Here is a 57,671-nt window from a genome sequence, read left to right as displayed (position 1 = left end):
CGCCGAGCTCCTTGACGACTTCCGTCCGCACATCCTGGTCGAGCCTGACCATCTGAAGCTTCGCCTCGTCGACCTTTGTTTTGGTCTCGGCGATGGTTGAGGTCAATTGGCCACGTTCACCTTCTATCCTGGCGCTCTCGCGCTGCAAGGCGGTGAGCCGCGCGATCGGCACGAGACGCTTGTCGAAGAGCTCCTGCACGCCCGTGAGTTCGCCGGTGATCAGTTCCAGTTGCTTGGCCTTGGATGCGACCTGCGCCTCCAGGCCCACGATCTCCTCGCCAAGCTGCGATACCTTGCTCTTGAGCAGCTCCTTCTGACTCTCGCGTGCCGTCACCCGCGCCCTGAACAGCGACGCCTCCGAAGCAAGCAGCGTCTTGACATTGGGGTCGTCCAGCCGCGCCGACATTTCCGGCGGAATCGCCGGCCGGGGCTGACCGTCGCGCTCGGCTACCAGCCGCGCGATCTTCGCCCGCATATCGTCGAGCTGCTTGCTGACCACCTGAAGGCTGGCCTGCGCCTGCGTCGCGTCCAGCCGCAGCAGCAGATCGCCGGCGGTGACCCGCATGCCGTTATGGACCGGGATCTGCGCGACCACGCCGCCGGTCGGATGCTGGATGGCCTTGACGTTGGACTGCACCACCAGATTGCCCGGCACCACGACGGCGCCCGACAACGGCACCAGCGCCATCCAGCCGCCTGCCAACCCGCCGACAACGATCAGCGCCCGCAAGCCCGTGCGCAATTCGCCCTCATAGGCGCGCGCCGCCCGGACTACGATGCTTTCGCCGGGCGCGCCCGCCACATCCGCCGATCCATCGCGATTGGCAAGGAATGCGACGCCGGCGGTCAGGCCATTGCGGACGACCCCCGTCACGGAACGTTCGCGCGGCACCAGGCCCGCCGGGCTCGGCGGCGCCAATTGGGGAGCCTCGATGCGCGGCGGCAGCCGTGTGTCGTCGATCGACAAAACCTCCGGCCGCGACCTCGGCATGTTCATGAGCGACGGATCATCGGGCGCGATGATCGGACCGCGCGCCTGCCGTTCATTCCGCCATGAATTGCTTGAGGGAGCATTGCCCGCCAGGCCGCGCATGCCGCTCGCCGGTGGCGGGGCCATGAACTGCGGCTCGCGCGCGCTGCGTCTGCCCCGCGGCGCCGGAGGCTCGGGATCGAGAACCTCGGACTGGGATCCGAAGGGGCCGAGCCAATCCAGCACCCGTCCCATCTTGCCCTTTTTCTTCGACCGCTTCGGCCGGGCCTGGCGCGAACGCCGCGCGCCCGGACCCGGTTCGTCATTCGCCGGGCGGCGAAGCGGCGGCCGCTGGTCTTGCTCGAAAGCCTGTCGCAATCGTTGCAGTTCGAGGATCAGCGCCTGGCCTTGCGGCGCCGCGACGTCGTCATCCGTTCCGCCGAACCGCTGGCGCGCAACTCTTTCATCGGCATGCACGTGGTCAAAACCCTTCATGATGAAACACTCTCGGCAAGCGATGCGCGCTGTTCTGCCTTGGCCTGCGGCGGAGACTGCGGCGATCCCGGCGGCCCCTTGCCGCCAGCGTTGCGGACGCGAGCGAACACTTCTGCGCTCGGGCCGAACGCGATCGCCTTGCCTTCGTAGAGCACCATCGTCATATCAAGCGCGGAGAGCGCGCTCGGGCGATGCGAGATGACGACGACGATGGATTTGTTCTGACGCATGATCCCGATAGCGCGCGTCAAGGCATTCTCGCCGTCGGCATCCAGATTGGCGTTGGGTTCGTCGAGCACGAGCAGGAAGGGATCGCCGAACACCGCCCGCGCCAGCCCTACCCGCTGCTTCTGGCCGGCCGACAGCGACATGCCGCCCTGCCCTATTCGCGTCGCATAGCCCTCCGGCAGGCGCAGGATGATGTCATGGACACCTGCGATCTGCGCGGCCTTCAGGATGGCATCCGAACTCGCGTGTTCGTCGAAGCGGCAGATGTTCTCCGCCACGGTACCGTCGAACAGGCCGACATCCTGCGGGAGATAGCCGATGTGCCGGCCGAGATCTTCGTTGCGCCATTGATCGAGCGACGCGCCGTCGAGCCGCACGGCGCCCCGATGCGCCGGCCAGATTCCGACCAGCGCCTTCGAGAGCGAGGTCTTGCCCGACGCGCTCGCGCCCAACAGCGCCAGCCCGGAGCCGGCCTTGAGCGAAAACGTGACACCCGACACGATCGGCATGTCGAAGCCCGGTGCTGCCACCGCGAGATTCTGCACGGACAATTCGCGGACGGGACGCGGCAGCATGACCGGCGGCGCCGGAGGCTGTGCGGTCGCCTTTAAGATGTCGCGCAGACGCGTGAGGCCCTGGCGGGCGGCGGCCAGTTGCTTCCAGGTGCCGAGCGCGATTTCGACAGGCGCAAGCGCGCGCCCCATCAGGATCGAGGACGCGATCATGATGCCGCCCGACGCCTTGTCGGCGATGACGAGATAGGCGCCGATGCCCAGCATTCCCGATTGCAGGATGTAGCGCAGCACCTTCGCGGCCGAACCGAGATTGGCATAGACGTCGGTCGCGCGGATGTTTTCCTGCAGGTAGCGCTCGTTGGCCTGCGACCAGCGCGCCGTCAATCGATCCGTCATGCCGAGGGCGCGCACGATTTCCGCGTTGCGCTGCGTCGCATCCGCCAGCACCTGCCGCTGCGCGTTCAAGTCCATGGCAGCCTTGGTCGCGCCACGCGAGATCCGCTCGGTCACCAGTGTCATGGCAACGATCGCCGCGGTGCCAAGCAGCGCCGTGAAGCCGATCAGCGGGTGAAACAGAAACAGCCCGATCAGAAAGACGGGGATCCACGGCATGTCCAGAAACGCCGTCGGCCCCATGCCCGACATGAAGGTGCGCACCTGATCGAGATCGCGCAGCGGCTGCTGCATCAGAACCGGCTTCACCCCGCGCAGCGGCAAGGTGGCGAGCGCCGAATGGATCGACCCCTGCAGCGCGCCATCGAACAACGTTGCGATCCGGCAAAGCATCCGCGACCGCATCGCATCGAAATATCCCTGCACCAGGTAGGCGATCAGCACCATCAAGGACAGGCCGAACAGGGTCGCGAGGTTACGGCTCGGAATCACCCGATCGTACACCTGCAACATATAAAGCGAGCCTGACAGCATCAGAATGTTGATGACGCCGCTGAAGACGGCGACGCCGATCATGCGGCGCGCGCTCGCGCGCATCGCGGTCGCGACGGGATCGTCGGCAGCCAGCGTCGACAACAGGCCGGAAATTGCGCGGGGCGGCGGCGCTGCGCGCGCTCGGCTCTGTGCCTGACCCTGAGCGATACTCATTGAACTGCCCTTCGACCCGCTCAAGCGGGTCTCCCTGCAAGTCTCCTTGACGCGCGATGCAGACCATTTTTCGGCGAGAATGCGACGAATGCCGATTGTTCAAGTTCGCTCGTGGGTAGAACGGTGGCAAAGGCCTCGTTGTCGCCTGTCCGGTGTGTGCGCGGCCGAGCAATATTCCGGCACGGGAGGGACAGCGTCTCGGATTTGCGCGATGGACGCCGACATGGGCTGCGATATCCCTCTTTCGAGCGCGTCTAATTCGCCGTTTTTCGGCGCGGCGGGCGTCATGGATTCGTCCGTCTATAACCTTGCTTCGGCGCTCATTGGTCGCTGTGTCGGCCGAATGACGCCACGAAGCTCCGTGATCCTTCATCGTGCGCACATCCTGCTTTCTGGCGGAGGATTGCGCCCATATGTCATGAAACTGAGTGAATAGCAGGGGACGAATGATGGCGGGCTTCGCTGACAAGGAGTATCTTCGCGACGCCGATTTGCCGATCGATGAGGTCGTGAGTCAGCAAGCCGCTCCGGAATCGCCGTCCGCCGTGCCCCCTCCCGACGAAACGCTGCCTGCCAGGCATGCGCCCGGCTCCTCAACCCCTCCAAATCTTCTCGACCTCGGCACGACCTTCAACGGTACGACGCGGTCGCTGGTCGGCGACGTTTGGCAGAACGGCCCCGAGGAGGGCGGCAAGGTATCCGGAAGCGTGACGCCCCATACGAACGATCTCGCGGCGGCACACAGCGGATTGCTGGCCGGGATCAATGCGGGGCAGTTTTCCGGCGCCGCGCTCGGCCATGTTCAGGCGATCTTGTCCGACATCACCACCGCCATCTCGGCAGCCAACGCCTCGGTGAGTGGAGGAGGCGCGCCCGGCGCAGAACAAGCGCTCCGCGCCAGCCATCTCAGTATTCTCAACACCGTCAATACCGATCCCGTGCTGGCGAATCCGGGGACGCAGAACGGGGTAACCGAACCAATCCCGGCGCGCGAGGATGTCCCCGCTGACAAGACGGAGGCCACCGCGCCGGACGCCAATTCGGCGGAGACCACCCATCTGGCGGAGGCCGGCGACGCCGAAAACACGGCGCAGATCGACGAGAACCTCGATGCTGCGATAGCGGAGATGGAAGCGTTGATAGCTGCAAACCCTGACCTGTTCGTTGGGTTGACCGTCGACGATGCCGACGAGATCGTGCAGCAGATCCAGCTCGAACTCAGCCATATCAACAAGGGGGAGGCCCCTCTTGGTGCGGCACAGCACATCAGTGGCGATATCACCGATATCGTTACGGGCGATATCGATCTGGCAAGCATGACTGCGCAGGGCCCGCCGAACCCGCCAGGACAGCAGGCCGTCAACATCGTCAGCGCCAGCGAAACCCAGGCCTCGCCGCCAGTTTCTACCATCGCGACCGGCGATGTGCCGGTCACCATTGTTACGACGGAAGCCCCCACGATCGTCGATCACAGCCAATCGGGCATGCCCGAATTGACACATCATTTACATCACACTTGGGAATAGCGGCGCGCGGCGCGGCCTCCAGCCGTCCCCAAGTCCCGGGGATGCTGGAGGCCGATACATCGAGCAAAGAACGCGTTCGCCGATCCGGCGCACGCAGCGGGCGCAGAGAACAGGTTTTAGCCGGCCTGCGCCGCAAATCTTTAGACGATGGCCTCAATGACGGCTCTGGGGACCATCATTAGTACGGCGGCGACATCGGCGGTTGGAGGAAATCGGCGCGGTTGCTGCCTCGGAAGTGAAGTAGCGGGGCGTATGCGTGAGGCAGCGTAAGACGGACTATGGGACCATCATTCTACACTGGACGTTCGTGGCAGCCTTCGCCGTTGCGCTCGTTACCGGCTTGCGTATCGCGACCGAAACACCCGACCGTACCTGGATCAACTGGTTCGATGCCGTTCTGCCGCGTGACAGCGTATGGATCGCCCATATGCAGGCCGCCATCGTCCTGGTCGCGGTGGCGATCGGCTACATCGTTTATATGCTCCGCTCCGGACTCGGCCGCCGCGTCCAGCTCGACAAAGTTCGCCTGCGCGGGCTGTTTGTCGGCCGCGGGCAGGCGAGGTTGAGCGCCGTGATCGCCCTGATGTACTGGATTTTCTTTGTCACGATGGCCGGGCTATTGGTCAGCGGCGGCGCGCTCTATTTCGGTTTCTACTCCGGCTATGACGTTGCGATGCTGCACTGGGTCGGGACCTGGGTGATCCTCGCCTTTGTCGTCCTGCATGTCTTGACCCAGTTCAAAAGCGGCGGGGCTTCGCAACTGCTGCGCATTTTTCGTCCCGCCCCGCTGCCTGCGCCGCCGCCGCGGCTCGATGCCGTCGAACTGCTGGGCATGCTGGCCGAGCAGTCGGCGCGTTCGCAAGGACCTGAAAACCCGGACGCGCCGCCCGATGCCTCGTCCCACCCGCTGCAGCCGCGCGCAGAGATGCGCCGCGATCGAACGGCTGAGCCGGATCCGGCGCCCCGCCCCCCGGCCGGGCCTGCGCGATCGCGAAACCCGACCCTGCAGGCCAATGCGTTCGTGGTCGCGGCCGCCGCCGCGATCACTGGCGCCTCGCTCATCGTAGCCACCGACCGGCTGGCGGTGGACAGTGTGCAGATTCGCCGCATCGGCGCCGCCGACGCACCGGTCCTCGACGGCGACACGTCCGATCGGGCCTGGCGTGGCGTCAAGCCGTTTTCGTTGCTGACCGGAGAAGGCGGAAACTTCGACGGCAAAGGCGAAGCCAGAATCGAGGTCCGCGCGGTGCATGACGGCACCTATGCGTACTTCCTCTTCACTTGGCAGGATTCGACGCGTTCGCTGAAGCACCTGCCGCTCGTCAAGGAAGCCGATGGATGGCATCTGCTTCATTCCGGCTTTCAGCTCGGCGACGAGCATCAATACAACGAAGACAAGTTTTCGGTGCTGCTGACCACATCGGATGTCACGCTGGCCGGCGGCCGAACCTTTCATCCTGGGCCGCAGCCGGTTGCCGGCGCGCCGGCCACCATGAGCGGCCGTGGACTGCATTACACGGCGTCCGGCTACGCCGACGTCTGGCAGTGGAAGGCCACAAGCGGCGCGACCGGATGGATGGACGACGCCCATTTCGGGCCTCCGTTGAATCCGACCCCGATGCAGGCGGCCAACGTCGTTCCCTACAAGGGCGGCTTCGCAGCCGACCCTGGAACGGCAAACTACCGGGACAACTTCACCATCGAGGCCGACATGTCAGGCGGCCCGCGCCGCAGCCGCTTGATCGCCCCGCTGCGCCTGCCCAAAGTCGTCGCCGCCACGACGGACGCGATGGGCGATATCGACCTCGATCCCAATCATGGCGAGAGCGACGGCGCGCGCTGGTTCATGCCCGAGAAGGATTCAGTTGCCTATTCGACCGATGTCGACGCCCGCATCCCGACCGGAACCGTGATCCCGGGCGTCATCGTGGGCGGCGAATTTTCCGGCGATCGCGCCGATGTTCGATGCGCAGCCCGCTGGGCCTCCGGCCTCTGGGCGCTCGAGGTGCGACGCCGGCTCGACACCACAAGCCAGTTTGACGTGCCGATCAAGACCGGCGTCTTCATGCGGGTCGCCGCTTTCGACCACAGCCAGATCAGACATACACGGCACGTTCGGCCGATTCGTATCGAGGTGGAATAAATGTCAAAGATTTGCAAAGTCACGATCAACGACGAGCCGTTTCTGGCGAATCGCGGCGAGCTTCTGCTCGATTGGGCATTGATGAACGGCGTCGATCTTCCGCACGATTGCCGCGCCGGAATCTGCGGCGCCTGCCGCGTGCGCCTGGTCGACGGCCAGGTGTTCGGCGGCCACAGCCGCGGCGACGACATGATCCATGCCTGCCAGGCCCGGATCGTTTCCGATCTCGAGATTGCGATCGAGGCCGCTCCCGAACCGGTGGCGCTGTCGGCGGAAGTGGCGCAGACCGTCCAGCTCGCGCCCGACGTGGTGGGCGTCGACATCGAACTGCCGAAGCCGCTCGATTATCTTCCCGGCCAATATTGCAAGCTGCAGTTTCAGGGCTTTCCGGCGAGGTCCTACAGCCCGACTTTTCCGCTGGAAGGCGCCCCCCACGATCACATGCTGCACTTTCACATCCGAAAGGTTACGGACGGGCTGGTATCCTCGGCGCTCGGCCAGGAAATCCGCCCCGGGCACCGCGTCAAGCTGACGGGACCGTATGGCCGCGCCTTTTTCAGGCAAGGCCATGCAGGCCGCATCGTTCTCGTCGCCAGCGGTACCGGCTTCGCCCCGATGTGGTCGGTCGCGGTCGCCGCGATCATGGAGCAGCCGCAGCGCGAAATGGTCTTCATCGTGCAAGCCCGCAGCATCCGTTCGCTCTACATGCATGCCGCGCTGTGCCGCCTGGCGCTGTTTCCCAATGTCAGGCTGATCCCGATGGTGTCGGAGCCGCAGCAAATCTCGCACGCGATTCAGAGCGGCCGGCCGACCGATCATTTGCCAAAGCTGTCGCCGGACGACGTGGTCTATACCGCGGGCGCGCCGGCGATGACCGACGCAGTGGCGCGGATTGCCAAGGCTGCGGGCGCAAGGTGCTACACCGACCCCTTCGTGCAGGAACCGCGGACGGTCGAACAATCAGGGTTGATGTCGCGCCTCAGCGGCTGGCTCAACGAGCCCAAAAGCGGGACTATTCCGCCGCAGCCGGCGCGAAAGGCGGCGCCGATGACGCGAGGCGTAGCCGCGGTCGGCGCCGGCAACCGCTAGCTGGTTCATGGTCCATGCTGCGGCTGCGGGAGCCAGCAGGCTCTCGCATCCGGTGTCTGCGATGATCGACGACACCGCTTGCCGCGCGGCGCAGTCGAGCTTGCCCTATTCCTCAGCCGGAGATCGCCGCGATATAGCGCTGGACGGACATCTCGAACGCCGCCTTTGCATTGTCGGCGATGTTGCGGCCCCACCATGCGCCATAGATGCGGTCGAACGCCAGCGGCTCGACCGCAGCCCAGATCCGCCGCACGGCCGACGCATTGAGCGGAATGTAGTTCGGAAAGCTGTACATGAAGCTGAGCGAGCGGCGGTCCATCGCCACCATCGCGACATCGCCAGTAAGTAATGCACCCCTGCCCTCCGCGCCCGCGCGCCAGTGCAGGATCGTGCCGCCGGCGAAATGTCCGCCGGTTCGCACCAGAACAATGTCGTCGGAGAGCCTGTGGTTGTCGCCGGTCCATGGCACGATGGCCGGGTGCGGCCGTGTGACGAAAGCGCGATCGTCGCCATGCAGATAGACCGGCGCGCCGCCGAACGCTTCGCTCCAATCGGCGACCGCGCCATAGTAATGCGGGTGCGAGACGGCAATCGCCTTCAGGCCGCCGAGCGCGCGGACATAGTCGATGGCTTCGCGGGTGGCCAGCGGCACACAATCCCACATTACGCATCCATCGGCCTCGGGCACCAGCAGCGCGCGCTGCCCGATCGCAAAACCCGGCTGCATGCTGATGCCGGGAATGTCGAGGTCGTCACGCCAGACGAGCTTGTAACGTTTCGCCAATTCCTCGCGCGTGAGCCACGCCTGGCCCTTCCAGTTCACAAATTGCCGCTCGTCCTCGCAAACCGGGCAGGCCCGCGGCGGCGCAGCGCTTTCGGGAAACTGGGCACCACATTGTTCGCACGTCCACAGCGGCATGGCGTTGCTCCTATTCGAGGCGCGTTCGGGCTGCGACAGAACCCGCGACCGCACGACCAATCGGTTCAAATGTCAAGGATTCTGGCACGTTACGGGAAGTTTGGGTATTGCGGCCTGAATGGCCGGCGGATAGGCTTCGCTTGACGCCGACCGGATTTTAATCGTCCTGGTTGTCCTAACCTGGGAGCATTTTGCTGCGACCGATTTATGCGGGATGCCATCTTCATGAGGCGCAAGATCGCCGCAATTCTGGTAGCCCACATCGCCGACTACGGCAGGTTGGTCGCCGATGACGAAGAAGAGACGCTGCGGCGAATGGCGTCCTGTCGAACCACCATTGACGACTTCATTGCGATAGCGGGCGGCCGCATTTTCAATACCGCGGGCGATGCCGTTCTTGCAGAATTCCCCAGCGCGGTCGAAGCGGTACGCTGCGCCATCGATATCCAGGAAAGCCTGCGCACGCGGAACCTCGCTTATCCGGCCAGCCGGCAGATGAGCTATCGCATCGGCATTGGTATCGGCGACGTGGTGGAGCGCGAGGGCGATCTGCTCGGCGATGGCGTCAATATTGCCGCACGCCTCGAAGGCCTGGCCGAAGTTGGCGGTATCTGTATTTCACGCGCCGTGCATGAGCAAGTGACCGGCAAGCTGTCCGCGCGATTTATCGACATCGGCGCGCGGAAGGTGAAGAATATTCCGGCGCCGGTTCATGCCTTTGTCGTGGTGACGTGGGACGATGGCCGATCTTCTGGGGCGTCGCAGGCGACTGCCGCTCCGGCAAGCGCAAAATCGGCCAAGTGGCTTTCGGTCGCACTCATCGGCGCCGTCGCGCTATGCACTGCGGCTTTTGCTTTCTTGTCTGTAACCCAGAAGCCCGACGGCAAGGCTTCGTCGAGCCCAACGACTGCCGCAGCATTGCCGCCGGTGTCGACGACCCCACCTCCGGCATCATCATCATCACCTCCGGCATCGTCAGCGCCCGTCCCAGCCGTCCGCCGCACCAGTTCGACTAAAAACGAAGCGGAGGTTACAAAGCGTTCCTTTCAATCCTGCAAGGATCTTGCGGCTCAACGCGGGTGGGGCAGCAATGAATCGCGCGGAAGGACAGACTTTATCACCGCATGCATGAAAGGCGATCTTGATTGAGATCGACGCCTGCCTTCGCGTTCCGTCCAATGGCCTGCCCGACTGAGCGGGCCGTTGATCCATTGACCTGATACCCGATGACCTAATACCCGATCGCCGCCCCATCGCTGCGCGGATCCGAGCCGCCGCTCAATGTGCCGTTCCGCCGGTCGATGGTGATGCCGTGCGCGTGACCGGCCATTTCGTTCCAGGCGTCCCAGCGGTTGATCGCGTGGCCGCGTTGCGCGAGCGCGTCGATCGTAGCTTCGGGGAAGCGGCTCTCGATATGCAGCGTGTCGCGCGCTTCGCCGAGGGCAAAGCGGCCGGAAAGAAACCGCGGCATCTCGATGGCCTCCTGAATGTCGAGGCCGAAATCGATCATCGCCGAATAGAGCTGCATCTGGATTTGCGGCTGGCCATCCGCCCCCATGCAGCCGAGCACGCTCCAGAGCTTGCCGTCGCGCTTGGCCATCGAGGCGATCAGCGTATGCAGCGGGATCTTGCCGGGTTCGAGGCGATTGGGGTGATTGCGGTCGAGCGAGAAATAGGCGCCGCGGTTTTGCAGGATGACGCCGGTGTCTCCCGCAACCACGCAGGAGCCGAAGGCGCCATACAGGCTTTGAATCAGCGACGCCGCATTGCCGTCGCGATCGACGGCGGCGACATAGACCGTATCGCCGGACAGGCTGCCGAACGACGGCACCATGTCCCATTTCAATGCCGACCTCGCGTCGATCAGCCGGCCGCGCTCGGCCGCGTATTCTTTCGATATCAGCCGCTCGACCGGCACATCGGCAAACGCGGGATCGGCGAGCACCTGGTCGCGGTCGTGGTAGGCGATCTGCTTGGCCTGTACCAGCAAATGGACCTGGTCGGGCCCGAGGAAATCCTTTCGGTGCAGTTGGTGGGGCTCGACGAGATTGAACATTTCGAGCACGGTAAAACCCTGCGTCGGCGGCGGCGTGTTGAAGACCGTAACGTCGCGGTAGCGGCCAACAAGGGGAGCGGCCCAGACGGCCCTTTGCCGGCCGAAATCGGCAAGGCGAAACAGGCCGCCGTTTTCCTTGGAGAACCGCGCCATCTCGGCGGCGACCGGCCCTTCATAAAAGCCGGACCACCCGTCATCCGCGATCGATTGCAACGTGCGCGCCAGGTTTGCGTTGGCAAGCTTCGCGCCCGACCGCACTGCCGCCCCATCGGCAAAGAAAAGCGCTGCGGCCGCTTGATGCCGCACCAGATCATCGCGCATCATCTCGATGAAGCTTGCAAGGCGGCCGGTGACCGGAAAGCCGTCGCTTGCATACCGGATGGCGCTTTCCAGCACGCGCCGCAGCGGAAGCCTTCCATAGGCATCGTGCGCCTCGATCCAGCTCGCAACTCCACCCGGCACCGTCAAGGTCGCCGGCACGATGCCCCGCAGCGGGATTTCATTCAGCCCGCACGCTTCAAAGGACGACAGCGTGGCGCCCTTCGCCGCCTTGCCGCCGCCGTTGAGGGAGCGAATCTCGCCGCTCGCGCCGTCATGAACGAGCCAGAACGCATCGCCACCGAGACCGGTCATGTGCGGATAGACAACCGACAGCACCGCGCTGGCCGCGATCGCTGCGTCGATGGCGGAGCCGCCGGCGCGCAGCACGTCAAGGCCGGCCGCGGAGGCGAGCGAATGCGGCGACGTCACCATGCCATTCGAGGAAAGCGCGACGGGCCGGCCGGTACGAATGTCCAATTCAAGCCCCCGAATCTGCTCAGACGCCGATCAGGCGCGGATCCGCCTGATCATGTAATTGTCGTAGCGTATCGAGCCTCTTGGGGAAGGACGTCGTGAGACGCCAGCGCACGGCGGGGGCCGATTGGGCGATGGCGGGCGCGCTGATTGCGGTAGAGGCAACGGCCGCACCTGCGACCTTGAGGAGCTTCCTGCGATTCATGGTCAGTCTCCTTGTTCGATGAAACGAAAAGCTGATGGCGGGCCTTCATCCGCAGCACGAATCCTTGTCCCTGTTATCGCGGCTCGCGCTGTTTCGGTCGGGCGGCAGATCCATCGCCGGATTCTCGGCAAAGAAGCCGTTCGGCTTCAGCGTGAAGCCGACATACTCGACCGGCATCACCGGAAAATCTTCGGGACGGCAGACATGCGTGGCCCCGAAACTGTGCCAGACGACGATATCCTGGTTTTCGATCGAACGGTTTTTCGCAACATATTTCGGCAGACCGTCACCCCCGGCATGCTGGTTCGGGAATTCGCCGCTCGCATAACGCTCGTCGGGCGCGTAGCGCGTCACCCAGATGTGCTTGGTCGCAAAGCCGCCGCGCGAGGTCATGTAGCAGCCCTCCTGCGCGAGCATCACGGGCGCGCTGTGCGCCAGGAGCTTGTAGGCCGTCGGGCCGCCGACGCTGTTCTTATGATTGGGATTGGTGATCTTCCAGTAGCGTCCCGTCCGGCCGTCGGCCTCGCGGACCGCGTCGCGTTCGCGCGCGAGAAGGCGCGACGTCGTATCGAAGACGTTGCCGTAGGGATTGTCCGTCCCCCATGGCCGCGGGTGGAACTCGTGCTCGGTGACGCTATTGCCCTCACCATCCAGCATCATGTGGAGGCGGGCATTGAAGAAATGCTGGTGGGTCGGACCGCCGAGATCTTCAGCGACCATGCCGCCCCACGGATAGGGATTACCCGGCGCGATCGCCGCCGTCTGGATGATGCCGGTGAGCTTGACCTCGAGCTGAATGGTACCGTCCTGGTAGAAATACCAGAAGAATCCGTAATCGTAGTTTCCGACGGTGGTGAAGAACGAGATGACGAGCCGACGTGACCGCCGCACCTCGAAGGTCTCATTGCGGAATTCGTAGTGCTTCCAGAGGATCCCGTAATCCTCTTCGTGCAAGCAGATCGCGTTCTTCATCACGGATGGCTTGCCGTAATCGTCGGCGACCGGCACATCGAAATAATGGATATGGCCGAGGCAGTCGCAGCCGAGTTCGAGTGCGTTGGCGAGCTTGCCCAGTCCATACTCCCCGGCGTCGAACGCGCATTTCCAGAAATGATTGGCGGTCGGATCGGCATAGGGAACGATCATGTCGGTGACGCTGGCCCGGTAGATGATCGGCCGTTCGCGCTCACGATCGCGAAACGAGATCTGGTGCAGCACGAGACCCTCGCGCGCGGTCCAGCCGACACGGAACGACCAGTTCTGCCAACAGACCTTCCAACCCTCGACCGAAAAGCTCGGGCCGTCCTTTTGCACCACATCCAGCGGCTTCACGTCCTTGCGCGTCTGCGGGATCGATGCCCGGTCATAGTTGCGCGATTTCTTCGGGATCGGAATCACGTCGGGCTCATCGACCAGATGGACGATCCTGTTCTCGATCAGGTCGACGAGCGCGACCACGCCTTCGATCGGGTGCGCATAGCCGTTGTCCTTGAGGTCCTTCCGCCAATAGGAAACGGCGCTGACCAGCCTGCGACCCTTCTCCACCTCGCGGTCGAAATAGCCGGCCGAAAACGGGTCGACCTGAACCAGCTCGATGTCCTCATCCTTCAGGCCCCGCCGCTTCATCGCACGCCGCCAGTCCGCGTCGGCCTTGACGATGTCGCCGACCTTGAACACTTCCTCGATCGTGATCGGGGGCTGGCCGTAGGGATGGAGCTTGGTCGGATACTCGCGCCACGCCGTCACGCGCTTGGAATCGAGATCTAACGTCGCGACATGCGTCGCGCCGGTCTTGCTGTCGAACAGGGTGACAGCGGCCCGCCGCCGCAGCCCGGCAGATGGCTTCCATTCGAGGACGTCGGACTTGGCCGGCTCTTCGAGCTGCACGTGCGTAAATCGCGCGTGCGGGCCGAGCCGCTTTTCCGTCCTCAATACTTCGGACGCCAGCGCGACTTCGGTCTCGCTGAGCGGATCGAGCGGATGGCCGGCATCTGTGCCGGCGGATGGCTTTGTGCGTACCATATCGGACCGAATTCTCCAGAATTTGGCCGCAGGCTACGGCGGCCCGAGCCGCTGCGTCTTGAATGAACCTGCCACGTCCGGCGGTTTGGCCCTTGCCAGAGCGACCGGTCCTGGGCGACGCTGGGGGACCACAAACCGGATCTTGTTCGCACGATGCCGATCAGCGTCTCCACCGACCCGATCCGCCCGGCCGAGCGAACAGCCTATTGGACCGAGGCGATCTGCCGGTCATTCGCCAGTGTCGAAACCAAGCCGCTCGGCTCTGCAGTCGTCAGCGGTCATTTCGAATTCGTCGAAATCGGCGGCGCTAAGCTGGTCCGCTTCGACAGTAGTCCACAATGCTACACCCGCGATGCCCGGCTCGTGAACATGGCCGGTTCGGACGAATTCATGTTCGATTTCCAACGGCGCGGCCGAAGCTCGATCGTGCAAGCCGGAAACGAAAGCACGATCGAACCGGGATACGGCGTGCTCTACGATGCGCGGCGTCCGTTCGAGGATCGGCTGTTCGGTCCCGAGCAGCGCGTGGAACTGCTGATCGCCACCGTCCCCGCCTCGTCGCTGTTGCGATCCGTCCCCGAAGCGGAGCGACTATGCGCGAAGCCTATCCCCTTGTCCGGGACGATTGCGCGCGCGATTGCCGCGCTGGTACGCGACGCGATCTCCGTGCCGGACGCAGCGGCAAGACAAAACGAGCCTGACATCGTCGCTTATCTATCGGCGATACTGCGCCTTGCCGCCGGCGCAAGCCATGAGCTCAGCCGCCCCGGCCTGTTCAGGCTGATCGACACTTACCTGAGGGCAAACATCGCCACGATCCGGCCGGCGCCGGCGCTTGCCGCCGAGTTCGGCATTTCGGAGCGAACCTTTCATCGCATCTTCGCTGACCGCGCGACCACGTTCGAACGCCATGTCCTTCATCTGCGTGTCGAATTGTTCAAAGACCTGCTGCGGCAGGCTTCGTTGGCAAGCGTTCCGATCGCAAGGCTTGCGCATCAATGCGGCTTCGCCGATGCCGCCCACGCCACGCGCACGTTCAAGGACAGATTTGGCGCCACGCCACGGGATTTTCGCGCTAGCCCACCAACCGGCTAAGCCTCGCAATAGCTGCGATACCAGCTGGCGAACCTGTGGATGCCGTCCTCGATCGGAGTTGCCGGGCGGAAGCCTACGTCACGCACGAGATCATCAACATCGGCATAGGTCGTCGGCACGTCGCCCGGCTGCATCGGCAGCAGTTCCTTGTTGGCCTTGCGCCCCAGCTCCTGCTCGAGGAGACCGAGCACGAGCATCAATTCCTGCGGCTTGTTGTTGCCGACATTATAGATGCGCCAGGGGGCAATGCTCGATCCCGGGTCCTGAATTCCGTTCAACCCGACTTGCCCAACCTGCGGCGGGAGCTCGATCAGGCGGACCAGCGCTTCCGTCACATCGTCGACATAGGTGAAGTCGCGAAGCATCCGCCCCCCGTTGAACAGCTTGACCGGATCGCCGCGGACGATCGCGTCCGCAAACACGAACAGCGCCATGTCGGGGCGATACCAGGGGCCGTACACCGTGAAGAAACGCAAGCCGGTGCACGGTATCCCGTAAAGATGGCTGTACGAATGCGCCATCAACTCGTTGGCCTTCTTGCTCGCGGCATAAAGGCTGATCGGGTGATCGACGTTGTCGTGCACCGAAAACGGCAGCTTCCTGTTGGCCCCGTAGACGGAGGATGAGGATGCGAACAGCAGATGACGGCAGCCATTGTGCCGGCATCCCTCCAGAATATTGGTGAAGCCGACCAGATTGGCGTCGACATAGGCGTGCGGATCCCTGAGCGAGTATCGTACGCCGGCTTGCGCGGCCAGGTGGATGACGACGGGAAACCGATACCGCGCAAACAGCGCCGGTATCGCCACGCGATCCGCCACGTCAAGCCTTTCGAACTGAAAGCGCGGGTCGTTGCGGAGGATATCGAGCCGGGCCGCCTTCAGCCGCGGATCGTAGTATGTGTTGAGATTGTCGACCCCGACGACGCGGTGGCCGGACTGCAGCAACCGCTGCGCCACGTGGAATCCGATGAACCCCGCCGCCCCCGTTACCAGAATTGCCTGATCCGACATCATGCGCGCACCCTATCCGATGTGATGACGGCCTCTACGCATCAGTATCAGTACGCCACCGATTTCGGCCGACCGACGCCGCAGTACAGAAAGCCGTTCCGCTCCACTTCTTCCGGAGAGTAGATGTTGCGCAGATCGACGATGACCGGGCAGGCCATGATGGTGGACAATTCCTTCAGATCCAGCGCGCGAAACTGCTCCCATTCCGTGACGATGACGAGCGCGTGACATCCTTTGGCGCAACGATAGGCGTTTTCGCTAAAGGTGACGTTCTCGAACACCTTCTTCGCCTGCTCCATGCCGACGGGATCGAAAACGCGAACCTCGGCGCCCATGTCCTGCAGCGCGGTGATCAGCGGAATCGACGGCGCGTCGCGCATGTCGTCGGTATCGGGCTTGAAGGTTACGCCAAGTACCGCGATCGATTTTCCGCGCAGATTGCCGCCGAACGCGTTGGCGACCTTGCGCGCCATCGCCCGTTTGCGCTGATCGTTGACGGCGACCACCGTTTCCACGATTCGCACCGGCGATTCATTGTCCTGGCCGGTCTTGATCAGCGCCATCGCATCCTTCGGAAAGCAGGATCCGCCAAAACCCGGGCCCGCATGCAGGAATTTCTGGCCGATCCGGTTGTCGAGGCCGATGCCGCGCGCGACTTCCTGCACATTGGCGCCGACCTTTTCTGCAAGGTCCGCGATCTCGTTGATGAAGGCGATCTTGGTGGCGAGAAAGGAATTCGCGGCATATTTCGTCAGCTCGGCGGTGCGGCGATCGGTATAGAGGATCGGCGAAGCGTTGAGGTGAAGCGGCCGGTAGACCTCGGCCATCACGCCGCGGGCGCGTACGTCATCCGTTCCGATCACGATCCGGTCCGGATGCTTGAAGTCGCGGATCGCGGCGCCTTCGCGCAGGAACTCGGGATTCGAGACGACGGTGACCGTGGCGGCGGGATTCTCTTCGCGGATGATGCGCTCGACCTCGTCGCCGGTGCCGACCGGAACCGTCGACTTGGTGACCACCACCGCCCGCTCCGGAAGCACGGCCGCGATCTCGCGCGCCGCCGCATAGACATAGGACAGATCGGCATGGCCGTCGCCGCGGCGCGACGGAGTGCCGACCGCGATGAACACCACTTCCGCTTCGCTGACGGCCGACTTCAGATCGCTCGCGAATGAAAGGCGACCTTGTTCAACATTTCGCGCCACCAGTTCGGCCAGCCCCGGCTCGTGAATCGGCATCTCTCCGTTGTTGAGGCGGTCAACCTTTTCCGCGTTGCTGTCGATACAGACGACCTGATGCCCGAAATCGGAAAAGCACGCCCCTGACACCAGCCCGACATAGCCGGCGCCAATCATCGCTATATGCATTACGGTTCCTGTCTGAAAAGCCGCGCGCAGCGTTGGCTGCGCCGACAAAAGATGGCGGTGAGACGATGAGCTAACTGCTCAATATCGATTCGCCATCGAGATGACGGGGAAAGAAAAAGAAGTTGTTGACGTAGAACCGTCCGTCCTTGCGGCCGCCATCCGGCCGCAGCGCGCCGGCATCCTGGAGCCTGCGGGAATCGAACTGCTCTACGCCGATCACCTCACTGTCTTTCAGGAAGAAGCCCCGATAGGATTTATCCCGGAAGAATTCGAACACCAGGCGCGTCGCCTCGGCGCGATGGCGGTCTTCCGCCTCCACCAAAAATACCGGCTGACACCGCTCCAGAAGTTCGACGGCGCCGTTCAGGACATTCAACTCGTGACCTTCGACGTCGATCTTCACGAACGCCACATCCTGGTCGATGACAGCATCAAGCCGCGCGATCGGCACGTGGGCAGAGACCAGGCTGGCCGAAGAGCCGTTTCGCGCCTCCAGCGAGGCCAGACCATGGACCAGGCCGTCTTCGCCCTGCGGGACGAACAACTCGGCATCGCCGTCATGATCCGACAAAGCGATCTCGTGGACGCTTACATTCCGCGCCGAGGTTCGGCGCAGCAGCCGTGCCATCTGCTGCGAAGGCTCGAAGGCATGAACCTGCCGGGAGAGGCGCGCCAGCCGCCGCGTGTACAGGCCGCAGTTGGCGCCGACATCGACCGTCACCGCGTCATCGGGAATCACCTTGTCGAGATAGGACAGTTCCCGCTCGGCCGATTTGGGCCGCTTCATGAAATGCCATTGCAGCCATATCGAGGGAAACGCGTCCTTCACCAGTTCCTTGACCTGTTGCTTTGCGTTCATCGCCGCCTCCCTTGGTGTCGCACGCACAGAATTCGCCGCGGCATGCGTCGTCCTCGATGCGGATGCTGCCTCCCACCCAGCCGCACCTCAGACACGGTCATAGATATCCTGCACGCGAACGATATCGTCCTCGCCGAGATAGGCGCCCGACTGGACTTCGATCAGATTCAGCGGAACCTTGCCGGGATTTTCCAGACGATGCATGCATCCCAGGGGCACGAAGATCGACTCGTTCTCGCGCAAGAGGATTTCCTCGTCGTCGCGCGTGACGATCGCGGTGCCGTTCACCACGACCCAATGCTCGGCGCGGTGATAATGTTTCTGCAGCGACAGCTTGGCGCCGGGATTGACCGTGATCCGCTTGACCTGAAACCGGTCGCCTGAATGGATCGACTGATAGTAGCCCCAGGGACGATGGACGCTGTGAGTCTGGGTCGCCGACCGGTGGCCGTTTGCCTTCAGGCGCTCGACCAGCTTTCCGACATCCTGGTCGCGCTTGCGGCTGGTCACGAGCACCACATCGGGCGAGGTCGCGATGACGAGATCCTCGACCCCGAGCGCCGCGACCAGCTGCCCATCGCCGCGGACATAGCAGCCCGAGGTGTCTTCCATCACCGCATCGCCAATCACCACATTGCCCGACGGATCCTTTTCCGCCATCGACCACAAGGCCGACCAGCTTCCGACGTCGCTCCAGTCGAACGTCGCGGGCACGACCACGGCATTGTCGGTCTTTTCCATGATCGCGTAGTCCATCGAGATGGCAGGGCAGGCCTCGAAGGCCCGTTCATCGAGCCGAAGAAAATCGAGATCGCGGGTCGCGCCGGTCAGCGCCTTGCGGCAGGCGGCGAGCACGTCCGGAGCCCGTTGCGCCAACTCGTCGATGAACTGGCGGGCCGGCAGCAGAAATATGCCGCTGTTCCAGACATGCTGGTCGCAGGCCAGCAGGCGCTCCACCGTCACCAGATCCGGCTTCTCGACGAAGCTGGCCACACTGCGAATCGACGAAGCGGCCTCCCACTCGTCGCCCATCCGGATATAGCCGAAGCCCGTCGCCGCCGATGAGGGCCGGACGCCGAACAGGACGAATCGGCCGTATCGCGCGGCCGTGACGCCCGCCGATATGGCGGCGCGAAACGCGGCGTGATCGCGCACCCAGTGATCCACCGGCATCGCCAGTATCACGGCGTCAGGATCGCTTTCACTGGCGAGCAGCGCTGCAATCGCGACCGCAGGCGCGGTGTTTCTTCCGAACGGTTCGAGCACGATGGTCGGACGATCGACGCCGACCGCGCGCAACTGCTCGCCGATCGCGAAACGGTGCTCGGCATTTGCGATCACCATCGGCTCGGCAAAAAGCGCGCGATCGTCGACCCGGAGCGCCGTTTGCTGCAGCAGAGTGTTCTCGCCGAGCAGCGAGAGCAATTGCTTGGGGTAGGTTTCGCGCGACAGCGGCCACAGCCGCGAGCCGGCGCCACCTGACAGGAGAACGGGTACGATACGGCCGCGCGGCTCGATCATCGCCATGGCATGGTCCTTCGATGTCTTGACGTTGGTCAGAATCCGCTTCCCGACAGGAATTCCTTGCGGATGGTGCGGATGATGATCATGACGTCCATGCGCAGTGACCACTGCTCGATGTAATGCAGGTCGTAATCGATCCGCGAGACCGCAGGCCCAAACTCGGCCGTGCTGCCCCTGCAGCCGCTGACCTGCGCGAGCCCGGTAATACCGGGCCGCGCCGTATGGCGCTGAAAATAATATGGCACGAGATCTTCGTAGGGCAGATCCGCGGCCAGCATTCCCGGAACGTGCGGCCGCGGCCCGACCAGCGACATGTCGCCCTTGATCACGTTGATCAGTTGCGGAATCTCGTCGAGGCTGGTCTTGCGCAGAATTCGCCCCACCGGCGTCACGCGCGCATCGCCCTGGACCGTCTGCCTTACACCGCGCACATCACCGACATCGTTACGCATGGTGCGGAACTTGTAGATCTTGAAGCGGCGGTTTCGATAGCCGTAGCGGTATTGAAAGAACAGCACCGGGCCCGGCGACGTCGCCTTGATCGCCACGGCAATCGCAATCAGGAGAGGCGCGAAAAACAGCAATGCGCCGCCTGCCGCGGCGATGTCGAAGACGCGCTTTGCGATCGACGACGACGGCTCAGTCCGCGCGACACGGCGCGAACGCCGGCGGCCTCGATACGCACGATGCGTACCGCCGCCGGCAAACTCGACAGGACGGACCGAAATCTGAGTCCGCTCTCTCCGAATCGGCGTGACGTTGTTCCGATCGAAGTTGGCTGTCACGATCGAGCTCATGACTCTCCTCTCTTGCTGAAACCGGACTGTGATCGAGCGATTCGAGTCGCTCGGCACCGCGCGTGACGACTTCGCGGCAGCGAACGTCAGCACTTTCCGCGAGCGCGAACGCCCGCCGATCGGTAAGACTTTCCACAATCTTGAGCGAAATTTGGCGCGAAAGCGAAAATGTCGTGTGGAACAACGCAACGGAATCTTTACCGTGATTTGTGCGACGCGATATTCCGGTTTGTTCGGAAGCGCTTAGTTTCGATTTGCCCGGTTAACGGGCTGCGTGTGACTCGATGCAGCTATGCATATTCGAAAATCTCGGAACAAAATCGCCTCTTCGATTCTCGACATAAAATTGAACAATGCAGCGTCGCTATAAGGGCAACAAATGGCCGTCACGCCGTTGTCTTGAGCGAGATCGTTCATCGAAAGCTAGCGATCCACCACAGCCTGACGACAGACGGTGATTGAAGCGCACAAGCTGGCGCGATGATCGCCAGGCTTCGAAGAAAAAACAGAGACGGCAGCGATTCGCGAGCCGTCCACTTCGCGGAGCAAATTCCGGGGAGGCGCCCATGATGGCCGAACGTCTGCACAGCCGCGCGCTGGTTCCGCACGACAGAGCGCTGCCTGACCGCAAGCTCAGGAACCGAATCATCATCGGGAATGTGATAGCGTGGGTGGCGATCGTTATCCTGATCGCTCTGCTCTTTTTCTAGACACCTCGTCTCGGCGTGCTGCGTGATGGATTGACCGCCACCCGGTTCCATGATCGACATCGCACACCATGCACCAGATGTCCGCGGCACCCTCGCGCTCCGTTAACGCTTCGGCGCCCGCCGCTACACGCATCTATGCGGTCGGTGACATCCACGGCCGGGCCGACCTGCTGAGCGAAATCACGGCGCGCATCGATGACGACATCCGGCGCCGACCGGTCGCGCATACGGTAGAGGTCTATCTCGGCGACTACATCGACCGCGGACCGCACTCCAGGACGGTGATGGATTTGCTCGCTGTTCGACTCGTCGCCAATCGCGCGGTGTGCCTGCGCGGCAACCACGAGGCTGTGATGGAAGGATTCCTTCAGGATCCGGCTATCCTGCAATATTGGCAGCAACTGGGCGGCATGCAGACGCTTGCGTCCTATGGTGTCGAGCTGCGCAACGGAACCGAGACGGCGAACGATCTGCATCGCCGCTTTCTCGATGCGTTCCCGCGTGAACACGAATTGGTCATGCAGTGCCTGCGTAACCAGTTCAGCTGCGGAGATTTTCTGTTCGTTCACGCCGGCATTCGTCCGGACGTTCCACTCGATGATCAGGATCCCAACGATCTGATCTGGATTCGAGATGAGTTTCTCGACTGCACGCGGAACCACGAACGATTCGTTGTGCACGGCCATACGCCGGTGCCGCATCCCGACATCCGTTCCAACCGGATCAATATCGACACCGCTGCATGGCGAACGGGAACCCTGACCTGCATTGCGATCGAAGGATCGACGATCCTGTTCTTGTGACACGGATGCAACGACTTGTGATTGCAGTGCGCGCATCTTTCAGCAGATGGAACTCCCGCTTCACATTTTTTTGCCGTGTTTTCTTCTCAATGATCGACGGCTGTACGTGCATTCACGGAGATGCAGCCATGCAGCAACGGTCGCCCAGCGCTGGCCTGACGCTTCACTTACTTCTTTTCGTCTTTGCGATCGCCGGCATCAGTGCCGGCCTTTCGGTTCATGCTTCAGCACAGACGCCACCATCCGCAGCGTCTGCGGAAAGTTACATCCTTGGCCCGAACGACCGAATCAGGCTGAAGGTCTACGGCGAGAGCGACATCACCGGCGAGTATGAGATCGACAACACCGGTCAGGTCTCGATTCCACTCGCGGGCCATATAAAGGCTGCGGGCGCCACGACGCGGCAACTCGAGAAATCGATCGCATCCGCGCTTGCAAAGGGAATCGTGCGCGATCCGCGCGTGAACGTCGAGATCGCGCAGTATCGCCCGTACTACATCCTCGGCGAAGTGAAGAAGAGCGGCGAATACCCGTATCGTCATGGGTTGACGGTGATGGACGCGGTCGCAAGCGCCGGCGGGTTCACGTACCGGGCCAATGAGAACAAGGTCTTTCTGCGCCGCTCAGGCGCCGGTACGGAAGAGATCTTGCCTCTCAATGCTCCTGTTCCGGTTTTCCCGGGCGACAACATTCGGATTCCGGAACGCTACTTCTAGCGTCGCGGAACCGTAGATGAGATGCATGCCGCTTGCGTGCCGATGACGACGTGTGTGTTGCGTTGTCGTCACAAGCGTTTTGCATTGCGAAATATTTTTGCGGCGCGAGGAAAACTTTTTCCGGCAAGGCGCGTTGCAAGCGAGCGCATCACTTCAATCTCACAATTCAAAACCTTGCGCCCGCGTACCGAGTATGAGGCATGCCTTTCTTATGCGCAGTCGACGATCATTTTCTGAGCGATGGGCTTCGCCCGTTAAGTGTTCGCCGCCTTCGTGTTCCCGCAAGGGATCGGTGATGGGACTCGAGTTAACACTTGCATCGCTGGATGCATCCGAAGGAAGCGGAGAACGGCTCCGCTCCATACGCGTGCCCGGCCGATGCCGCTTCAGCCTGTTGCCCGCCCCGGCGGCTGTCATCCTGCTCGGTCTTGGATCGTCGGCGAATGCCCAGGCCATTCCATGGACCAGCGGAGAATTCGCCTCCCCCTGGAACGCACAGAAGATCTTTGAACCGTCATCGTTGCCGGACCGGACCGATCCGAACAATCGCGAAGAGATCCCGCCCGAAGACATGCCGGTGAAGAAGCGACAACAGCCTGGCTATGAACCCGTCGGCATTCGCTCCGGTTCCTGGATGTTCAACCCGTCGCTGACCGCCGGAACTTTTTACGACAGCAACGTCTTTGCGTCGAACACCGCGCCGCGCTCCGATATCGCGGCGGTGATCGAGCCGACGCTGCGTGCGCACTCATTATGGGGACGGCATGGCCTGGACCTGAAACTGGACGCGCAGTCGACGACCTATAACCAGTTTTCGAGCCTGAACCAGACCAACGCCAGCCTGAAGGGCAATGGCTGGCTGGACATCACGAACGACACGATGCTGCTCGGCAGCTTTCAGATCGCGCATCTGAACGAAGGCGTCGGCACGCTCACTTCCCCCGCCAACGCCATATCACCGACGCCATACAATTTGATGTCCGGCGATGTCACGCTGCGCAAGGAGTTCAACCGCCTGACAACATCGGTAGGCTTCCGCACCGATTCCTACGACTACGGATCGACGCGCGCGCAGGACGGCACCGTCATCAACCAGGACGCCCGCGATGGGCAGGTCTACGCGCTGCACAGCCGGATCGACTATGCGATCTCTTCCACCCTCGGCTGGTTCGGTGGCGTGGAAGGCAATCAGCGCGACCTCAGGGGAACGCCGGGCCATACGCTGGACTCGCAAGGCTATCGCGCGCTGACCGGCATCACGGTCGGCTTAAGCAATCTGGTGACCGGCGAATTCGGCGCCGGCTATGTTCAGCAGCGCTTCGACGATCCGTCGATCGGCAACATCGAAGGCCCTTCCTACCGCGCACGGCTGACATGGCGGCCGACGCGCCTGCTCGACGTGCACTTCAATGCCGAACAGCTTGTCACGCAGACCACCGACACCAGCGTCACCGGCGTGCTCGCCAATGCGGTGCAGCTCGGCCTCGATTACGAGCTGCGGCGCAACATCATCGTCTCGCTCGCCGGCGGTTACGAGAACGACAAGTTCTTCGGTCAGCTCCGCAAGGACAACGTGCTGACATCAGACACCCGCGTCAAATACCTCGTCAATCGTTTCGCGGCCGTTTCCGCCTACTACCGCTACACCAAGCGCGACAGCGACATTCCCGTCTTCACCTTCGATAAACACCTGGTAGGAATGAATGTTACAGCGCAATTCTGACCTGCCCTATGTAATCCCCGACGAGCCTGTCACCCGCCCCCCCGCGGAAAGCTGGCAGTATCCGACCGTCGATTTGCGCGAGATGGGCCGCATCCTGCGCCGCCGCTACCGGCTGCTGGCGCTGCCGGCCTTGGCGCTGCTCGGGCTGGCGCTGACCTATTTGATGTTCACCACCACTCTCTATACAGCGACATCGACCGTGCTGGTCGATCCGCGCCGTGCCAATGTCGTCGAGACCAACCAGTCCGTGCTGTCAAATTTCGGCACGGATGATGCGACCATCGAAAGCCAGACGCTGCTGATCCAGTCGGTCGCGATTCTGACGCGCGTCGTTGACAAGCTGAAGCTAACCGAAGACGAGGAATTCACGCCGAAGCCCGGCCTGCTCGATCCCATCAAGGGGCTATTCCGCAGCAGCGGGCCGAGCGACGGAGCCAGCCCGGAGGACGCCGCCAGGTCGCGATCGGTCGATATCCTTCAGAAGCGGATGAAAGTGACGCGGCAGGGCACCACTTTCCTCGTCGACGTCGCCGTCAGTTCGCAATCGCCGCAGAAGGCCGCGACCATCGCCAACGCGATTGCGGATGCGTACTTCAACGAGCAGGTACGCGCCAAATACGATGCGACGCGCATTGCCGCCACCTGGCTCAACAGCCAGATCGACGAGTTGAAGTTGAGGGTTGTCGCCTCCGAAAAGGCGGTCGAGGATTATCGTTCCGCCAATAATTTGATGGTGTCGCAGGGCGTCACGCTCAACGACCAGCAGATCACTGACCTCAACGGCAAGCTGATCGCCGCCCGCGCGCAAACCGCGGAGGCGCGGGCCAAGTATGAGCAGATCCAGGACATCGCGAAATCCGGCGGCGATCCCGGCGGCATCAACGCGGCCATTTCCTCGGAAATGATCACCAAACTGCGCACGCAATATGCCGACATCGCCAAGAACGAAGCTGATTTGTCGAGCAAATACGGCGCGCGTCACCCCCTCGTCGCCAATGTGCGGGCGCAGCGGCGCGATACCCAGAGACTGATCAACGAGGAAATCCGGCGGATACTGGAGAGCACCAAACACGACTACGACGTGGCGCGTTCCCGCGAGACATCGCTGCAGCAAAGCCTCGACAAGCTTCAGGGCGTGTCCACTTCCTCGGGGCAGGCGCAGGTGCGCTTGCGCGAACTGCAGCGCGAGGCCGAGGCCAACCGCACGCTGTATGAATCCTACCTAGCGCGCTCCAAGGAAACGACGGCGCAAGAGAGCCTGGAGATGCCGGATTCCCGGATCGTGACCAAGGCCAGCATTCCGATCAGGCCGTCGTCTCCCAAGACGATGCTGATCCTGGGTCTCGCCGTGATGCTCGGGCTCGGCGCCGGCAGCGTGCTGGCGTTCCTCACCGACTATCTCGACGGCCGCGTCAAGACGCTCGAACAGGCCGAAGCCATATCGGGCGTGCCCGTGCTTGCGGCGGTTCCATTAATCGGCGCGCGCGAGCTCGCCCGCCTCGCCCGGCGCGGACGCAACGAACTCGGCCGCTACGATCCGAAGAGCACGAAGTTGCTGCCGGCGCCGCTACAGCCACCCTTGACGCGCTACGCAATCGACGAGCCCGGCACCTTCTTCGCGGAAGCGATCCGTGCCGTTCGCCTCGCGCTGCAACGGACGATGCGATCACAGCCGGTAAAGGTCGTACAGGTCACCTCCGCGCTCGACAGCGAAGGCAAGACCACGCTGGCCATCAACCTGGCGCAGTCGCTGGCCATGCTCGGCATCCGAACGCTCCTGATTGATGGCGACCTCCGCAACCCGCAAGTGACCCGCGCACTCTGTCCGCGCGCTGACGCGGGACTGCTCGAAGTCGCGATCGGCCAGACCGCGCCTGAACAGGCCATTCTGGTGGATCACAGCACCGGGCTTTCGATTCTGCCGTCGACCAGGATCAAGGAGGTCGAATACATCACGGAGTTGATGTTCTCCGACCGGATCGTCGACGTTCTCGATCACTTCCGTCACCGCTACGAATTGATCGTGGTCGACTCGCCTCCGCTGGTGCCTTTGGTCGATGGCCGTGCGCTCGCCGAACTCGCAGATCGCATCATCCTGGCGCTGGCATGGGACCAGACCCCCGGCGAAGTGCTGTCCCACGCCATGGACCTGCTGTCCCCGGTCAGCGACCGGATCATGGGGACGGTGCTCACACGAGTGGATCTCAGCCGCCTGCAGTTCTACGACTACTACCGCAGCTCGGCCTATCTCAAGCCATACGGCGCCGCCAGCCTCCATGCCGGAGCGGCGCGGTGAGAATGCGCGGACCGTTGCACAGACCGGCCGGCGTCGCACAGGTGCATCGCCGCCCCCTTGCGTCACCGGCAATGCGGCCGGCTTCCTATACGCATGGGCGCATGGCGAATGCCGACGCATTCATCGAACGGATCGCAGCCGGTCTGTTGCTGCTGGCCGTGATTGCAACGTTCACGCTCTCCTCCTCCGTTCTGACCAAATGGAAAATCCACTATCTGACGGCAGGCGGCAATTTTTACGAAAAACTGCACCCGGCAACCTATTTCAGCTTGCTCGCATTCTCTCTGCTGTTGCTGCGCAGCCGCGGCCCGGTCGGCGAGATCAACCGGATGTTTTCCGAATCGAAGCTGCTGCTGGCCTATCTGCTCTGCTGGCTGTTCCTGCTGATCCAGGTAATCGTGCTGGAACGCCCGTTCACGGTCATCATCGACACGTTTCTGCTGCCGATCCTGATCGCGATGGTGATGTGGCAACTGTCAGCGTCGCGAAAACATCCGCTGGCCTGGGCCATTCATTTCACCATCCTGCTGAACGTCGTGATCGGCTACTATGAGTATTTCTCCGGCCATCGGCTGATCCCGTTGACGCTCGGCGACGTCGTGGTGGCGGGCGAATGGCGCTCCGCGGCGCTGCTGGGCCACCCGCTCACGGCATCCGGCATTGTCGGCGCCTATGTTCTGGCGCTGGTGCTCCGTCCGGCGATTTGTCCGCCGATCCTGCTGCGGCTGCCGCTGATCGCATTCAACCTCGGATCGCTGATGGCCTTTGGTGGCAGGACGTCGCTGGTCACCGTGCTGGCGATGATCGGGCTGCTCGGGGTCTTTGAGGCGTTCCGCCTGATGCGGGGAAGGCGAATGCCGCTTCCCGCGGCAATACTGGCAATCTGCGTGCTGTTTGCCGCAGGCGCCATCGTCTTCGCCGCGCTCGACCTCGGCATTTTCGACAAGATGCTGCTGCGCTTCTCGTCCGACAAGGGCAGCACGCTGGCGCGCTATGCCACCTTCAGCCTGCTCTCGCATTTCGACTGGCATGAACTGATCCTCGGCCCCAACCCGGTTCGGGTGAATGCGCTCCAGTCGCAGCTCGGCCTCAACTACGGCATCGAAAACTTCTGGATTGCCTCCGTCGTCCAGTTCGGTCTCGTCCACACCATCCTGATGACGGTCGGACTGGTCTGTTTCTTCGTCGAGTTGCTGCGCCGCTCGAACCCCGCGGCATGGGCGATCGTGCTGCTGATCGTCATCATCGCCGCCAGTTCGGTGAGCTTCTCGTCGAAGAACATTCAGCTCGCGCAGTTCGTGATCCTCATTTCGGTCTTGCTGCCACGCGAGCCGCGGCGCGGCGCCGCGCCCGCGCAAGTCCGCCCATCCATCAGCTACCGGTCCGTTCCGGCATAACACGGGATCTCCTTTCGCATGACTATCTATGTCGACAACACCCATCTCGGACGTCACGTCACTGGCCTCGAACGCATCACGCTCGAGCTGTTCTCCGAGGCCGCGCTGGCGCCGCTCGATGTCGTGCCGGTGAAGGCGCAGGGTCTTCGCCAGATGGTGACGACGCAGACCCTGGGATTGCCGATGCGGCTCGCCGCTTCGTCCTCCATCCTGCTATGCCCCGGCTTTCCGCCCAGTCCGCTGCTGCGGCCGTTCGCATCGCGGGTGCTGCCCTATATCCACGATGACTTTCTGATCACGCGGCGCGCCGAGCTCAATATGCGGGCGCGGCTCTATATGGCCGGGCCCTTCAAGCTCGCGCTGCGCCACTACCCGCGCTTTCTGGCAAATTCCGGCGATACAAGGCGCAAACTTGCCGCGCATTGCCGGCCCGATGCCGAGGTGACGCTCTATCGGCCTTCGGTCCGCAACGTGTTCGGCCTCGACCCCGGGCAACGCGGCGAACGCAGCGCACAGCCGCAGCCGCTTCGGATGATCGCGCTGGGCACGGTGGAGCCGCGCAAGAATTTCAGAGCCGCGGCGAAAATCCTCGATGCGTTGCGCATGCAGGGATTTCCGGAAGCAACGCTGGACATCGTCGGTAGACCGGGATGGGGCGACGACTGGCTAGCGCTTGAGAGCCAACCGGGCGTCACGCTGCACGGATATCAGTCCGCTGAACGGGTCAATCAGTTGCTTGACGCCGCCGACCTGTTCATCTGCACCTCGCATGACGAAGGGCTGGGATTGCCGCTGCTGGAGGCGCAATACGCCGGCCTGCCGATCATCGCCCCCGATGCCGCCATTTTCCGCGAGGTGCTCGGCGAGTCCGGCATCCATGTCGATCCCGCCGATCCTTCTGGCGCGGCGGCGCGGATCGCGGCTGCTCTGTCGAACGAAGACTGGCGCGCCCGATACGTGGCGCTGGCGGTACGGAATCTGGCGCGCTGGAACGATCTGGCGCGCGGCGACCGCGACACGGTCATCAGCCTGATCGCCAGCCTTGCCGCCTGACACTCGCGTTCCAGGAAATTCAGGTCCGGAGTACCGCCGCCTTGCATGACACCAGCGCCACAAGGCATCAGGACGGGTTGCGCATCATTGCGGCCGGCGCCGTGGTGATCCTTCACTATTCCGATTACTTCAAGGACGCGGGCGTCGGCCAATTCATGGTCGCGCACACCTTGCATTTCAACCTGTTCGTGGACCTGTTCTTTGTCGTCTCCGGCTTTGTCATCACCCGGCAGTATTTCGGCCGCGTCAACGACGCCGCATCGATCGGCCGCTTCCTCTGGCGTCGCCTCGCCCGCATCTATCCACTGCATCTCGCCACGCTTGCTTTCTATATAGCGCTTGCCGGCGCGCTTCATTTCGGCGCCGCCCGGACCGACAACCCCGCCCGCTACCCCCTTTCCGACCTGCCCGCACAGTTCCTGCTGCTTCACGCCTTCATCGGCGAGCGCCTGACGTTCAACTTCCCGAGCTGGTCGCTCTCTGCCGAGATGTTCTGCTATCTGCTTTTCCCGGCCGTCGCGTTGATCGCGCAGCGCCGCAAGGAGGCGGTCATTGCGCTCGTGGTCATCACCGCGCTCGCCAACTCCCTTTGGGCATGGGCAGCAGGAACGACGCCGTGGGTCGACTGGATCAACCAGGGAGGCGCCTTCAGGGCGCTGCCTGCCTTCAACCTCGGCATAGCCTGCTATCTGTTCCGCGACCGGATCGCCCGCTGGCCCGCAACTCCCGGCGTGCTGGCCGCATCGCTGGCGGCGTTTATCGTGCTCGGCTCCCTGCTACCGACGATGACTGCCCTGCTGGCGATCTATGCCATCGCAATGCTCGCCATCCAGGCCGATTGCGCGGGACGCGAGACACTGCTGTCGCGGCTCCGCTTCGATCGCTGGTCGCCGCTGACCTATTCCTGCTACATGCTGCATATTCCGGTTGCGACCGTCATCATTACCTTCGGATCGCGGCTGCTTTCGCTGTCGCCGCATGAACGCTTGATACTTGCGCCGGTGGCGATCGTCGTTCTTGCATTAGCGAGCATCGTCTCACTGCGCGCGTTTGAAACGCCGCTGCGGCGATATCTGACCGACGCCTACGACCGCCGCGCCATCAGGCCCGAACCGTCTCCCGCGATCTCGCGGCGGGAGGGCGCATGATGACGGTCGTGGAGCGCATACCGGCAAACGCGGGATCCCTGAGCGTCGCACAGGCGCCGGCCCGAAGCCGAGACGGCGTCATCGATGCCATGCGCGGCATTGCGATCCTGATGGTGATCGGAATTCATTCGCTGCCGCAGCCGCTCGATGCTATCTGGGCAAAATCGCTCGACGCGGCGCTGCGGCCCTGCGTGCCGGTCTTCCTGTTCGCCTCCGGATATCTGACGGCGCTCTCCGGCCGCGTGCCGTTCGCGAAGCGGTTAAAGGCGGCCTTGATTCCCTACGCGATCGCGTTCGTCGCCGCCTATGCCTACATGGCGCTGCATAATCCGGCGATGGACCATCGCATCGGCACGACGCTGGCGCGGTTCGGGTTGGGGTACGTCTTCGTCTACTATTACGTCTTCGTCTATGTCTGCTGCACGTTCGGCCTGTGGCTCGTCTTCGCGGTTGGCGGCACCGGACAACCTGCTTCAAGAAAACGGATTGCGGCGCTGCTGATCCTCTCGATCGGCTGCGGTCTGCTCGCAGGCAGCTATCTTGATCCTGCTATGTCCAGGTTCGGCGCCTCGGACGCACTGCTCGACGAAGTCCGCATGCGCGACATTCCGTTCTGGTTCTCGTTTGCCGCGCTCGGCGCGCTGACCGCGATGTTCGCAGACCTGAGCGACCACAACATGCGCCGCGCGCTGCCTGGCGCCATGCTGGCGGCCTACATGGTCTATGCCGCCGTGCGCATTCTCGGCCTCGGCGACGCCGCCACCTACGATTCGACCGCCTTCTTCCTCTATGCAGCGCTGTTCTGCGTTGCACTGTTCGCCGTCCAGCCAAGCTCGCCGCTGCTTGGATGGTTCGGCTCGGGCAGCTATTTCATCTATCTCTGGCACATCTTCGTCGTCATGCTGCTGCGCGATCACACCACGCTGCATCAGCTCGGCGGCATCGCCAGCTTCGCCGTTTGCGGCGGCTTGGCCATCCTCCTCAGCGCCGCCGCGCTACTGGCCGTCCGGCAGTTCGCCTCCGCCCGACTCTGCCGCTGGCTGGGGGCCTGAGATGCTCTTAAAACACACCCTGCTCTATCTGCCTGCGCAATTCGTCGGGCCGCTGTGCCAGCTTGTGGCGATGATCGTGTGGACGCATGTCGTCGATGAGCACACGCTCGGCGTCATCACGCTGATCACAGCCACGCACGAATTGCTGCAGATCGGCTTCCTCGCCTGGTGGTCGCAATATGCGCTGCGTTTCCTCGGACGCTATCAGGACGCCAATGACGCGCCACGCTTTTACCGTACCGAAAACGCGGTCCTGCTCGCATCCGTTACGTTGCAAAGTGCGGCCGTCATTGGAATTCTGCTTCTGGTGATTGCGCCCGGCGCCAGAACGGACCTCCTCCTTGCCGCCGTCGCCTATGTGATTACCCGATCCCTCAACCTCTATATCGGCGAGCGCGCCCGCGCGCAGCAGCAGATCCGGGTCTACACGATCCAGCAGGTATTCGGGCCGTCGGTCGGATTTGTCCTCGGCCTGGTGCTGATCAAATTGTTCGGCCAATCGGCGGAGTGGCCGCTTGCGGGATACGCCGCGGCGCAACTGACCGCGGCGCTGATCGTGATGCCGACGCTGCGCTGCGGCTACCGCCTTTGGCCGATCGACCGTGAGATCGTCACGCACGCGCTGCGCTACGGCATTCCACTGATCGTCGGCGGCACGCTCGGCTGGGTCGGCCTCAACGCGTCGCGCTTCATCGTCAACCAGATGTCGGGCGTGGCCGCGGCCGGGCTGTTCGCGGTCGGTTACGGCCTCGGCCAGCGCGCCGCGGCGGTCGCGGCCATGCTGGTGACGGCCGCCGCGTTCCCGCTGGCGGTCAAGAGCATGGAACAGGAGGGCAGCCAGGCCGGCATGCGCCAGCTTGCCGCCAACAGCGCGCTCCTGGTCGCTATCCTGGCGCCGAGCCTCGCCGGCATCTTCATGCTGAGAGCGGAGATCGTGCATCTGTTGATCGCAGTTCCGTTCCAGGCGGTGACGCTCGCCGTGCTGCCGCTCTCCACGCTTGCCGGCGCGATCCGCAACCTGCGCGCCCATTTCGGCGATCAGGTGTTTCTCCTGCAAAACCGCACGCGCTGGATGATGGGAATTGCGGCGATCGACGCGTCGACAACCGTAGTGCTGAGCGCTCTGTTCCTGCCGCGCTGGGGACTCACAGGAGTAGCCGGCGCCACCGTGCTGGCGGCGCTGGCCGCGGCAAGTGTCAGCTTCTCGATCGGGTTTACCCGGTTTGGCCTGCGGCTTCCGGTCGGCCATCTCGTGCGCATCGCATTGGCCACGATTGCGATGGCGGCGTTGCTGCGGATCTTCCCGGAGGCGCGAACCATTGCCGTGCTGGCGGCACATGTCGCGGCAGGCGCCGCCGTCTATTTCGGCGCGCTCGCCCTGCTCTACGCACCGACGCTGGTGCGGATACTCCGCCCACGCCCCCAACATTCGGGGGCGTGAGTGATCTCGACCTACGATTTCCTTGTATTCTCGAACGCGCGCGCCATCGCGAACCAGAGCGGCTTCTTCTGCATCGATGAATCGAACGGCAGCGGCCGAGGCAGCCGTTGCGCGAGGGGGTCCTTTTTCTTCGCCGCATCGGTATAGAACGAGTAGTTGTCGGCAAGTTCCCACGCGATCACCACCTTGACGGCCGGAACGCGCAGCACGTTATTCAGGTACTTCTCGGCCGTATCGGCGATCATGGCATCGCGCGTCGCGATGTCATCTGGAAACGTGTCGTCGCGCACGTCGAATTCAGTCAGGTAGATCTCGACGCCACGTTCGGCCAAGGCATGAAGAAATTCGGCGAAGCGTCCGGGGTCGTGCGGGTAGCGGGGCTGCAGGTGGCTTTGCAGACCGACGGCATGCAGCGGCACGCCGGCATGCTTCAATTCATCCACCAGCTGCAGCAATCCCTTGCGTACCGTTCGGCCGACCTCATCGTCGCGCTCGCTCTGTGCTTCGTTCAGAACCAGTTTGGTCTTCCGGTCGACCATCGCCACGCGCTCGAAGGCGCGGCGCACGTATCCTGTGCCGAACGTATCGTACCATGGACCGAGCCTGTAACCGCCGGGTGCCTTGTGCCCGGGCCAGAACGGTTCGTTGACGACATCCCATGAATGCAGCCTGCCGACATAACGGGCAGCCACTTCCTCGATATAGGAATCGAAGAACTTCTCGCGCTCGGCGCCGCTCATGTTCCTGATCCATTGCGGAACCCATTCGTTCCAGATCAGGCAATGGCCCCGCATCGGAATGTTGTTGCTTGCACAGAATTGCAGCAGCCGGTCCGCGCTCTCGAACCGCTTCGGCCCCGGCTGCGGCGCGATGGTTCCCATCTTCATCGCAATGTCAGTCGTAACGATCCGCGTCTGCGTCTGATACAGCTCGCGATAAGCATGATCCTTGTCGATGACAGGGCCTGCAGCTGCGCCGAACACGATCCCGTTACGGGCGGCGATGGCGCCGAGACTCTGCGTGGGCTGCGCCGCGGATGCTCCCTTCTCGTACGACGCAACGCTTGCTCCTGCGATAAGAGCGAGCGCATCTCGCCTCGACCACTGCTGCATAGCTGATCTCCATCACGTGAATGATTCGCCGCCATGTCTCGCCCTTCGCATCGCGACATCGCCATCGTTGCGTCGCATTAGTTCGATTTCGTGACGATGCTGGTTGAGAAATTTTTCGACACACAGTTCCCGTCACGAGCGGGCATGTCGATAGTTCAGCGTGAATGCGTCTCTCGATCAAATCATCATCAGGGGATCGACATGTCGGAACCGCCAATATCGTTGCAGCCGAGTCTCACCGTCGATGGCGTCACCATCAATGTTCCATCGCTCCCCGCGGCAGTTTCGTCGATCGTGTCGGCTGCGCAACATGGCGACACCTTCAGCGTTTGTACGCTCAATCTCGATCACGTTGTTCAATTGCAGCAACACGCGAACTTTCGCGCCGCCTATCGCCGTGCCCGATTTGTCACAGCCGATGGGTTCCCGATCGTCGTGCTGGGCCGTCTCATGGGAACGCGCATCGAGCGGACGACCGGCGCCGATCTCGTCGAGCCGGTCTGCGCGGAAGCGCGAAAGAAAGGCCTCCCGGTCTTTCTGCTGGGCGCGAACGATCTCACGCTGAACGCGACGGCGCGACGTCTCACGGAACGATTCAGGGGATTGCAGATTGCAGGCTGCCTTGCGCCGGGACCGGGGTTCGATCCCTATTCCAGCGAGGCCGATGCGGCGATCGAACGTATTCGCGACTCCGGCGCCAGGCTCTGCTTCGTGGCGCTGGGTGCGCCGCGGCAGGAGCTGTTCGCCGCGCGATGCCTCGACGAGTTGAACGGAACCGGCGTGTTGTGCATCGGCGCGGCGCTCGATTTCATCGCCGGCACACAGAGCCGCGCGCCATCCATCGCGCGCAGGACGGGGCTTGAATGGGCGTGGCGCATGCTGCGCGAGCCGCGGCGGCTCGGCCCCCGCTATGTCAGATGCATGAGCGTTGTTCCGCGCCTCGTTGCGCGAACAATTCCGCAAATCGTCCAGGCACGCATGAGGAAAGCGGCATGACTTCAACATTGACCCTGGCGCTACGCGCGCGAAATGCCAACCCGATCAAGCCGCGTTACCAGATCTGCCTGATCCATCCGTTCGACCCGCGCGGCCAAAAGGTCGGCGGCCTCGAAACCTACATCCGCGACTTCATCACGTTTCATCCCGTTGACACCGACATCCTCTTCATCGGCGTCGACTCGACGGGCGACCTGGAGCTGGGAAAGCTTCACCGGCTGACCTTCCGCGGCCGCGGCTTCGACTTCCTGCCCATCCTGCATTATTCGGACCAGCAGGCGCGCGAAGCGGCCCGCAGCATCCGTACCTCGCTGACCGGTCAGTTCTTCATGGCGCTGCTCCGCCACTTCGGCCCGATCGCACGGTTGATCCGCGCCAGGCGATGCTCGGTCGATCTGCGGCGCGTTGAATTTTCGTGGCTGCCGGCGATCCTGCGGCTTCCCTTCGTTCAGATGCTTCACGGCGAAGGCGCGCCGAAATTGCAGATGGATTCGCTGCTGCGGAAATACGCCTTTGTCCACAATACCGGCGAGCGGTTCGCCGTCGCCATGAGCGAGAAGTTCCTGTGCGTCAATCCGTTCATCACCGAGCGGCTGCAGCAGACCTATCCGCGCCGCAAGGACAAGATCGACACGCTCTGGACATGGGTCAATACGGATATCTTCAAGCCGCAACTTTGGCCGCTGGACTCTTCACCGTTCCAGATCGTGTTCGCCGGCCGGCTCGATGAGTTCAAGGATCCGCCGCTGATGTTTCGCACCATCGATCGCCTGCGGCAGCGATTGAACGGCGATGTCAGGTTTCACTACATCGGCACCAGCGACCCGCACCGGTTCGAGGAATTCGCAGCCATCGAGGACATCACCGTGCGCCACGGCTTCAAGGATGCCGCGGGCATGGCGGAGACGCTGGCGAGCGCCCATGCCGGCATCCTGACGTCCGAGTTCGAAGGCATGCCGCGTTGCGTGCTGGAAACCCTGGCGGTCGGCCGGCCCGTCGTCGCCATGCACCTGCCGCAGCTCGAATCCGTGATCCGCCCTGGCGTCAGCGGCTATCTGGTGGCGCGGGACGGCAGTCGAGACGACATGGTGAATGCGCTCGCACAGCGGTTTGTCGATGTCAGGACTGGCATCGAGGCGGGCGTGATGAATCCGGTACACATCGCCGATTCCATCAGGGCGTTCACCCCTGGCACCCAACTCGCGCGGGTGTACCGCTATCATCAGGAAATTCAGGATGCGCGCGGCCTTGCCGCCGCGGCGCCGACCTATTGAGGGCGCCGGGTTGAACATCCTTCTGTTGACCAGCGAGTTCGCTCCCGCGATGGGAGGCATCGGGACCTACGCCCGCGAAATCGCCGCGGCCGCCAGCCGGCTCGGCGCCAAGGTCACTGTCGTGGCGCCCGACTACGCGCGGCAGACATGCGACGACGACCGGGCCCTGCCCTTCGAAGTCGCTCGGTTTCGCGGCGGGCTCCACTCCATGCGCGACCTGCCGCGCAAGATCATGCTGGCGCGACGCGGCGTTCGCGGCGATCGATACGACGTGGTCCACGCGGCCGATTGGCCGTTCTTCATTCCGGTCGCGCTTTCGCGATGGCGAACCTCGGCGCGGGTATTGATGACGGTGCATGGCACCGAGATCAATGAAGCGCAGACGCCGCTGAAGCGCATCGCCATTCGCAGCGCCGGCGTGTTCGGGCCGCGCACGGAGGTGGTCGCCAACAGCCGCTTCACCGAGACGCTGTTCCGCGAGCGGTTCACCGTCGATCCCGCCAGGATCAGCGCGATCAATCTCGGCGTATCGGAATTCTGGTTCGGCGCGCCAAGGAAACGCCGCGAGATTCGCCTTGCCTATCGGCTGCCGGAGGACCGGCTGGTGATGATTACAGTGGCGCGGATCACACGCCGCAAGGGACATCATCTGACGCTCGCCGCATTGTCGCAGCTTCCGGACAATCTGCGCCAGCGCATCACGTGGCTCGTGATCGGACCGGACGGCGAAGCCGATTATGTCGATGAACTGCGACGGACTGCCGGGCAGGCGGCCTGCGACATTCGTTTCCTTGGCCCGCAGCCGAACGAAGCGATCCGCGATCTCTACGCGGCTTCGGATTTCTTCTGCCTGACAGGACTGCCCGACACGACCGGCCGGGTGGAGGGATTTGGACTGGTCTATCTCGAGGCTGGAGCCGCCGGCCTGCCGAGCGTCGCGACCGAGGTCGGCGGGGTGCCCGATGCCGTGCTCGCCGACGAGACCGGAATTCTCGTGCCGCCATCGGTGGAGAGCATCTCGCAGGCGATTGCGGAGCTGGCAGCCGACCGGGGCCTGCGCGCCATTCTCGCGGCGGGCGCCTCCGCCCATGCCCGCGCCCTTTCATGGGAACGCTGCGCGGCGACAACCTATGGCCTGGCCTATGCCGGCAAGCGGGCAACCGCGGACCGCGCCATCGGAACAGTGGCATGAAGCTGTCGGTCGCGACCGCGATGCTGCTCGCGCTCGCGACCGGTACGGCGCGGGCGGATAGCGAGAACTGCCGCAAGAGCCGCGAGTATCTCCTGGGCACTCCCGGCGGTGACCTGTCACTGACGCCGCAGGCCTATAACGACCTGTTCAAGACCTGCATCGCGACATCAGCCATGCCCAACGTGAAGGACGCGTATATCCTGAGGGATGGCGGCATAGCCGTGGTCCCCAAGCAGGACAGCGTTGCGGCGACGGCCGCCACGCTTGCGCAGTTCTGCGACGCCCATCCGCGCGGCGTGCTGCGCTTCATCACGGCTAAGGAAAGGCTTGCCATCCGTTCCGTGACCGACGTCGCGCGGATGTCGTCGACCGCATCGACGCCGTGCAAGAAAATCAAGGGTCTTTCGTAAGGCCCGCGCCCGACTGTCGAAACTCACTTTTGCCGGTTGTAGTATTCCGGCATGGCGTGCGGATCCATCGCCTGCTCGGCCCTGCGCCCGAGAAAGAAGAAGCCGCTGGCAGCGTCGGCTGCGGCCCGGCCGCGGCCGAACGCATCGAGATACCTGATCCAGAAGAAGGGCAGCACGATCAGGCGTGACAGCTTGTTACCCGCGCCGAGCGCGCGCGAGAAATAACGGATCGACCATGCCAGCGCCACGCCGGCGCCGCCGACCGGTCCGGCGCTGATTTCGGAAAATCGCCTGAACAGCCAGCGGTGACCGCTCTGCGTGAAACGCGAAAAGTCATAGGCCTGCTCATGCACCTGCTGCATGAACGGTGTCTCCGCATAGACCAGGCCGTCCAGCCGGAGCACGCGATGCAGCTCGGCAACGACGGTGGCGGGTTCGAGCACATGTTCCAGCACCGCCTGCACCCAGACGCCATCGAACAAGCCGTCCTCGAACGGCAATTTGTGAGCGTCCGCCACCAGCACGGTATGCGGCGAGGCGTAGACGTCGGTGCCGACGAGTTCGATGGAATCGTCCCGGTAGAGTTCGTCCGCGCCCAAACCAATCGTCCCGCCGCCGATCACGAGCACGACCGGCCGCCTCGACTCCCGCTTCAACAGATCGATGAATTTCGTGCTGTTGGAGACCGCGACCGGATTGCCCCCGAAGGTAAGGCGATGCAGCCGCGACCCCATGGAACGGCGGCTGACATCCCGCTGCAGCGCCGAGCCGTTCTCGGCGTCGTACATTCGGCGCTCAAAAATGCTGGCTGCAAAATCGATCAGCACCGGCTGGGTGCCGATCATGGGAAACCCTGCCCTGCTATAATCGCAGGCACGGTTGGAACATGACGGCTGTGACCACGCGTTCCGCAGCGCCGACGAACAGCGAGGGCAGCGAAGACGCATTTTCCAGTGCGCAGGTTCCGTATTCGCTACCGAGTGATCGACGGCAGAAGACTGCAAAGAAGGCCTCGTATGTCATTTCTACTGCCCTGCCCACGCCTGTTCGCGATCGATGCTATTTCGAATGCACCGACAGCGCAACAATGCCGGGACGGGAACAATACGGATGGTGGCAATCTGGATGTCGCAGGAAGGTCCCGCTCGACGCTGCCAAGAGGGCTTGCGCGAACCCAACGCCCGAACCCGCCCCATTGTTTCGAACAAAATTTTCGGATTTCTCGAAACGCCTTCCAGCGGGCCGATCTGGCCACGTTCACATCGGACGGCGTCCCGGTCTGCGCCCCAAGTTCAACGCTTTCCCTCCGGGCAGTAGTGCCAGAGGAGATCGCAGCGTTCCGGCATGCGGTCGAACGGGCTCCGGCATCCAGCCAGCCCACCATGACGTTCCTGATCAAGATCGACGGCGTCATGGTCGTCACCGTCGGTCCCGAGCAGGACTGAGCCGGCGCACCCACGCCATCAGATGAAGAGCAGATTATCCGCCGTCAGCGACGTAACGCCGGTGAGCGTGATGGATGCACCATGACCGAGATCGCTGACGGTGTCATGCCCGACGACGTGGATCGCAAGATGCGCGATGTCGGATGCGATCGCCGAATCGATCTGGAGCCCCACGCGTTGGCGCGCAGTGCATGCACAGATGGTACAATCTGTGGCCGAGCGAACGTATCGGCTTCCGGCCGTCAATTCAACGGTACGGGGAGCGCGCGATGCGACGATGACCCCGACGTTGTGTCCTATTGCCATTTCTATTGAGGCGAGTATCGTACAGGCGTTTCAGAATTTCGATTTCAGGCGTTTCGCTCACGACCGTCGACAAGCTCGAAGGCATTGAGCCGGGTGACACCGGATGAGCCTTGTCGTGCGCGTTCAAGCGCGGATTGATCGCCCGCGGCGGTCGATCCCGGCGGATTGCAATAGCGGGGGTGTAACATGGCCGCTCCGATCACGTTCGTCGTCCCTGGCGTCCGCGCAGACCGCGGCGCCACGCGCGGCGCCGGCGGCGCAGCATTGCCCATCGGGCGCGTGAAGGACTCCATCACCGTCACGGCCCAGCGCGCCGCCGGGGAATCGGAAGTCCGAACGACCGCGATTCCCGGAGAAGACGTCGTTCTGATCGAAGTCGCCGGAGGACCCGAGCTGTGGTTGCATCCCGACACCGCGCGGGAGCTGCTGCAATCCCAACAGGACGACCCGCTTCTCTCGCGCGGCGGGACGACGCTCGCGCCGGGCGAGGTACGTATTCCCGCCCGCTTGCAGTGGCGTCTCGAAGAAGGCGCAGCCGTGCCTGGCGCCACGCGCGGCTTCCTCAGCGACGTGCTGGTTCGGGGGATTCAGGTCCTCACCGGTTTTGCCGAGGACAAGGCGGCGGATTTCGCGGCCTCGAAGGTCGTTCAGGCGTTCGACTCCAAGGTCAAGGCGGGCATGTACCGGCTCGATCGTCAGCCGCCCGGATCGCTCAAGGACCGGACGCCGTCCACGATCGCATCTGGCGAGACACCATCGCTGGTGCTGATTCACGGGACCTTCAGCGAAACCTCCGGCACGTTCGGAAAGCTGTGGAACGAGCACCCGGAGCTCGTCGATCTGCTCTTCAAGAGGTTTCAGGACAGGGTCTATGCGCTCGACCACCCGACGCTTGGCGCAAGCCCGATCGCCAACGCCATCACGCTGGCCGAAGCCGCGCCAGAAGGCGCGCGGCTTCATCTGCTCACGCATTCGCGCGGCGGATTGGTCGCAGAAGTGCTGGCGCGGGTGTGCAGCGAACCGGTGGCGTCCGTCGAGCTGTTCGCAAATGACGGTTCGAGCGCGCAGGAGCTGAAGAAGCTCGCCGAGCTCGTCGCCCGGAAGCGCATTTCGATCGATCGGGTCGTCCGCGTCGCCTGCCCGGCGCGAGGCACCCTGCTCGCCTCCAAGCGTCTCGACGCTTATGTGTCGGTGGTGAAGTGGGCGCTCGAGCTCGCTCAGATTCCCGTCGCGGATGAGCTGGTCAAATTTCTGGGTGAAGTCGCCCGTCGACGCGCGGACCCAGACATGGTTCCGGGTCTCGCCGCGCAGATCCCGGATTCGCCGCTCGTCAAATGGCTGCATGCGACCGACAAGCCAATCAAAGGTGATCTGCGCGTCGTGGCCGGCGATCTCGAGGGCGATTCGGTCGGCACCTGGGTCAAGACCCTCTTGTCCGATGCCTTCTTCTGGACCGACAACGATCTGGTGGTGCAAACGCGATCGATGTATGGCGGGTCGCCGCGGGAGAAGGACTCGACGTTCGTCCTCGACCAGGGCGGCAAGGTCTCGCACTTCAACTATTTCAGCAACCCGCGGACTGCGAATGCGATCGTGAACGCGCTGGCGCTCAGCGCCGATCCGCCGGACGAATTTCGCGTCATCGGCCCGCTCTCGTGGAGCGGGGAATCGTCGACGGGGGTTCGGGCGGCATTGCAATCGCGCGGTGCGGCCGCGGCCGCCGAGTTGCCTGCGCTCTTCATCCTGCCCGGCATACTCGGCAGCAATTTGAAGATCGACAACGATCGCATCTGGCTCGGATGGCGCCTCGTCAACGGCTTGAAGCAGCTCGCTTACGATCCCAAGGGCACCAATGTCCTGCCGGATGGGCCGATTGGCATCTACTACGACGACCTCACGACGTTCTTCTTCGACGACCACGACGTGAAGCCGTTCGCCTTCGACTGGCGGCGCCCGATGGCCGCCGAGGCCAAACGTCTCGCCGACGAAGTCGCCGCCGCCCTCGACGCGCGCAAAACATCGAAACAGCCGGTGCGGATCATCGCGCATTCGATGGGCGGCCTGGTTGCGCGGATGATGCAGATCGTCAGCCGCAGCACGTGGGACCGGATGATGGCGGCCGACGGCGCGCGCCTGTTGATGCTGGGGACGCCGAACGGCGGCTCCTGGGCGCCGATGCAGGTCCTGTCGGGCGACGATACGTTCGGCAATCTCCTGACCAGCGTGGGCGCACCGTTCGGCGGCAACGGGGCGCGCAAGCTCATCGCCAACTTCCCCGGGATCCTGCAACTCCAGGCCGGCCTGCTGAACGGTCTCGGCACCGACGCAACCTGGAAAGATCTTGCAGCCGCCGATCTTGCGGCGGCGCGCAGGAACAACCCCTGGCACAATCTGCCGCTGCAATTTGCGCAGTTGGAGTGGGGAATTCCCACCCAGGACGTGCTCAACGAAGCGGTCGAACTGCGGCGCGCGCTCGATCGGCAGCGCGACACCGACCTCGCCTCGTTCGCACACAAGCTCCTGCTCGTCGTCGGCAAGGCGGAGTTCACGCCAGCGGGCTACCAGAAGTCGGACGACGGCGTGATGTATCTGGACGCGCCGGACCAGGGCGACGGCCGGGTGCTGCTCGACAGCGCCGTGCTGCCGGGGGTGACCACCTGGGTCGTGGACGCCGATCATGGATCTCTGCCCCGGCACAAGGAAGCCTTCGGCGGATACCGCGACTTGCTCAGGATGGGCCGTACGGATCGCCTCTCCACGCTGACCGCCGCCCAGACCGCGCGGGGACAGGCGGGACCAACTGCCAAACCGCTGGTGCGAAGCCGTCCGTCGCGACTGCCGGGCGGTGAAACACCGCCACAGCGCGAAATCGACGTGCTGGCGCCCGCGGCCACGGCGTCCGCGCCGCAGGCAAAATCGCGGGCTGCGGGCCTGCACATCACCGTCATGAACGGCGATCTCACCTACGTCTCCGAGCCATTGCTGATCGGCCACTACCGCGCGCTGCGCCTCACCGGCACGGAAGCGGTGATGGACCGCGCGATCGGTGGCGCGATGATCGCGTCACTCCAGCGGGGCCTCTATCCGGACGCGCCCGGCAGCCACCAGGTCTTCGTCAACGTCACGGCCAATGCCGACAATCCCTGGCAATTGCCGCGGCCGGAGGCCGTCATCGTGGCCGGTCTCGGCGCCGAGGGCGAGCTGCGCGGATCGCATCTCGTGAATACCGTCCGGCAGGCGGTCATCGGATGGGCGCAGCGTCTGACGGAGCGGCGTCCCGTGCCGCCCGAATTCACGCTCGCGACGACACTGCTTGGCAGCGGCGGCAGCGGCATCACGGCGGGACAGGCGGCACAACTCATCGCGCAGGGCGTGCGCGAGGCCAACGAACAGCTCGCCCGGGACGGCACCGCGCCGCCGCGCTGGCCGCGCGTGAGCCAGCTCAAGATCATCGAGCTGTTTCTCGACCGCGCCAACGAAGCGTGGAACGCCCTCCGGGCGCTCGCGGCGGCGGACAGCGCCCGCTTCTCCGTCGAACCGACCATCGCCGAAGGCATCGGCGCAATGCGCCGGCCCACGGATGCCGGATACCGCGGCGCCGACTACGATTTCATCAGCGCCATCATCCAGAAAACCGAGAACGAGCCGGAATCGATCGTCTACACGGTGAATTCCAAGCGCGCACGCAGCGACGTGCGTCCGCAGTCCATGCAGGTGGGGCTCGTTCGAAACCTCGTGCTGACGGCCTCCAACAACGCCAACACCGACGCGCAGATCGGACGCACGCTCTTCAGGCTGCTCGTCCCGGTCGATCTCGAGCCGTTCCTGGGCAGCAGCACGGAGACGGTGCTTGAGCTCGACACGAGCACCGCCGCCATCCCCTGGGAGGCGCTCGAGCCCTCCAAATCGGACGGAAAGTCGAGCGGACTGCCGTGGTCCATCCGCACCAAGCTGTTGCGCAAGTTGCGGACGCCGTCGCCACCCACGCGCGCGGTCACCGACGCTTCGGCCGACGACGACATTCTCGTGATCGGAGATCCCGCATGCGACCGATTGGTCTATCCGCTGCTGATGGGCGCGCGGCGGGAGGCGACGAAGGTCGCGGACTGCCTGACGGAATTGGTCAACCCTCGCCACGTCCATCGGGTCATCAGCGGGCCCAAGCCCGGAGACGAAGAACCCGATCTGGGGACCGTGATCAACGCCTTGATCGACGGGGACTGGCGCATCATCCATATTGCCGGCCACGGCGAGCCGCCGACCGACGGCGTCACTCGCGGCGTCGTGCTGTCCGACGGCGCGTTCTTCGGGCCGCAGGAGATCAAAGCGCTGCGCGTCATCCCCGAGTTGGTGTTCGTCAATTGCTGTCATCTGGCGGCCGACGCCCCGAAAACGCTCTTCGAGCCGGTCAATTACAATCGCGCGGAATTCGCCTCGGGCGTGGCCCATGCGCTGATTGAGGGCGGCGTGCGCTGCGTGATCGCGGCCGGCTGGGCGGTGGACGACGAAGCGGCGAGCATATTTGCCACGAGCTTCTACAAGGCCCTGCTCGGCGGGGACCGCTTCATCGACGCCGTCGCAACGGCACGGGAGAGCGCGCGCAGCAGCCGTAACAACACCTGGGCGGCCTATCAGTGCTACGGCGATCCGGACTGGCGCTTTCGGACACAGACCGGCGATGCCCAGAAGCCCACGTCGCGACCCGCGGGGCAGGAATTTTCCGGCATCGCGTCGGCTCCGGCCTTAATCGTCGCGCTCGAGCGGATCGCCGTCGAAACCGAATATCAGGGCAAGAAGCCCGAGGATCAGGCCGTCCGCCTGCACTACCTGGAACAGAAGTTCGCACAGTACTGGGAGGGACGCGGCAACGTTGCCGAAGCGTTCGGCACCGCATGGCTGAGAGCCAAGCGCTTCGACGAGGCGATCAAATGGTATCAGCGCGCGCGCGAGGCGCAGGACGGGACGGCATCCTTCGTCTCGATCGAACAATTGGCGAATGCCAGGATCCGCCTTGCGTGGGAGCGCGCCGAACGCGACGGCAAGACGATCGACCAGGCGCGCAAGGAGATCGAGGACGCGATGACGCTGCTCGACAGGCTGATTGCGTTCGCGCCGACCGTCGAGCGGGAAAGCCTCTATGGCTCCGGCTACAAGCGACTGGCCCTGCTCGAAGCGGCAGCGGCCGCCGCCGCGGCGAAGGCCGATGACCAGACCGCGACGGCAGCGGCAGAGGCCGCTGAAGCGGCCGCCATCGGACAGATGCTGACGCACTACGAGGCCGCGGAGACCATCGCCCGCAAATCGCCTTCCGCTTCCACCCAAGCGCTCTTCTACCCCGCGATGAACCGCATTGCCGCGCAGCTCGCGAGCAATGCAGGTACGCAAGCGATGGACAACGAAACCATCACCTTGGTGCGCAGCTCGATGGGCACTGTCGCGCCGAATTTCTGGTCCGTCGTCGGGCAAACTGAACTCGACATGTATGTGGCGATCGCGGCGAACTCGCTCGCGGAAAAAGCGGGTCCCCTGATCGAGAAGTTCCGTGAGCACCATACACGGGTCGACAACACGCGGCTGTGGGGTTCCGTGTTCGACAATGCGACCTTCGTGCTGTCCAAATACCGCGCGCGTGCCAGTCAATCCGAAGCTGCGGCCGCGAAGCAGCTTCTCGATGCACTGGGCTCGCTGGCGGGTCGCGCCGCAGCGTCCGCATCCACGGGAGGCGGTGCGACGAAAGGCACTCCGAAAGCCGCGCCGGCGAGCAACACCAAGGCCGCGAAGAAGGCCAGCAAGATAAAGGTCAAGGCGAGGCCGGCCGGCGGCGCGCGGACGCAGCAAGGCAGCACGCCAAAACGCAAACCGTGACCGCTCGGTCCAGCATCGTCGACCCGGCGGCTTCATAATGTCTGGAAGGAGGATCCAAATGGCGAAGACGGCAGAGCACAAGGCGAAGGCGGTATCGATCCATATCGGATTGAACTCCGTTGACCCGAAGCACTACGCGGGCTGGAGCGGCGACCTCCTCGCCTGCGAGTTCGACGCCAACGACATGGCGGCTATCGCGCACGACGCCGGCATGAAATCGACGCTGCTGCTCACCACCAAGGCGACGCGGGCGAACGTGCTCGCAGCCGTGAGAGCCGCAGCCAAGAAGCTGAAATCGGGCGATTTGCTGTTCGTGACCTATTCCGGACATGGCGGCCAGATCGACGACGTGAGCGACGAAGAAGAGGACAAGAAGGACGAAACCTGGTGCCTCTATGATGGCGAGCTCATCGACGACGAGGTGTTTTTGGAGTTGAGCCGCATTGCCGCGGGCGTGCGGGTGCTGGTCCTCTCCGACAGTTGCCACAGCGGCACGGTGACGCGCGCGAGGCTTCCGGAAGCCAGCCCGGCCGGGCGATCAAAGATGATGCCGCCATCCGTCGCGATGCGGACCTATCGCGAGCATCAGGCATTCTACGACAAGCTTCAGCGCGACGTGGCCGAGGCCGCGGGAAAGGCGTCCGTGCCGACGCCCGACAGCGCATTGGCGCGCGTTGCCGTCAGCAAGCGGCTGACTGCCATCGCCAACGAGTGCAAGGCCTCCGTGATCCTGATATCGGGCTGCCAGGACAGCCAGACGTCCCTGGACGGCGACCACAACGGCGCGTTCACGGAGCAACTGCTTCGGATATGGAATCAGGGCGCGTTCAAGGGCAACCACGCCAAATTCCACGCCGCCATCAAGGCACGCATGCCCCGCACCCAGGTGCCCAATCTCTTCACCCTCGGTCCGGTCGGGAAGTTCCTGACCGAGCGGCCGTTCACTCCGTGAGAAGAGCCGCCTCAAACGGGCGGCTTTTTCATCTGTAAGCCTCGCGCGGGCTTTTTGCCCTCGTTCTCCGCGTTGATCTCGCACAATGGCGAGCCTTTCATCGATTCCCAAGCTGGCGAGCGCTCATGGTTCGCGGGAACCGATCGAGCGTCTTCGTGCAGGGAGCCTCAAGCCGACATTGCACGTTCGTTCAACGCTAATCGCACGACCATTTCGCGCTTGCGTGCTCAGTTAGTCGCAAACGTGAAGGCGTAGATTTGGTTCGAATTGAATCAGCGTTGCGCCGCGGTCACACGCTACGAGTTCCATTACGACTTCAGGGTTTATTTGTTGCTGATTGCAACTGACCGACCTACGCTGGTTGCATCATTCGCATGACACATCCCCGACGTTGGCCTTCGCGGCCATATTCGGCGAAGGGGCTGAGCGAATTGGAATGCCGCACGCGCGTCGCTAAGGCGCAGCAGGAAAGAACCGGTCGCGCTCAGCGACGCGGCGGTCGAACGAACAGGCACGCGGGAAGGAACTGAGGACCCTACGAGGGGAATTCATGATCACTCGTCGCTGCGCTCGCTTCGCGATGAACTGGCTCGCGAGTGCGGAGGAAAGCGGCCGATCGCTGCGACGCCGACTCATGATGGTGTTGCGGCGGGCGCACCAGGCCCTCGGCCTGCGGCGTGATCGGCTCGGCCTCGGTGCGCTCGGCATTGGCGGTGTCGCGCTGGCACGTCGCAGCCGGTTCGCCGCGCCGCGCCCAGCGCGCATTGCGCTTACCTTGTCGGCGCGCGGCGGAATATTGGTGGCGCTGCTTAGCCTCGCCGCCACACCGGTGCGCGCGATCGATTACTTCTGGGACATCAACGGTGCCACGGCGGGCGCCGGCGGGCCGGCGCCCAGCGGAACCTGGAGCGCCGGCGGCACGACGCTGTCCACCAGCTCCGCCGGTACCATAGCCACGGGCGCCGTCACCACCACCACAGCGGACCGGCTGTTCTTCTCGGCCGGAACGGACGCCACGGGCGCCTATGCGGTGACGGTGAACGGAACGCAGAACATCAACAGCCTGATCTTCCAGGAAGGCACGGCAAGCCTGACCGGCGGCACGATCAATTTCGGCGCTGCGGCGGCCACTATCGACAGCGGCGCCACGTCCGCCACGATCTCGTCCATCCTGACCGGCACGGCGGGCCTGACCAAGGCCGGCACGGGCACCTTGACGCTGACCGGCGCCAACACGTTCAGCGGCGGCATCAACGTCAACGCCGGTGTCCTCAACGTCAACAGCAACGCCGCGCTCGGCGCCGCTACCAACGGCATCACGATGGCCAACGGCACCCAACTGACGAGCACCGGCGCGCTGGCCTCCAGCCGCGTGGTCACGCTCAGTGGCGGTACTGTTACGCTGAGCGGCACAGGCGTAGGCTCTGCCCGCTTCACCGGTGCCGGGGGACTCCTGGTGCAGCCGGGGGTTGCCTTGAGCAATAACGCCAGCGACTACACCGGCCAAACCCAGTTCACGGGCAACCTGGCGAACGCCACTTATTCGTTCAACTCGATCGCCGACCTGGGCGTGGCCAGCGCGCTGGGCGCGCCGACCACGGCGGCCAACGGCACTATCGTGGTGGCCAACGGCCAAGGCAACCCGACCCTGAGCTACACTGGCAGCGTCGCCCGCAGCTCCAACCGCAACTGGGACCTCCGGGGCGCCCCCTCGGGGGGGACCGTTACCCTGCGCAATTTGGGCAGCGGCGCGCTGACGCTGACCGGCGATATCCTGATAAACAGCAACGCGTTCAGCGCCACCTTCAACGCTACGGGCGCCAACCTGTCCTTGCTCGGCGTGATCAGCAGCAGCGGCACGAGGCAAGCTGTGTACAGCGGCCTCGGCACGCGGACCATCACCCTCGGTGGCGCCAACACCTATACCGGCAACAGCACGATCGCCGCCGTGACAGTGCAGGCACCGGTGCTTGCGGATTTGGGGACCATCAGCTCCCTCGGCACCGCCTCAGGCGCCTCGGGCGTCACCACCATCAGCAGCAACGGCAGACTGAGCTATACCGGCACGGGCGCCAGCAGCAACCGCGGCTGGCTATTCGGCTTCGTCGGCGGCGGCACGATCAGCAACGACGGCACAGGGGCGTTGGCGCTCAGCGGCGCCATGACGATCTCGAGCACCGCGACACTGGGCGGCAGTTTCAACGGCGCGGCCAACACCATGTCCGGCGTCGTCTCCGGCGCCGGCGCGCTCGCGGTCAATACCGCGGGCACCTGGGCTCTCACCAATACGAACACCTACACGGGCGGCACGACCATCACAGCGGGCACGCTGCAGCTGGGCAATGGCGGCACGACCGGCAGCATCGTCGGCAACGTGGTCGACAACGGCACGCTGGCGTTCAACCGCTCGGACGCGGTCACCTTCGGCGGCACGATCTCCGGTACCGGCGCGGTGAACCAGACCGGCCCCGGCACGACAGTGCTCACCGGCGACAATACGTACGGCGGCGGCACGACGATCAGCGCCGGGACGCTGCAGCTCGGCAACGGCGGCACCACCGGCTCGATCCTCGGCGACATCACCAACAACGGGGTGCTGGCGTTCAATCGCTCGGATGCGGTCACCTTCGGCGGCACGATCTCCGGCACCGGCGCGGTGAGCCAGATCGGCACCGGCACGACGATGTTCACCGGCAACAATGCGTACGGTGGCGGCACGACGATCTCGGCTGGCACCCTGCAGCTCGGCAACGGGGGGACCACCGGCTCGATCCTCGGCAACATCACGAACGACGGCACGCTGGCGTTCAACCGCGCCAACACGCTGGACTTCGGCGGCGTCATCTCCGGCTCAGGCGCCATCCGCCAGATCGGCCCGGGCACCACCGTGCTCACCGGCGACAGCTCTGCCTTCATGGGCACGACCTCGGTCGAGGCCGGCATCTTGGCCGTCAACGGCAGCCTGTGCGGCGACATGAACGTGCTGGCGGGGGGCCGGCTGCACGGCAACGGCACGGTGTGCGATACGACCAACTTTGCCGGGGGCACGGTCGCTCCTGGCAATTCCATCGGGACGCTCACCGTCGCCGGCAACTACGTCGGCAACGGCGGCTTGCTGGAGATTGCGAGCGTTCTCGGCGGCGATGCATCGCCAACCGATCGGCTGGTCGTGACTGGTAATACGTCCGGCACCACCAACGTGCGGGTCACCAATGTCGGCGGCACTGGAGCGCCGACCGTCGAAGGCATCAAGGTCGTCGATGTCGGCGGCGCCTCGAATGGCACATTCACGCTGCAGGGGGACTACGTCATTCAGGGCCAGCAGGCGGTGGTCGGCGGCGCCTACGCCTATACGCTGCAGAAGAATGGTATCAGCACTCCTGCGGACGGCGACTGGTACCTGCGCTCCAGCCTCATCAATCCGCCGCCCGCAGCACCTCCCGGCCCGCTCTTTCAGCCCGGTGTGCCGCTTTACGAAAACTATACCCAGGTCTTGCTCGGCCTGAACGAACTGCCAACATTGCAGCAGCGTGTCGGCAACCGCTATTGGGGCGGCAGCGATGCCATGGCGCGCGCAGGTATCGCGCCGGTGCCGGGTGACGGTTCGCCGACGCCATCGGCATTCTGGGGCCGCATCGAAGGTGGGCGTGCCGACCTGCAGCCCTCCAACACCACCGGCTCGACCTACACCGCCGATCAGATGAGGCTGCAGGCGGGCCTCGACGGTCTTGCGCTGGAGAATGAGCGGGGCAGGCTGATCGTCGGCCTCACGGCGCAATATGGTCTGACCACGGCCAATGTCACCTCGTTCTTCGGCAACGGCCGGATCCGCGTCGAAGGCGCTGGCGTCGGCAGCACCCTGACCTGGTATGGCGACAACGGTTTCTATGTCGACGGCCAGGCGCAGTCGATGTTCTACCACAGCGATCTTTCTTCAATGCTGGTTGGCAGCCTGACGCACGGCAATGATGGGCTGGGCTATGCCTTCAGCGTCGAAACCGGCAGGCGGATCGCAGTCAGCAACGGCTGGTCACTGACGCCGCAGGCGCAGCTCGCTTATTCGAAGGTCGATTTCGCCAGCTTCGCCGATCGGTTCGGCGCGCGGGTGTCGCTGCGCGATAACGACAGCCTGGTCGGCCGCACCGGACTTGCGCTCAGCCATCAGAAGACCTGGAATGACGGCTCGGGCATCGTGCGCTCCGACATCTACGGCATCGCCAATGTCCAGTACGAGTTCCTCAACGGCACGAGCATCGATGTGGCCGGCACCAGCTTCGCCAGCGCGCAAGACCGGCTGTGGGGCAGCATCGGCGGCGGCGGCACCTACAGCTGGGCCAATGGCCGCTATGCCATCTTCGGCGAAGTCTCCTACAATGCGAGCCTCGCTGGCAGCTCCGATAATCACAGCTACAAGGGCACAGGCGGCTTCCGCATCGTCTGGTAAGCGACCACGCTGGTCGCGGGCGCAATCGACTCGCAGTGGCCTACGCAAACCAGGTCATTGATTTTGTCGGGAGCGACGGTTCGGTCCTAAAAACAAAAACCCGGCAATCCATTCAGATTGCCGGGCTTTTGGTATCGATCTTGGTTGCGGGGATAGGATTTGAACCTATGACCTTCAGGTTATGAGCCTGACGAGCTACCGGGCTGCTCCACCCCGCGTTAAACCGTTGCGTTGCCTTAGAAAGCCGGTGCCGAAACGATCACGGCGAACGTCAGATGACGCCGATCGATCCCGTTCGGAGACTTCCTGAGAAGGCGACCCGGGCCGAAGCCGTCGGGCGCGAGGGGTATGTATCAACGTCGCCCTGCTTTGGAAAGGGGAAAGGCTCCGCTTTTGAGGATTTTATGACAGCAAAAACGAGGGTTTGAGGGGGTAAAACCGCCTCCTGGAACCGCTCTTGCCATAAACGCCGCAAAAGCCGAGTTTTAGCTCCCAAAGTGTGGCCAGACAGGTCGCCAGAACAAAAAATCCGGGGGGATGCGCGTGACGGATACGTTCGACTTCGTGGTGGTGGGCGGCGGCTCGGGCGGCTGCACGGTGGCCGGGCGGCTGTCGGAGGACCCGAACATTTCGGTGGCGGTGCTGGACGCCGGCGGCAAGAACGAAAATTGGGTGGTGACGACACCGTTCGCACTCGTGCTGATGGTCGCAGGCAACGTCAACAACTGGGCCTTCAACACCGTGCCGCAGAAGGGCCTCAACGGCCGCATCGGCTATCAGCCGCGCGGCAAGGGGCTCGGCGGCTCTTCCGCGATCAACGCGATGGTCTATATCCGCGGCCACCGCGCCGACTACGATCAATGGGCTTCCCTCGGCAATGCCGACTGGTCGTTCGCCGACGTGCTGCCTTACTTCAAGCGCGCGGAAAACAACGCCGATTTCGACGGCGAATATCACGGCAAGGGCGGGCCGCTCGCCGTCAACAAGTCGCGCACCGGCAATCCGGTGCAGCAGATCTTCCTGCAGGCCGCGCAGGAAGCGCAGTTCCGGCTGCGCGAGGATTTCAACGCCGCCGAGCACGAGGGCCTCGGCATCTATCAACTGACGCAGAAGAACGGCGAACGTTGCAGCGCCGCGCGCGCCTATATCCACCCGCATATGGGAAACCGCACCAATCTGCGCGTCGAGACGCATGCCCATGCCACCCGCATCCTGTTCGAAGGCAAGCGCGCGGTCGGCGTCGAATATCGCCAGGGCAAGGAGTTGAAGCAGATCCGCGCCCGGCGCGAGGTGATCGTGTCCTCCGGCGCATTCCAGACCCCGCAGCTGCTGATGCTCTCGGGCATCGGCGACGGCGCGGCGCTTGGCAAGCACGGCATCGCCACCGTGCGTCATTTGCCCGGCGTCGGACAGAACCTGCAGGATCATCCGGATTTCGTGTTCGGCTACATGTCCGACAATCCCAACTTTAACGGCATCTCGCTCAAGGCCCTGCCGCGGCTGCTGCGGGCCATCGGCCAGTACCGGCGCGAACGAAGGGGGCCGATGACGTCGAACTTCGCCGAATGCGGCGGCTTCCTGAAAACCCGGCCTGATCTCGACATCCCCGACATCCAGCTTCATTTCGGCATGGCGCTGGCCGACGATCATGGCCGCAAGCGCCATCGCGGCACCGGCTTTACCTGCCACGTCTGCCTGCTGCGGCCAAAGAGCCGCGGCAGCGTTTCGCTCAGCAGTGCCGATCCGTTCGCAGCGCCCGCGATCGATCCGAACTTCTTCGGCGAGGCGGATGATCTGGAAACCATGGTTGCGGGCTTCAAGACCACGCAGCGGCTGATGGAGACGCCGGCACTGCGCGCGTTGCAGAAGAAGGAGATGTTCACGGCAGGCGTGCATAGCGATGACGACATCCGCAACCTCTTGCGCGAGCGCGTCGACACCGTCTATCACCCGGTCGGGTCAGCCAAGATGGGCGTCAACGATCCGATGGCCGTGGTTGATCCGAAGCTGAAAGTGTACGGCGTCGAGGGATTGCGGGTGGTCGATGCCTCGGTCATGCCGACGCTGATCGGCGGCAACACCAATGCGCCGACCATCATGATCGGAGAGAAGGCCGCCGACATGATCAAGGCGGAGATGCGGGCGAATTGATCGGGCTCCCGTCATTGCGAGGAGTAGCGACGACTTGTCCGCCGAAGCTCAAAGAGCGTAGGCGGAAGCTATCCAGCCATCCGTTGTGCCGCGGCATGGATTGCTTCGCTTCGCTAGCAATGACGTGGAGGGAGCTGAACTCGTTCGCGCCCCCGTGCGTGTCCGGTTTCTGGGATCGTATCATGCGTTATCGGCGGCTTATCAGCGGCACGCAACTTGGCTAGAGTGGCCGCATCGGACTACAACAACATCACCTGACATAACGGGAGAGAAACAGTGGATCTTGGGATCAAAGGCCGCAGTGCCATCGTATGCGCATCGAGCAAGGGCCTGGGCCGCGCCTGCGCCATGGCGCTCGCCAATGAAGGCGTGCATGTCACGCTGACGGCGCGTGGCGCGGAGGCGCTGAAAAAGACCGCCGATGAAATCCGCAAAGCCAATCCCGGCGTCACCGTCACGGAAGTCGCCGGCGACATCACGACGCCAGCCGGGCGCGAGGCGGCGCTGAAAGCCTGCCCCGAGCCGGATATCCTGATCAACAATGCCGGCGGCCCGCCGCCCGGCGATTTCCGCAACTGGACCCGCGACGACTGGATCAAGGCGATCGACGCCAACATGCTGACGCCGATCGAACTGATCAAGGCGACGGTGGACGGCATGATGGCGCGGAAGTTCGGCCGCATCGTCAACATCACCTCGGCTGCGGTGAAGGCGCCGATCGATATCCTCGGCCTTTCCAACGGCGCGCGCGCCGGCCTCACCGGCTTTGTCGCCGGGCTGTCGCGCAAGACCGTGATCAGCAACGTCACCATCAACGCGCTGCTGCCGGGACCGTTCGACACCGACCGCCTGCGCGGCGTGGGGAAAGCGGAAGCCGAGAAGCGCGGCATCACGCCGGATCAAGTGTTTGCCGAGCGCGCCAAGCAAAATCCGGCCGGACGGTTCGGCGAGCCCGATGAGTTCGGCTATGCCTGCGCGTTCCTGTGCGGCGCCAAGGCCGGCTACATCACCGGCCAGAACATCCTGCTCGACGGCGGCGCGTTTCCGGGCACGCTATGAAGGCAGTCTGGTACGAGCGAGCGGGCCCCGCGCCCGACGTGCTGACCTATGGCGAGATGCCGACGCCGGTGGCCGGCCCGGGCGAAGTCCGGGTGCGGCTGGAGGCGTCCGGCGTTAATCCCGCCGATGTCGGCCGTCGCGGCGGCGGCTACCGGCCGATGGAATATCCGCGCGTCATTCCGAACAGCGACGGCGCTGGGATCATCGATCAGGTCGGCGACGGCGTCACGCGACTCAAGGCCGGTCAGCGTGTCTGGCTGTTCAACGGCCAGCGCAACGGCCGCGCGTTCGGCACGGCGGCGGAGTATATTTCACTCGCCGAACATCTGGTGACGCCGCTGCCCGACAATTTGTCGTTCGCGGAAGGCGCCACACTCGGTATCCCCGGCATGACCGCGTGGACCTGCCTCTACTGCGACGGCCCGATCGTGGGGCAGACGGTGCTCGTCACCGGCGGCGCGGGCGCCGTAGGTCACTATGCCGTGCAACTCGCCAAATGGGGCGGTGCCAAGGTGATCGCGACCGTCAGTTCGGCGGCCAAGGCCGAGCAGGCGCGACTTGCCGGCGCCGACCTCGTCGTGAACTACAGAAGCGAAGATGTCGTCGCCAAAGCGATGGCCTTCACCGGGCAGCGCGGCGTCGACCGCGTCGTCGATGTCGATTTCGGCGGCAATATCGATACCACGCTGAAACTGATGGGCATCAATTCGACGATCGCGGTGTACGCCAGCAACGGCAACCGCACGCCTGTGGTGCCGATGCGCGAGTTGATGGAAAAATGCATCGCGCTGCGCGCGCTGGTGCTGTTCGCGCTGCCACAGCCATTATTGGCGGCGGCGCAAGCGGACATTTCAAAGTGGCTGGGGGCGGGGCCGCGCATTCACAACGTAGCAGCCCAGTTTGCGCTCTCGGACACCGCGCAGGCACATCTTGCGGTGGAGAAAGGCGACAAGCTCGGCACGGTGGTCGTGGACTGCGCCAGGTAGCTACAGCTACTGGATCGGCGTGGTCCGTCCCTCCGTCCAGGACAGGCCGAACTCATCGAGACCTTCGGCGAGAAGGTCGCCGAGCATCGGCTCGCCCAGCAGATAGCGCGCGGTGGGACCGCTTCGTCCTTCCGCGGCCTGCCGCCGCAAATCTTTCCATTCCTCGATTGTCCCGTCGCCGCGGCCGAGCCGCATCAGCGCGACGAGGTCGACCTGTTCGTCCTCGCTCAGCGCATCGATGAAACCGGCGATCTCGCGCGCGACCGGATCGCGTCCGTTGTCCTCGAGCACATCGATCATTTCGTCGTCGGCGGGATTGGATCCGGAGTCCGGATCGGATGCCGCTTCCTTGACGTCGAACTGGCGGGCTTTCTCGATCAGGAAGCCGACTTTTTCAGGCGAAATCGTGAGTTCTGGCATCGCATGTTCCTCATACGGGCTATGCGATAACGCCGAACGCCGTCAGACGATCCATTGCACCGGAACATGGAAACCCGCATCCTTGCCCGAACAATCAGAAACGATGAGGAAGCGCCGGATGCAGTGGAACGTGGGCAGGGTCAGGATCACCAGGGCCGTCGAAATGGAGGCGGTCGGCAGCACCCGTTTCATCCTGCCGCTCGCGACCAACGAGGAAATCCAGAAACTGCCGTGGCTCATACCGCCTTTCGCGACCGGGGAGGGCCGGCTGAAAATGTCGATCCATTCGTTCCTGGTCGAGACGCCCACGCGCCGGATCATTGTCGACACCGGGCTCGGCAACGACAAGCAGGGCCGCAACGTGCCGACCTGGAACAACCGGCAGGACCCGTTCCTCGACAGGCTGACGGCGGCGGGCTTCCCGCCCGACAGCATCGACACCGTGCTGTGCACGCATCTGCATGTCGACCATGTCGGATGGAATACGAAACTTGTCGACGGCAAATGGGTGCCCACTTTTGTCAACGCGCGATACGTGTTCGGCAAGACCGAATACGAGTACTGGCGCGACCACAGCGACGCGTCGGACAGGGCCGCCGTGTTCGCCGATTCCGTGAAACCGATCGCAGAGGCCGGCAAGGCCGATCTCGTCGCCAGCGATGCCAGGCTGACGGATGAAATCACCCTGATCCCGACACCCGGCCACAGCCCCGGCCATATGAGCGTCCACATCAGGTCGGACGGTGAGGAAGCTCTGCTGACGGGCGACGTCGCCCACCATCCCTGCCAGATGGCCCATCTCGATTGGTCGTCCACGGCCGATTCCAATCCCCGGCAGTCGGTCGAAACTCGGCGCGAGCTGTTCTCGCGCTTTGCCGACACGCCGGCGCTGGTTATTGGCGGACACTTCAGTGCCGGCCATATCAAGCGCGACGGCGACGCCTTCCGGTTCGTGGCGCTGTAGCGCGCGACACGCTGGGTGGTGGGCACGGCGCAAGGGCGCCTTTGCCCACCCTACCCTGCGCTTTCGGCAGTTGAATTTCCTGCCCCGCTGTTCCATGAAGCGTGTCGAGGTATACCACCGATAAGCCTGATAAACCCCGCAGGGAGTGACAAAATGAAGCTCGTTCGTTACGGCGCCAAGGGCGCGGAAAAGCCCGGCCTGATCGATAAATCCGGCCAGTTGCGCGATCTTTCGGCGCAGGTCAGGGATCTCGACGGTGAGGCCTATGCGCCGGCCGGGCTCGCCAAACTCGCGGCGCTGGATACCTCCAAACTTCCCGCCGTCGACGGCAAACAGCGCTTCGGCGCGCCGGTTACCGGCATCTCGAAATTCGTCGCGATCGGCCTGAACTACAGCGACCATGCCAAGGAGACGGGCTCGCCGATCCCGACCGAGCCGATCTTCTTCATCAAAGCCAACACCTCGCTGTCGGGTCCGAACGACGCGGTCGAAAAGCCGCGCGGCTCCACCAAGCTTGACTGGGAAGTCGAGATCGCCGCCATCATCGGCACCCGCGCCAAGTATGTCTCGGAAGCCGACGCACTCAATCATGTCGCCGGCTATTGCGTCTGCAACGACGTCTCCGAGCGCAATTTCCAGCAGGAGCGCGGCGGCCAGTGGACCAAGGGCAAGTCGCACGACACCTTCGGCCCGCTTGGCCCGTGGCTAGGAGCCTGTCCGAGTAATCGGATTTTTCTCGACGAAGAACAAGCGTCGTGATTCAAACGGTGGATGAGCAAGACATTTCGTCCTTGGGACGTTGATCAGGTTTGGCTGCTGCCGCCATCGATCCAGGATTTGGTGCCTTCCGGGCACACGGCCCACTTTGTGCGCGACACGGTTCGCACCGGCTTGGACCTGTCGCGGATCATGGATGTCTACGACGAGGAGCGCGGCTTTCCGCCCTATCATCCTGGCATGATGGTAGCGCTGCTGCTTTATGCGTACAGCCAGGGGATCTACTCGTCGCGCAAGATCGCACGGGGCTGCGAGGAGCG

42 protein-coding genes, 1 tRNA gene and 3 pseudogenes (1 of these 46 running past the window's edge) are annotated in these 57,671 nt (G+C 63.7%); 30 read left to right on the top strand and 16 right to left on the bottom strand.

What is annotated here, in order from left to right; all coding sequences use genetic code 11:
* A protein-coding gene (locus C7G61_RS30790; RefSeq protein ID WP_108520934.1) for an HlyD family type I secretion periplasmic adaptor subunit crosses the window boundary here: on the bottom strand, positions 1-1,465 show its 5' portion. Its footprint begins 521 nt before the window's first position; only the first 1,465 of its 1,986 coding nucleotides appear in the window; its start codon is at positions 1,463-1,465; its stop codon lies off the left edge, out of view.
* Positions 1,462-3,177 (bottom strand): type I secretion system permease/ATPase, encoded by a 1,716-nt coding sequence (locus C7G61_RS30785; protein ID WP_108521088.1) that lies wholly within the window; start codon positions 3,175-3,177, stop codon positions 1,462-1,464. The genes C7G61_RS30790 and C7G61_RS30785 overlap by 4 nt, the downstream gene beginning before the upstream one ends.
* Positions 3,178-3,520: 343 nt before the next feature.
* On the opposite strand from C7G61_RS30785, the gene C7G61_RS44100 reads away from it, so the two are divergent.
* The 4 genes from C7G61_RS44100 (at position 3,521) to C7G61_RS30770 (ending at position 8,067) form a co-directional block, all read left to right on the top strand.
* Positions 3,521-3,745, top strand: a complete 225-nt coding sequence (locus C7G61_RS44100; protein ID WP_145963711.1) for a hypothetical protein — start codon at positions 3,521-3,523, stop codon at positions 3,743-3,745.
* A gap of 13 nt (positions 3,746-3,758) precedes the next feature.
* Positions 3,759-4,835, top strand: a complete 1,077-nt coding sequence (locus C7G61_RS30780; protein WP_145963710.1) for a hypothetical protein — start codon at positions 3,759-3,761, stop codon at positions 4,833-4,835.
* 256 nt (positions 4,836-5,091) lie between these two features.
* Positions 5,092-6,978, top strand: a complete 1,887-nt coding sequence (locus C7G61_RS30775) for an ethylbenzene dehydrogenase-related protein (protein WP_108520929.1) — start codon at positions 5,092-5,094, stop codon at positions 6,976-6,978.
* Entirely contained in the window at positions 6,979-8,067 is a 1,089-nt protein-coding gene (locus tag C7G61_RS30770; protein WP_108520926.1) for a 2Fe-2S iron-sulfur cluster-binding protein, read from the top strand. It abuts the gene before it with no gap.
* Positions 8,068-8,179: 112 nt separating this feature from the next.
* On the opposite strand, the gene C7G61_RS30765 is transcribed toward C7G61_RS30770, so the two are convergent.
* Complete coding sequence (locus C7G61_RS30765) at positions 8,180-8,986, bottom strand: MBL fold metallo-hydrolase (protein WP_108520924.1); 807 nt, start codon at positions 8,984-8,986, stop codon at positions 8,180-8,182.
* A gap of 225 nt (positions 8,987-9,211) precedes the next feature.
* Here C7G61_RS30765 and C7G61_RS47535 point away from each other — a divergent pair.
* Positions 9,212-9,712, top strand: a pseudogene (locus C7G61_RS47535) (adenylate/guanylate cyclase domain-containing protein); the annotation flags it as partial.
* A gap of 505 nt (positions 9,713-10,217) precedes the next feature.
* Here C7G61_RS47535 and ggt read toward each other — a convergent pair.
* The 3 genes and pseudogenes from ggt to C7G61_RS30745 all read right to left on the bottom strand — a co-directional run bounded on the left by ggt (position 10,218) and on the right by C7G61_RS30745 (position 14,064).
* Positions 10,218-11,840: a gamma-glutamyltransferase gene (gene ggt / locus C7G61_RS30755; protein ID WP_108520921.1), complete on the bottom strand. Its 1,623-nt coding sequence runs from the start codon at positions 11,838-11,840 to the stop codon at positions 10,218-10,220.
* A gap of 64 nt (positions 11,841-11,904) precedes the next feature.
* Positions 11,905-12,042, bottom strand: a pseudogene (locus tag C7G61_RS30750) (twin-arginine translocation signal domain-containing protein); the annotation flags it as partial.
* Positions 12,043-12,087: 45 nt separating this feature from the next.
* Positions 12,088-14,064, bottom strand: a complete 1,977-nt coding sequence (locus C7G61_RS30745) for a primary-amine oxidase (protein ID WP_108520917.1) — start codon at positions 14,062-14,064, stop codon at positions 12,088-12,090.
* Positions 14,065-14,217: 153 nt separating this feature from the next.
* Between C7G61_RS30745 and C7G61_RS30740 the strand changes: the two genes are divergently transcribed.
* Positions 14,218-15,159 (top strand): helix-turn-helix domain-containing protein, encoded by a 942-nt coding sequence (locus C7G61_RS30740; RefSeq protein WP_108520914.1) that lies wholly within the window; start codon positions 14,218-14,220, stop codon positions 15,157-15,159.
* On the opposite strand, the gene C7G61_RS30735 is transcribed toward C7G61_RS30740, so the two are convergent.
* The 5 genes from C7G61_RS30735 to C7G61_RS30715 form a co-directional block, all read right to left on the bottom strand.
* Complete coding sequence (locus tag C7G61_RS30735) at positions 15,156-16,172, bottom strand: NAD-dependent epimerase (RefSeq protein ID WP_108521086.1); 1,017 nt, start codon at positions 16,170-16,172, stop codon at positions 15,156-15,158. The genes C7G61_RS30740 and C7G61_RS30735 overlap by 4 nt on opposite strands.
* 47 nt (positions 16,173-16,219) lie before the next feature.
* Positions 16,220-17,539, bottom strand: coding sequence for a UDP-glucose dehydrogenase family protein (locus tag C7G61_RS30730; RefSeq protein ID WP_108520912.1), 1,320 nt, complete (start codon positions 17,537-17,539; stop codon positions 16,220-16,222).
* Between the two features lie 70 nt (positions 17,540-17,609).
* Positions 17,610-18,398: an FkbM family methyltransferase gene (locus C7G61_RS30725; protein ID WP_108520910.1), complete on the bottom strand. Its 789-nt coding sequence runs from the start codon at positions 18,396-18,398 to the stop codon at positions 17,610-17,612.
* A gap of 87 nt (positions 18,399-18,485) precedes the next feature.
* Positions 18,486-19,919 carry a mannose-1-phosphate guanylyltransferase/mannose-6-phosphate isomerase gene (locus tag C7G61_RS30720; RefSeq protein WP_108521084.1) on the bottom strand — a complete coding sequence of 478 codons (1,434 nt, stop codon included), beginning with the start codon at positions 19,917-19,919 and terminating at the stop codon, positions 18,486-18,488.
* Between the two features lie 35 nt (positions 19,920-19,954).
* Positions 19,955-20,719 (bottom strand): sugar transferase, encoded by a 765-nt coding sequence (locus tag C7G61_RS30715; protein ID WP_108520907.1) that lies wholly within the window; start codon positions 20,717-20,719, stop codon positions 19,955-19,957.
* A gap of 566 nt (positions 20,720-21,285) precedes the next feature.
* Here C7G61_RS30715 and C7G61_RS44945 point away from each other — a divergent pair.
* The 10 genes from C7G61_RS44945 (at position 21,286) to C7G61_RS30665 (ending at position 33,058) form a co-directional block, all read left to right on the top strand.
* Entirely contained in the window at positions 21,286-21,429 is a 144-nt protein-coding gene (locus tag C7G61_RS44945; protein WP_190242037.1) for a hypothetical protein, read from the top strand.
* A gap of 77 nt (positions 21,430-21,506) precedes the next feature.
* Entirely contained in the window at positions 21,507-22,232 is a 726-nt protein-coding gene (locus C7G61_RS30705) for a metallophosphoesterase family protein (protein ID WP_190242045.1), read from the top strand.
* Positions 22,233-22,237: 5 nt separating this feature from the next.
* Positions 22,238-22,948: a polysaccharide biosynthesis/export family protein gene (locus C7G61_RS30700; protein WP_244608542.1), complete on the top strand. Its 711-nt coding sequence runs from the start codon at positions 22,238-22,240 to the stop codon at positions 22,946-22,948.
* Positions 22,949-23,243: 295 nt separating this feature from the next.
* The gene (locus tag C7G61_RS30695; protein ID WP_108520897.1) at positions 23,244-24,671 is read left to right on the top strand and encodes an outer membrane beta-barrel protein; all 1,428 of its coding nucleotides are present in this window, start codon (positions 23,244-23,246) and stop codon (positions 24,669-24,671) included.
* On the top strand, positions 24,652-26,967 hold the full coding sequence (locus C7G61_RS30690) for an AAA family ATPase (protein ID WP_108520894.1): 2,316 nt from the start codon (positions 24,652-24,654) through the stop codon (positions 26,965-26,967). The genes C7G61_RS30695 and C7G61_RS30690 overlap by 20 nt, the downstream gene beginning before the upstream one ends.
* Positions 26,968-27,068: 101 nt before the next feature.
* Entirely contained in the window at positions 27,069-28,364 is a 1,296-nt protein-coding gene (locus C7G61_RS30685; RefSeq protein ID WP_190242036.1) for a VpsF family polysaccharide biosynthesis protein, read from the top strand.
* 18 nt (positions 28,365-28,382) lie between these two features.
* A complete protein-coding gene (locus C7G61_RS30680) occupies positions 28,383-29,417 on the top strand; it encodes a glycosyltransferase (protein ID WP_108520892.1) in 1,035 nt (344 codons plus the stop codon).
* Positions 29,418-29,458: 41 nt separating this feature from the next.
* Complete coding sequence (locus tag C7G61_RS30675; protein WP_190242035.1) at positions 29,459-30,565, top strand: acyltransferase family protein; 1,107 nt, start codon at positions 29,459-29,461, stop codon at positions 30,563-30,565.
* Entirely contained in the window at positions 30,562-31,617 is a 1,056-nt protein-coding gene (locus C7G61_RS30670) for an acyltransferase family protein (protein ID WP_244608541.1), read from the top strand. Before C7G61_RS30675 ends, C7G61_RS30670 begins: the two co-directional genes overlap by 4 nt.
* A 1-nt stretch (position 31,618) precedes the next feature.
* On the top strand, positions 31,619-33,058 hold the full coding sequence (locus tag C7G61_RS30665) for a lipopolysaccharide biosynthesis protein (RefSeq protein ID WP_108520887.1): 1,440 nt from the start codon (positions 31,619-31,621) through the stop codon (positions 33,056-33,058).
* An 11-nt stretch (positions 33,059-33,069) separates the two neighbouring features.
* Here the strand turns inward: C7G61_RS30665 and C7G61_RS30660 are convergent, their stop codons facing one another.
* Complete coding sequence (locus C7G61_RS30660) at positions 33,070-34,170, bottom strand: endo-1,4-beta-xylanase (protein WP_108520884.1); 1,101 nt, start codon at positions 34,168-34,170, stop codon at positions 33,070-33,072.
* Between the two features lie 201 nt (positions 34,171-34,371).
* Here C7G61_RS30660 and C7G61_RS30655 point away from each other — a divergent pair, with 201 nt between their 5' ends.
* The 4 genes from C7G61_RS30655 to C7G61_RS30640 are packed head-to-tail and all read left to right on the top strand — an operon-like array spanning position 34,372 to position 38,042.
* Complete coding sequence (locus C7G61_RS30655; RefSeq protein WP_108520881.1) at positions 34,372-35,166, top strand: WecB/TagA/CpsF family glycosyltransferase; 795 nt, start codon at positions 34,372-34,374, stop codon at positions 35,164-35,166.
* A complete protein-coding gene (locus tag C7G61_RS30650) occupies positions 35,163-36,440 on the top strand; it encodes a glycosyltransferase (RefSeq protein ID WP_108520879.1) in 1,278 nt (425 codons plus the stop codon). Before C7G61_RS30655 ends, C7G61_RS30650 begins: the two co-directional genes overlap by 4 nt.
* The gene (locus C7G61_RS30645; RefSeq protein ID WP_244608540.1) at positions 36,403-37,632 is read left to right on the top strand and encodes a glycosyltransferase family 4 protein; all 1,230 of its coding nucleotides are present in this window, start codon (positions 36,403-36,405) and stop codon (positions 37,630-37,632) included. The genes C7G61_RS30650 and C7G61_RS30645 overlap by 38 nt, the downstream gene beginning before the upstream one ends.
* Entirely contained in the window at positions 37,629-38,042 is a 414-nt protein-coding gene (locus tag C7G61_RS30640) for a hypothetical protein (protein ID WP_244608539.1), read from the top strand. The genes C7G61_RS30645 and C7G61_RS30640 overlap by 4 nt, the downstream gene beginning before the upstream one ends.
* Before the next feature lie 23 nt (positions 38,043-38,065).
* Here the strand turns inward: C7G61_RS30640 and C7G61_RS30635 are convergent, their stop codons facing one another.
* Positions 38,066-38,887, bottom strand: a complete 822-nt coding sequence (locus C7G61_RS30635; RefSeq protein WP_190242034.1) for a class I SAM-dependent methyltransferase — start codon at positions 38,885-38,887, stop codon at positions 38,066-38,068.
* Positions 38,888-39,358: 471 nt separating this feature from the next.
* On the opposite strand from C7G61_RS30635, the gene C7G61_RS47085 reads away from it, so the two are divergent.
* Positions 39,359-39,487 carry a hypothetical protein gene (locus C7G61_RS47085; protein WP_274542295.1) on the top strand — a complete coding sequence of 43 codons (129 nt, stop codon included), beginning with the start codon at positions 39,359-39,361 and terminating at the stop codon, positions 39,485-39,487.
* Between the two features lie 18 nt (positions 39,488-39,505).
* Here the strand turns inward: C7G61_RS47085 and C7G61_RS44940 are convergent, their stop codons facing one another.
* The gene (locus C7G61_RS44940; protein ID WP_190242033.1) at positions 39,506-39,661 is read right to left on the bottom strand and encodes a hypothetical protein; all 156 of its coding nucleotides are present in this window, start codon (positions 39,659-39,661) and stop codon (positions 39,506-39,508) included.
* Between the two features lie 318 nt (positions 39,662-39,979).
* Here C7G61_RS44940 and C7G61_RS30630 point away from each other — a divergent pair, with 318 nt between their 5' ends.
* The 3 genes from C7G61_RS30630 (at position 39,980) to C7G61_RS30620 (ending at position 51,054) form a co-directional block, all read left to right on the top strand.
* Positions 39,980-45,658, top strand: coding sequence for a DUF7379 domain-containing protein (locus tag C7G61_RS30630; RefSeq protein ID WP_108520875.1), 5,679 nt, complete (start codon positions 39,980-39,982; stop codon positions 45,656-45,658).
* A gap of 58 nt (positions 45,659-45,716) precedes the next feature.
* Positions 45,717-46,610, top strand: a complete 894-nt coding sequence (locus C7G61_RS30625) for a caspase family protein (protein ID WP_108520872.1) — start codon at positions 45,717-45,719, stop codon at positions 46,608-46,610.
* Between the two features lie 550 nt (positions 46,611-47,160).
* Complete coding sequence (locus C7G61_RS30620; protein WP_108520869.1) at positions 47,161-51,054, top strand: autotransporter outer membrane beta-barrel domain-containing protein; 3,894 nt, start codon at positions 47,161-47,163, stop codon at positions 51,052-51,054.
* 141 nt (positions 51,055-51,195) lie between these two features.
* On the opposite strand, the gene C7G61_RS30615 is transcribed toward C7G61_RS30620, so the two are convergent.
* Positions 51,196-51,272: transfer RNA gene (locus C7G61_RS30615), tRNA-Met, on the bottom strand.
* 325 nt (positions 51,273-51,597) lie between these two features.
* Here C7G61_RS30615 and C7G61_RS30610 point away from each other — a divergent pair.
* The 3 genes from C7G61_RS30610 (at position 51,598) to C7G61_RS30600 (ending at position 55,250) form a co-directional block, all read left to right on the top strand.
* Entirely contained in the window at positions 51,598-53,205 is a 1,608-nt protein-coding gene (locus tag C7G61_RS30610; RefSeq protein WP_190242032.1) for a GMC family oxidoreductase, read from the top strand.
* Between the two features lie 276 nt (positions 53,206-53,481).
* Positions 53,482-54,264, top strand: coding sequence for an SDR family oxidoreductase (locus C7G61_RS30605; protein WP_108520865.1), 783 nt, complete (start codon positions 53,482-53,484; stop codon positions 54,262-54,264).
* Complete coding sequence (locus C7G61_RS30600; protein ID WP_108520863.1) at positions 54,261-55,250, top strand: NADPH:quinone reductase; 990 nt, start codon at positions 54,261-54,263, stop codon at positions 55,248-55,250. Before C7G61_RS30605 ends, C7G61_RS30600 begins: the two co-directional genes overlap by 4 nt.
* 6 nt (positions 55,251-55,256) lie before the next feature.
* Here C7G61_RS30600 and C7G61_RS30595 read toward each other — a convergent pair whose 3' ends face one another.
* Positions 55,257-55,670, bottom strand: a complete 414-nt coding sequence (locus C7G61_RS30595; RefSeq protein ID WP_108520860.1) for a DUF3775 domain-containing protein — start codon at positions 55,668-55,670, stop codon at positions 55,257-55,259.
* Positions 55,671-55,788: 118 nt separating this feature from the next.
* On the opposite strand from C7G61_RS30595, the gene C7G61_RS30590 reads away from it, so the two are divergent.
* The 3 genes and pseudogenes from C7G61_RS30590 to C7G61_RS30580 all read left to right on the top strand — a co-directional run.
* On the top strand, positions 55,789-56,634 hold the full coding sequence (locus C7G61_RS30590; RefSeq protein ID WP_190242031.1) for an MBL fold metallo-hydrolase: 846 nt from the start codon (positions 55,789-55,791) through the stop codon (positions 56,632-56,634).
* A 153-nt stretch (positions 56,635-56,787) separates the two neighbouring features.
* A pseudogene (locus C7G61_RS30585) lies at positions 56,788-57,342 on the top strand (fumarylacetoacetate hydrolase family protein); the annotation flags it as partial.
* 63 nt (positions 57,343-57,405) lie between these two features.
* On the top strand, positions 57,406-57,671 hold a 266-nt coding region (locus C7G61_RS30580), incomplete at its 3' end, for a transposase (RefSeq protein WP_145963709.1).

The sequence above is a fragment of the Bradyrhizobium algeriense genome, from assembly GCF_003062295.1.
In the GTDB taxonomy this organism is placed as follows: domain Bacteria; phylum Pseudomonadota; class Alphaproteobacteria; order Rhizobiales; family Xanthobacteraceae; genus Bradyrhizobium; species Bradyrhizobium algeriense.
Note: the sequence above shows the minus strand (reverse complement) of the source record. Positions and strands in the feature narration are given on the sequence as shown.

Coding starts and splice junctions, on each gene's coding strand:
- C7G61_RS30785 (WP_108521088.1), bottom strand. CDS start 3,177: ATGATCGGCGTCGCCGTCTTCAGCGGCGTCATCAACATTCTGATGCTG.
- C7G61_RS44100 (WP_145963711.1), top strand. CDS start 3,521: ATGGACGCCGACATGGGCTGCGATATCCCTCTTTCGAGCGCGTCTAAT.
- C7G61_RS30780 (WP_145963710.1), top strand. CDS start 3,759: ATGGCGGGCTTCGCTGACAAGGAGTATCTTCGCGACGCCGATTTGCCG.
- C7G61_RS30770 (WP_108520926.1), top strand. CDS start 6,979: ATGTCAAAGATTTGCAAAGTCACGATCAACGACGAGCCGTTTCTGGCG.
- C7G61_RS30765 (WP_108520924.1), bottom strand. CDS start 8,986: ATGCCGCTGTGGACGTGCGAACAATGTGGTGCCCAGTTTCCCGAAAGC.
- C7G61_RS30745 (WP_108520917.1), bottom strand. CDS start 14,064: ATGGTACGCACAAAGCCATCCGCCGGCACAGATGCCGGCCATCCGCTC.
- C7G61_RS30740 (WP_108520914.1), top strand. CDS start 14,218: ATGCCGATCAGCGTCTCCACCGACCCGATCCGCCCGGCCGAGCGAACA.
- C7G61_RS30735 (WP_108521086.1), bottom strand. CDS start 16,172: ATGTCGGATCAGGCAATTCTGGTAACGGGGGCGGCGGGGTTCATCGGA.
- C7G61_RS30730 (WP_108520912.1), bottom strand. CDS start 17,539: ATGCATATAGCGATGATTGGCGCCGGCTATGTCGGGCTGGTGTCAGGG.
- C7G61_RS30725 (WP_108520910.1), bottom strand. CDS start 18,398: ATGAACGCAAAGCAACAGGTCAAGGAACTGGTGAAGGACGCGTTTCCC.
- C7G61_RS30720 (WP_108521084.1), bottom strand. CDS start 19,919: ATGATCGAGCCGCGCGGCCGTATCGTACCCGTTCTCCTGTCAGGTGGC.
- C7G61_RS30715 (WP_108520907.1), bottom strand. CDS start 20,719: ATGAGCTCGATCGTGACAGCCAACTTCGATCGGAACAACGTCACGCCG.
- C7G61_RS44945 (WP_190242037.1), top strand. CDS start 21,286: ATGATGGCCGAACGTCTGCACAGCCGCGCGCTGGTTCCGCACGACAGA.
- C7G61_RS30705 (WP_190242045.1), top strand. CDS start 21,507: ATGTCCGCGGCACCCTCGCGCTCCGTTAACGCTTCGGCGCCCGCCGCT.
- C7G61_RS30700 (WP_244608542.1), top strand. CDS start 22,238: ATGCAACGACTTGTGATTGCAGTGCGCGCATCTTTCAGCAGATGGAAC.
- C7G61_RS30695 (WP_108520897.1), top strand. CDS start 23,244: ATGGGACTCGAGTTAACACTTGCATCGCTGGATGCATCCGAAGGAAGC.
- C7G61_RS30690 (WP_108520894.1), top strand. CDS start 24,652: ATGTTACAGCGCAATTCTGACCTGCCCTATGTAATCCCCGACGAGCCT.
- C7G61_RS30685 (WP_190242036.1), top strand. CDS start 27,069: ATGGCGAATGCCGACGCATTCATCGAACGGATCGCAGCCGGTCTGTTG.
- C7G61_RS30680 (WP_108520892.1), top strand. CDS start 28,383: ATGACTATCTATGTCGACAACACCCATCTCGGACGTCACGTCACTGGC.
- C7G61_RS30670 (WP_244608541.1), top strand. CDS start 30,562: ATGATGACGGTCGTGGAGCGCATACCGGCAAACGCGGGATCCCTGAGC.
- C7G61_RS30665 (WP_108520887.1), top strand. CDS start 31,619: ATGCTCTTAAAACACACCCTGCTCTATCTGCCTGCGCAATTCGTCGGG.
- C7G61_RS30660 (WP_108520884.1), bottom strand. CDS start 34,170: ATGCAGCAGTGGTCGAGGCGAGATGCGCTCGCTCTTATCGCAGGAGCA.
- C7G61_RS30655 (WP_108520881.1), top strand. CDS start 34,372: ATGTCGGAACCGCCAATATCGTTGCAGCCGAGTCTCACCGTCGATGGC.
- C7G61_RS30650 (WP_108520879.1), top strand. CDS start 35,163: ATGACTTCAACATTGACCCTGGCGCTACGCGCGCGAAATGCCAACCCG.
- C7G61_RS30645 (WP_244608540.1), top strand. CDS start 36,403: ATGCGCGCGGCCTTGCCGCCGCGGCGCCGACCTATTGAGGGCGCCGGG.
- C7G61_RS30640 (WP_244608539.1), top strand. CDS start 37,629: ATGAAGCTGTCGGTCGCGACCGCGATGCTGCTCGCGCTCGCGACCGGT.
- C7G61_RS30635 (WP_190242034.1), bottom strand. CDS start 38,887: ATGATCGGCACCCAGCCGGTGCTGATCGATTTTGCAGCCAGCATTTTT.
- C7G61_RS30630 (WP_108520875.1), top strand. CDS start 39,980: ATGGCCGCTCCGATCACGTTCGTCGTCCCTGGCGTCCGCGCAGACCGC.
- C7G61_RS30625 (WP_108520872.1), top strand. CDS start 45,717: ATGGCGAAGACGGCAGAGCACAAGGCGAAGGCGGTATCGATCCATATC.
- C7G61_RS30620 (WP_108520869.1), top strand. CDS start 47,161: ATGATCACTCGTCGCTGCGCTCGCTTCGCGATGAACTGGCTCGCGAGT.
- C7G61_RS30600 (WP_108520863.1), top strand. CDS start 54,261: ATGAAGGCAGTCTGGTACGAGCGAGCGGGCCCCGCGCCCGACGTGCTG.
- C7G61_RS30595 (WP_108520860.1), bottom strand. CDS start 55,670: ATGCCAGAACTCACGATTTCGCCTGAAAAAGTCGGCTTCCTGATCGAG.
- C7G61_RS30590 (WP_190242031.1), top strand. CDS start 55,789: ATGCAGTGGAACGTGGGCAGGGTCAGGATCACCAGGGCCGTCGAAATG.